This window comes from Pseudomonas sp. FG47 (assembly GCF_057809115.1).
Genome location: NZ_JBMDJI010000012.1, coordinates 1 through 55,696, shown reverse-complemented (window position 1 = coordinate 55,696; position 55,696 = coordinate 1). Strand labels below are relative to the sequence as shown.

Here is a 55,696-nt window from a genome sequence, read left to right as displayed (position 1 = left end):
TCAGGCCTTACAGCGCCATGTCGTTGGCAGGCTTGCTCTCGACCGGTGCGGCCGGGGCAACGCCAGTCTTGACGCTCTGGTCGAGCACTGGCGGCTTCTCCAGTTGCAGCACTTCGGCGGTGTAGTCCCACTCTTTCTGGGTGGCAGCGGCCGACGCGTTCAGCTTGGTACCGTAGCTTGGGACGATCTCCTTGATCTTGGCCTGCCACTCTGGGGTGGCGACCTTCTCCTTGAACACGGTTTCCAGCACGTTGAGCATGATCGGCGCGGCGGTCGAGGCACCTGGCGAGGCGCCCAGCAGGCCGGCGATGGTGCGGTCCTGGGACGCGACCACTTCGGTGCCCAGCTTCAGCACGCCGCCCTTCTCTTCGTCACGCTTGATGATCTGCACGCGCTGACCGGCCTGCCACAGCTTCCAGTCTTCCTTCTTGGCGTTCGGGAAGTAGGTTTGCAGCGCGGCGAAACGGTCGTCGTCAGACTGCATCAGCTGGCCGGCGAGGTACTCGACCAGCGGGTACTGGTCGATACCCACGCGCGCCATCGGCCAGACGTTGTGGGTGGTGGTGCTGCTCAGCAGGTCCAGGTACGAGCCGTTCTTCAGGAACTTGGTCGAGAAGGTGGCGAATGGCCCGAACAGGATCACGCGCTTGCCGTCCAGCACGCGGGTGTCCAGGTGTGGAACCGACATGGGTGGCGCGCCGGTCGAGGCGATGCCGTAGGCCTTGGCCATGTGCTGCATGGCAACGGTCGGGTTCTCGGTTACCAGGAACGAGCCGCCAACCGGGAAGCCGGCGTATTCCTTGGCTTCCGGGATGCCCGACTTCTGCAGCAGCTTCAGCGCGCCACCGCCGGCACCGATGAACAGGAACTTGGCGTCGGTGGCCGATTCGGTACCGTCCTTCAGGTTCTTGTACTCGACGTGCCAGGAGCCGTCTTCGTTGCGGGTGATGTCCTGCACTTCGGTGGAGAGCTTCAGGTCGAAGTTCTCTTTGGTCTGCAGGCTGCCAACGAACTGGCGGGTGATTTCGCCGAAGTTGACGTCGGTGCCGATCGGCGTCCAGGTGACCGCCAGCTTCTGGTTCGGGTCACGGCCTTCCATCATCAGCGGGACCCACTTGGCGATCTGCGCGTGGTCCTCGGAGTACTGCATCGGACGGAACAGCGGGCTGGCCTGCAGGGCGTCGTAGCGCTTCTTCAGGAACTTGATGTTGTCATCGCCCCAGACGAAGCTCATGTGCGGGGTGGTGTTGATGAACGAGTGCGGGTTCTTCAGCACGCCCTGGCGTACTTGCCAGGCCCAGAACTGGCGGGAGATCTGGAACGACTCGTTGATCTCGATGGCCTTGGTGATGTTGACGTTGCCGTCTTTGTCTTCCGGGGTGTAGTTCAGCTCGGCCAGCGCGGAGTGGCCGGTACCGGCGTTGTTCCAGCCGTTGGAGCTTTCTTCGGCGACGCCGTCCAGGCGCTCGACCATTTCCATCGACCAGGTCGGCTCCAGCTCGTTGAGCCAGACCGCCAGGGTGGAACTCATGATACCGCCGCCAACCAGCAGCACGTCGACTTTCTTGGTGTCGGCAGCATGCGCTTGCATGACGCTCGCCGCGACAGCCAGACCCAGCAAGGTCTTGCCAGCTTTCTTGAACATTGATCGATTCCAGTCAGTAGAACGCAGGGTGGGCCTGTGGCTGGCCCAGAGGTTCCATGTTCTTCAGCGCAGGCTTGTTGTGATCATTGTTCAGCAGCCAGAGAGACAAGGACGTACCAGCCTTTGGTCGGATTGACCGACAAGGCTGAAACGATTGACGGATTGTAACCGAATTGCCAGCACAAACAAACGCGGCTCGGGGCGTCAAGACGACAGGTTGCCACGCGACAAGCCACCACGCCGCGAAAAACAAAAACCCCCGGCCATGTCCATGGCCGGGGGTCTTGGATCAGGCCACGCGTGGCCCGATCGGGTATTTCCAGGATTACTGCTGCTGAGGCAGTTTGTCGATCGGGCCGCAGCCGCCGATGATCTTGGAAATGGAAACCGATGGGTGGAACAGGTAGTCGTACGAGCAGTTCTTAGGCTGGTTGTAGACCTGGCCGGTGCAGCCGGACAGCAGGGCAACGCCCGAAACGACGGCAACAGCAACAGTAGCTTTGATCAGCTTTTTCATAAAAATCCTTTAGTCCATGATCCACCATCACACTGATGGCGCGCGGATCATACGGGAAAAGTACCATGCAGTGAAAGCCGTTAGTGCGACATCGAGGCCGGGCTCGCGCGCACTAATAAGTTGCCAGGCTGCAACTAAGCCCGCGCAGCCATTGCTTAAACGTTACAGGATGAGAAGTTGGCGACGAGCGCACGGCAATGCACTAACGGAGCACTATTGTGCGCACTCGGGGCAAATTTCGATGCGCACGCAGGATGATTGCTCAGGCTCAAGGGTGACGGTCGTGCAATGGCCCGGCGTGAGCACGCCAGCCAACGGAGCAACGCTGAAATGGCTCGCGGCGGCAGGCGCCACTGGCTGCTCCCGCGGGGCAGTGTCCAACGCGGGCCGCAACGTCGCCTGCAGATCCCCGAGATGCTCTTGCAAACTCACCGCCCCGACCAGGGTCGGTACCAGGCTCAAGACCAGAAAGAACGTACGATAAAACATAACCTTCCAAAAATCAGTCGAACGAAAAACACTCAGACGGGCAACAGAATTGTAACTCGCCGTATTGCCATCGCTCATCCAGAACGTGGCGGCAACAACGACAAGACGAACAGCACCGCTTGCCTTTTAAACGTATTTGTTCAAACCGATTTTCTGCACGCCTACCCATTGAATGGGTCGCCCGCCAACTAGGCCACTAAGACACGACAACAGTTCGCAAGCACTACGGCCAGTGGATCCCGAAGGACACCAAAGCATGGCGGATATCGTCTGCAGAATGATGGGGTTTGGGGCGGACTGATCCGCCCCAATGCGGCCTATGAGACTGGATATCTGCCCTAAATTTGCCCTAAGACAATACCCTGAAACGACGAAGCCCCCGAAAACTCAACATTTTCGGGGGCTTCGACTACTTCGCGTATGGCGGAGAGATAGGGATTTGAACCCTAGGTACTGTTGCCAGTACAACGGATTTCGAATCCGTCCCGTTCGACCACTCCGGCATCTCTCCAATGGCGCGCATCATACCAGCGTTTTCGTTTCTGGCAAACCTTTTTTGAAAAAAATTCGCGTGGTATCAGGCGCTTGCGTGAACGCACCGCTTACAGCGGCACGCCCAGGCGCTTGGCAACTTCTTCGTAGGCTTCGATCACGTCACCCAGGCCCTGGCGGAAGCGGTCCTTGTCCATCTTCTTGCGGGTTTCCTTGTCCCACAGGCGGCAGCCGTCCGGGCTGAACTCGTCGCCCAGGACGATCTGGCCGTGGAACACGCCGAACTCCAGCTTGAAGTCGACCAGCAGCAGGCCGGCGTCATCGAACAGCTTGCTCAGCACTTCGTTGACCTTCAGCGACAGCTTCTTCATCTCGACCAGTTGCTCGGCGGTGCCCCAGCCGAAAGCGACAACGTGGGATTCGTTGATGAAGGGGTCACCCTTCTCGTCGTTCTTCAGGAACAGCTCGAAGGTCGAGGGCTCCAGCTTGATGCCTTCCTCGACGCCCAGGCGCTTGACCAGGCTGCCGGCGGCGTAGTTGCGCACCACGCACTCGACCGGAATCATGTCGAGCTTCTTCACCAGGCACTCGTTGTCGCCCAGCAGCTTGTCGAACTGGGTCGGCACGCCGGCTTCTTCGAGCTTCTGCATGATGAAGGCGTTGAACTTGTTGTTCACCATGCCCTTGCGGTCCAGCTGCTCGATGCGCTTGCCGTCGAACGCCGAGGTGTCGTTACGGAACAGCAGGATCAAGCGGTCGGCGTCGTCGGTCTGGTAAACCGATTTGGCCTTGCCGCGGTAGAGTTCGTCGCGTTTTTCCATGATGGGCTCCGCTTGCTTGAGTAGGTGGGCTAGGCGATCTGGCGCCAGTCGAGCCCATGGTCCTGGTTGGCCACCTGGAGCCAGTCCGGGTCGCACCCGAGGGTGTCGACAAAGCACTGGCGGGCCAGATGTGGCAGGTTGTTCTTGCTGCTGAGATGGGCCAGCACCAGGTGCTGCAGGTGCTGCCAGCCCAGCTCGGCCACCAGGCTGGCGGCCTGGTGGTTGTTCAAATGTCCCTGGCTGCCGCCGACCCGCAACTTGAGAAAGTTCGGATAATGACCGCGGGCCAACAGATCCCGGCAATGGTTGGCCTCGATCAGCAGTGCGTCCAGCCCTTGATAGCGCGACAACAGGTGGTAGTCGTAGCTGCCCAGGTCGGTGAGCATGCCGAAACGCCGGCGGCCATCGCTGATCACGTACTGCAACGGTTCGTAGGCGTCGTGCTCGACCCGTGTGGCGCTGACCTGCAGGTCAGCGACCGGCAGCACATCGCCGCAACCGAGGAAACCGGCCACCTCCACCGGCTTGCGCAGGCCGCGCAATGTGCCTTGGCTCATGTAGACCGGTACATTGTAGCGGCGCGACAGCAACCCTACCCCATGCACGTGGTCGGCATGTTCGTGGGTCACCAGCACCGCGCTCAGTTGCGAGGCCGATACCCCGAGCAGCGCCAGGCGCCGCTCGGTTTCCCGTAGCGAGAAGCCGCAGTCGACCAGGATGAAGGTGTCACCACTGGCAATCAGCGTGCCGTTTCCCTGGCTACCGCTTCCAAGAACCGCGAAGCGCACTTAGCCCAGACGGTCCTGGATGGCGCTCAGCACGCGGCGGGCGACATCGGCCGGGGCCACGGTGTTGATGTTCTTCTCGACGGTCACCTGGACGTTCTCACCCACCTTGCTCAGGCGAACCTGGTAGCGCTCGGCACGGGCTTCACGCTCTTCCTTGCTCGGCTCGCTGCCGAACAGGCGACTGAAGAAGCCAGGCTCCTTCTGCTTGTCGTCGGGCTTCTCGGACAGGTTGATGTAGTACAGGCCCAGGCTGCGGTTGATGTCCTCGACGCGCCATTCGCCCTGTTCCAGGGCGCGGCCCACGCCAGACCAGGCGCGGTCCAGGTCGGAACCGAGGTACAGCACCGGGTTGCCGCTGCCATCCTCGCTCAGGCTGACCTGGCTCGGCGCATCGAAGTCGCGGGCGGCGAGCAGCGAGACCGAACCGCCCTTCTCAGCGCTGCGGTTCATGCTGGCGAGCATTTCGTCGACCAGCAGCGCGTCGGCGCCGGTGTTGCTGGAGGTCGACGGGAACTCAGGCTCGGCAGTGCTGCCGGCCGGGCGCTCGACGCTGACGATGTACACCTCGGAGGTGTTGCGCTGCACGCCAGGCTCCATGCGCACCCGCACGCGAACTTCGCTGTTCGGGCTGCTGGAAGCACTGGCCAGGCGCTGGCCGAGGGACGCCGACAGCTCGTCGAAACGCTGCCAGGTGGTGTTGAATTCGCCTGTTTGCGGACGCTCTTCGGCGATGCGGAAACCGTTGTCCTCGAAGAACTGGCGGGTCACCGGCCAGACTTCGGCCGGCGAGCGCTGGGCCAGCACCCAGCGGCTGCTGCCGCTGCGCTGCAGGCTGAAATCGCTGATGCTGGCGGTGGCCGACAGCGGTTGCGGGCGCGGCACCTCGAACTCGCCGGTGGCGCGATCGTCGGCGACGTTGCGCGGGATCGGCAGCAGCGGGTCCAGGCGCTTGACGTTGCTGGCGTCCGGCGGCAGCTGCATCGGCGCGGTGGGGTGCGCCTGCAGGTAATCGCTGCCGCGGTCGCGGAAATAGCCATCCTCCCCCCAAAGCCAGCCGCACCCGCTGGTGCTGGAGATGATCAGGGCGAGAGCGGAAAGACCAGCCAGTCGCTTCATGCGGTGTACTTCCTCGTTTAAACCAGTACGCCGGACTGGCGCAAGGCAGTACGGACTTTTTCGTGACAGCCTTCGCTCAGCCAGGTCAGCGGCAGGCGGATACCTTTGTGCATCAGGCCCATTTCCACCAGCGCCCATTTCACCGGGATCGGGTTGGCCTCGCAGAACAGGTCCTTGTGCAGCGGCATGAGTTTTTCGTTGATTGCGCGGGCCTTCTCGGCATTGCCCGCAAGGGCGGCCTCGCACAGGTCGGCCATTTCGCGCGGGGCGACGTTGGCCGTGACGGAGATGTTGCCCTTGCCACCCATCAGGATCAGCTCGACGGCGGTCGGATCGTCGCCGGACAGGACGATGAAGTCCTTGTCGACGCCGTCCAGGATGGCCTTGGCACGGACCAGGTCGCCAGTGGCTTCCTTGATGCCGATGATGTTCTTGACCTTCGACAGGCGGATCACGGTCTCGGCCTGCATGTCGCAGGAGGTGCGGCCGGGCACGTTGTACAGGATCTGCGGGATGTCGACGGCTTCGGCAATGTGCTTGAAGTGCTGGTACAGGCCTTCCTGGGTCGGCTTGTTGTAGTACGGCACGACGAGCAGGCAGGCGTCGGCGCCGGCATTCTTGGCATTCTTGGTCAGGTGCACGGCTTCGGCAGTGGAGTTGGCACCGGTGCCGGCAATCACCGGGATCCGCTTCTTGCTGTGCTTGACCCGCTCGACCACATGCTTGATGACCAGGATGTGCTCCTCGACATCCAGCGTGGCGGATTCGCCGGTGGTACCGACAGCTACGATCGCGTGAGTGCCATTTTCCAGGTGGAAGTCTACAAGTTTGTCGAGGCTGTCCCAGTCCAGACGCCCTTGTGCATCCATGGGTGTGACCAACGCCACCATACTGCCCGCAATCATGTAATTGCTCCTGCCGGAAAAAGAGAGCGGTAATGGTACTGGGGGCATCGGCCTTGCACAAGCGAAGCAGGCGGGTGGAGCATTCCCCTTCGCGCCGCTTTTCGCTACCCTTGATCCTTTGATTGGTACAGTGCGGCCCGCCGGGCCGTCGACAGTGCTCCTCGCCTGCGTCCACCGCCGCCCGAACCGGCCGCGGCCCCGCCGAAAACGAGGCCTGCCCCGGTCCAGTACCGACCGCTCATCGCTTTAGGAATGCTGCATGTCCTCCCCCACCGTTCGCGAACAATTCCTCGTCATCAGCGCCCTGGGCCCCAACCCCATGGAGCTGGCCAATGTCCTGAGCCGCGCGGCCTTCGACAATCGTTGCGCGGTGGTCACCTCGCGCCTGACCCGCCACGGCGAAACCAGCGCCCTGGTGCTGCAGGTCGGAGGCAGCTGGGACGCCCTGGCGCGCCTGGAGGCGACCCTGCCTGGCCTGGGCAAGAAGCACGGCCTGACCCTGGACGTGGTGCGCAGCGCCGACCAGGAAGTACGCCCGCAGGCCCTGCCCTACGTGGCCTATGTCAGTGCCGCCTACCGCCCGGACATCATCAACGAGCTGTGCCAGTTCTTCCTCGACCACCGCGTCGAACTGGAAGCCATGACCTGCGATACCTACCTGGCACCGCAGACCGGCAGCAGCATGCTCAACGCCCAATTCACCGTGATCCTGCCGGCCGGCACGCAGATCAGCTGGCTGCGCGACCAGTTCCTGGACTTCGCCGATGCCCTGAACCTGGATGCGCTGATCGAACCGTGGCGCCCACAGAACCCCGTGTAAGGAAACCCCCATGGCCGTAGCCATCGACCAACCCGTCAGCGATTTCCAGGTTCAGGCCACCAGCGGCCAGACCGTCAACCTCACCGAGCTGAAAGGCCAGCAAGTGGTGCTGTACTTCTACCCCAAGGACAGCACCCCGGGCTGCACCACCGAAGGCCAGGGTTTCCGCGACCAGCACGCGGCGTTCCAGGCCGCCAACACCCTGGTGTTCGGCGTATCGCGTGACGGCCTGAAGTCCCACGAGAACTTCAAGGCCAAGCAGGCGTTTCCCTTCGAGCTGATCAGCGACAAGGACGAGGCGCTGTGCCAGCTGTTCGACGTGATCAAGCTGAAGAAGCTGTACGGCAAGGAATATATGGGCGTCGACCGCAGCACCTTCCTGATCGACCGCGACGGCGTGCTGCGCCAGGAGTGGCGTGGGGTGAAGGTGCCGGGGCATGTGGATGCCGTGTTGGCGGCGGCGCAGGCCCTGAACAAGGCTTGAGATCGTTGGGGGCGCCTTGCGCCCCTATCGCGATTACAGCATCGGCGCGACCGATGCGTCCTGCCGCGGCCAGGCATCCAGCACCGCCTTGAACAGCGTCGCCAGCGGGATCGCGAAGAAGATCCCCCAGAAGCCCCACAGCCCGCCGAACAGCAGCACCGCGCAGATGATCGCTACCGGGTGCAAGCTCACCGCCTCGGAAAACAGCAGCGGCACCAACACGTTGCCGTCCAGCGCCTGGATGATCGCGTACACCGCCATCAGGTAGATGAACTGGTCGCCCCAGCCCCACTGGAACAGCGCGATCAGCGTCACCGGCACCGTCACCACCACCGCGCCGACATACGGCACCACCACCGACAGGCCCACCAGCAGCGCCAGCAGGGCGGCATAGTTGAGGCCCAGGGTGATGAAGGCGATATACGTGGCAATGCCACAGATCAGAATCTCGATGCCCTTGCCGCGGATATAGTTGGCGATCTGCCGGTTCATCTCGTCGCCCACCCGGTTGAGCAGCGTACGCTCACGGGGCAGGTAGCCACTGACCCAGCGCCCGATCAGCTCGCGGTCCTTGAGGAAGAAGAACACCAGGATCGGCACCAGCACCAGGTAGATCATCGCGTTGACCAGCAACGGCAGGCTCGACAGCGAGAAGGTCAGCGCCCATTGGCCGAACTTGCCGATCTCGCCGCGCACCGACTCGATGGCGCGCAGCACCTGCTCGTCCGATACCAGGTGCGGATAGCGCTCGGGCAGCAGCAGCAACAGTGACTGCCACTTGCCGAGCATCCCCGGTAGTTCGTTGAAAAGGGTGATCAGCTGATGCCAGAGCAACGGCACCAGTACCAGCAGGAACACCGCCAGCGCGCCCATGAACAGGGCGAACACCAGCCAGACCGCCAGCCGGGTCGGTACTTTCAGACGCTCCAGGGCGTTGACCAGCCCCTGCATCAGAAACGCCAGGACCATGCCCGCCAACACGGGCGCGAGCATGCCACCCAGGGTCAGCACCACGGCGAAGGCCAGGACCAGCAGGACCGCCAGCACCACCGCCTCCTCATCGGAGAAGTAGCGCTGCATCCAGTCGCGAAGCACTTTGAACATTGACGATCCTTGGGAAAGACTCAGGCCTTGCGCAGCCAATAGGTGTACACGCCGGCCTCGGCCGTTTCATGCAGCAGCGTATGACCGGCCAATTGGGCGAACGTGCGAAAGTCGCGCTGGGAACCGGCGTCGGTGGCGAGCACCTTGAGCACCGCGCCGCTGGCCAGGCGATTGAGCTCCATCTTCGCCTTGAGCAGCGGCAATGGACAGTTGAGACCGCTGGCATCGAGCTCGGCGTCACAAGTCGGGGTGTCACTCATCGGGCAGCGCTCCAGGACCGCATGGGGAAGGCCGCTAGGATACCGCCACTGGTCGGCATCGCGCGACCCGGCTACAGTAAGGCTTTTGACCGACGCGAGCTTCTGCATGAATCTACTGCGCCCCACCCTGTTGACGCTGGCCTGCCTGCTGGCCCTGCCCGGCCACGCCGACGACCTGCCGTCACTGGGCGACGCCAGCTCCGCGATCGTCTCGCCGCAACAGGAACACCAGCTTGGCCGCGCCTGGCTGAGCCTGCTGCGTGGCCAGGTCAACCAGCTCAACGACCCACAGCTCAAGGACTTCGTCGAAACCAGCGTGTACAAGCTGGCCGAAACCAGCCAGCTGCAGGACCGGCGCCTGGAATTCATTCTGATCGACAGCAAGGAGCTCAACGCCTTCGCCGCGCCCGGCGGCATTGTCGGGGTCAACGGCGGCCTGTTCCTCAACGCCCAGACCGAAGGCGAGTACGCCTCGGTACTGGCCCACGAACTGGCGCACTTGTCGCAGCGCCACTTCGCCCGCGGCGTCGAAGCCCAGCAGCGCATGCAACTGCCGATGATGGCGGCCTTGCTGGCCGGTATCGTGCTGGCGGCGGGCGGCGGCGGTGATGCCGGCATTGGCGTGATCGCCGGCACCCAGGCTGCGGCCATCCAGGAGCAGCGGCGCTTTTCCCGACAGAACGAACAGGAGGCCGACCGCTTCGGCATCCTCAACCTGGAAAAGGCCGGCTACGATCCGCGCAACATGCCCAGCATGTTCGAGCGCCTGGCGCGCCAATACCGCTATGACGCCAAACCACCGGAATTCCTGCTGACCCACCCGGTCACCGAGTCGCGTATCGCCGACACCCGCAACCGTGCCGAACAGGCGCCCAAGGGCGGGGTCGAGGACAGCCTGCGCTATCAATTGATCCGCGCCCGCGTCGCCCTCACCTACGAAGGCACCCCGGGCCTGGCCGCCAAGCGCTTCCGCGCCCAGCTCGACGACAACCCGAGCATGGATGCCGCGCGCTATGGCCTGGCCCTGGCACAGATCAAAGGCGGCCAGCTCAACGAGGCGCGGGAGAACCTCAAGCCGTTGCTGGCCAAGGCACCCAACGACATCACCTACAACCTGGCGCAGATCGACCTGGACATCACCAACAACCGCCTGGCCGACGCCCAGCAGCGCGCCACGCGCATGCAGGGCCAGTATCCGAGCAACTACCCGCTCAAGCAGGTACGTGCCGACCTGCTGATCAAGCTGGGCAAGCCGGCTGAGGCGGAAAAGGTGCTGGATGACCTGGTGAAGAACCGCCCGGACGATCCGGACGTCTGGTACGACGTCGCCGAAGTGCGCGGACTGTCGGGCAACACCATCGGCCTGCACCGCGCCCGCGCCGAGTATTTCACCCTGGTGGGCGACTTCGACCAGGCGATCCAGCAGCTCGACTACGCCAAGCGCCGCGCGGGCAGCAACTTCCCGCTGGCCTCGCAGATCGACCAGCGCCAGCGCGAGATCATGGAGCAGCAGCGCATGGTCAAGGAGATGATGGGGCGCTAAGCCTGGTCCTGATCGCGCTGTAGGAGCGGCCTTGCCGAGGCGTCGGACCGGTCGGAAAGGGCTGCGTAGCGACCCCTTCTTTATGTGTGAGCCTGTACATCCCGGGGCCGCTATGCGGCCCTTTCGCGGCACAAGGCCGCTCCTACAGGGGTCGTGCAAGCAGCTTCAGGCGTTGCCCGACAGTTTCAACCGCGCCGCCTGGGTGAAATCGAGCATACGGTTCAGCGGCTTGATCGCCTTGGGGATCAGCGCCGGCTCGACGAAGATCTCGTCGCTGCCATTGCGCAGGCAGTCCAGCACCCGCTCCAGGGTGTTCATGGCCATCCACGGGCAGTGCGCGCAACTGCGGCAGGCCGCGCCGTTGCCAGCGGTCGGCGCCTCGACGAATTCCTTGTCCGGGCACAGCTGCTGCATCTTGTAGAAGATGCCGCGGTCGGTGGCGACGATGAAGGTCTTGTTCGGCAAGGTCTGCGCCGCCTTGATCAGCTGGCTGGTGGAGCCTACCGCGTCGGCCAGCTCGATCACCGCTTCCGGCGACTCCGGATGCACCAGAATCGCGGCGTCCGGGTACAGCGCCTTCATGTCGGCCAGCTGGCGCGACTTGAACTCCTCGTGAACGATGCAGGCGCCGTCCCACAGCAGCATGTCGGCGCCGGTCTGCTTCTGGATATAGCGCCCCAGGTGCTGGTCCGGCCCCCAGATGATGGTCTCGCCGTTGTCCATCAGGCTTTCGACGATCTCCAGCGCGCAACTGGATGTCACCACCCAGTCGGCCCGCGCCTTCACCGCGGCGGAGGTGTTGGCATAGACCACCACGGTGCGCTCGGGGTGCTGGTCGCAGAAGGCCGAGAACGCCTCTACCGGGCAGCCCAGGTCCAGCGAGCAGGTCGCCTCCAGGGTCGGCATCAGCACGCGTTTTTCCGGGGTGAGGATCTTCGCGGTCTCACCCATGAAACGCACGCCCGCCACCACCACGGTCTCGGCCGCGTGGTTCTTGCCGAAACGCGCCATTTCCAGCGAATCGGACACGCAGCCGCCAGTTTCCTCGGCCAAGGCCTGGATCACCGGATCGCAATAGTAGTGGGCGACGAGCACGGCATTCTGCTTTTTCAGCTCGGCAGCGATGGCCGCACGGTAATCGGCCTCCTGCGCGGGCGTCAGCGGGTTGGGCTGCTTGGCGTCTAGGTGGGCCTGTACCAACAGGCGTTCGGAAATCTGGGTCATGATCGCTGGACCTGCGGGGCGCGCGAGCGCGTCAGTCGAGTGTATCACCCGGCCCTGGCAGATCGGCTAGCGGTGCCGGACGGCCAGCGTCTCGGCGCCTCTGCGGGCACGGATTCTTATCGGACGCGAAGGCTACAGGCAATCGGGGGGATGCAAAAGGGGTTTTTGCGGGGAGGGCCATCGCGGGGCAAGCCCGCTCCCACGAAGTCGACGGGAGCGGGCCTGCTGAGGGATCAGCCCTGCGGCTGGAGTGCAGCCAGGTGGCCGCTGACGAGCAGGGCGAACTCTTCCACTGTCATCTTCTTGCCATTGAAGTCGACCATGCCATCGGCGTACTGCAGGCTTGCCACCACATCGCTGCCCTGCACCGTCGCCATGCCGCTCTGCAGCGCCATCATGCCGAGCATTTCACCGGCCTGGCTGGACTGCTGGGCAATGGCCTGGGCATCGGTCTCGCCTTCGAGCAGCGCCTGCAGCGTGGCCAGGTCGGCGACCATCGGCTTGGACACGCTGAGCTTGGCTTTGAGTTGCGTCAGCAACTGCTTGCCCAACTGATCAGGCGGCAGATCGAAAGAGCTGGGGTTGGCGAAATCCATCGCCAGGTTGAAGTGGCTCTCGCCATTGGCGGTCTTGAACGCCAGCTTCTCCACCGCTACCTGCGGTTTGGCGACCAGCAGCTTCTGCAGGTCGGCCTGGACCTTGGCCTGCTCCTCAGGCGTCATCTCCAGCTCAGGCGCCTCGCCTTCGGCGGCGGCCTGCTGCATCTGTGGCAACTGGCTCTGGTACCACGCCATCAGTGCCTGCATGGCCGGAATATCGATGGACTTCATGGTCAGGACCATTTCCGCGCTGCCCACCTTGCGCCCGGCATAGCTGATGTCGTCGACTTTATATTCCAGGCGCCCGGCCAGCTTGTCCTTGGCCTGGCCCTCGGCGTTGTACAGGTTGTTCTGTTGCAGCCCCTTGAGCACCAGCACTTCCTGCTTCGGCCCGAAGGTCACCTGGGTGTCGGCCAGGGCCAGGTCGAAGTTGCCGACATACACCATGTCGTGGCCAGTCTCGGTGAGCTTGCCACCGGCCTTGAAGCCATTGAGCAGGATCTTTACCGGGGCCTGTTGCTCGTCGACGAAGTTCAGTTCCAGGTGCCCGGCATCGGCATGAATGGCCACTGCCTTGCCATCGCGATCACCGCTCAACAGCACCTGCATGCCGGAGAATTCCAGGACATCGTCGCCGTCCTGCTTGAGGGTGACCGGCGCCAGGCGAATGTCACTGTCGACGCTGCCGTCGTAGCCCAGGCTGAACTGCGCGGTGAGCGGCGCCTTGTCGCCGGCGGCGGTGTACCAGCCCGAGGTGAAGTCGTCCTTGTCCAGCACGCTGTTGCTGGTGGCCAGCACCGGCATCAGCTTGAACGCCTTGACCCGCGACCAGGGGAACGGGCCATGCTCGATCTGATCGGTCACGCCGACCTCGAAGTTGACCGCGTCGGCCTCGCCCACTTGCACGTTTTCGACCTTCAGCCGGTAGTGTGCGGTGCTGGTGAAGAAATGTTGATCGAGCGACACCAGCTCGAGGGTCATGCTGCCGCCGTTACCGACCAGGGCTTTTTTCAACTCTTCGTTGCCACGGGCAACGGAGCGCTCGAGCTCGGCGGGCAGTTGCTTGCCGGTGTACCAGGCGCCAGCGGTGGTTGCGACGGCGATGGCGACGGCCAGACCGGAAAGGATGCCAACTGATTTCTTCATGAATAGAACCGATTGCTGTCCATAGGGAGGGCGATTGAGCGAGCCACGCAAAGGTGGGCGCGCGGATTGGCAAGAATACCACCGGCGCCCGGTCGGCGCGGTGATGCGTGGTGGATTTTCTGTATCTGCCGACGACGGCATGGATTGCGAAAGACCGTAAATTTTTACGAACATAAAAATCGATTTACAGCCCGCCAACTCGGCCAAACAGAGTGCATAACAGCCAAATAAATCGATTCATGCCCCACCCATTTGACAACCTGTCATGTTTAACTTGACACCCAAACGGCCATCGTCTTTTATTTCGCCACCCCGCAGCTCCGACATAAAAGGTGAACAACATGGAGCCCACCCGCTCGACCTCGTCGTGCCCGTCACCCGCCGTGCCCGTTGTTTCGACACAGGAGCAGCGCCCGCATGCAGCCTGACCACAGCGCTCCCGGCAATGCCCAGTTCCGCAAGACCCTGCGCCTCTGGCACGTGGTGATCATCGGCCTGGCCTACCTCACCCCGATGACCGTGTTCGACACCTTCGGCATCGTCTCCGGCATTACTGCCGGACATGTACCCAGCGCGTATATCCTGGCACTGGCCGGCATCCTGTTCACCGCCGTGAGCTACGGCACCCTGGTACGACGCTTCCCGCAGTCCGGCTCGGCCTACACCTACACCCAACGGGCGATCAATCCGCACGTGGGCTTCCTGGTCGGCTGGTCATCGCTGCTGGACTACCTGCTGTTGCCGATGGTCAATGCGCTGCTGGCCAAGCTGTACCTGTCGGCAATGTTCCCCGAGGTGCCGGCGTGGGTCTGGGTGGTTGGCTTCGTCACCCTGATCAGCCTGATCAACATGCGCAGCGTCAACCTGGTGGCGCATTTCAACCTGTTGTTCGTCGCCGTGCAGGTGGCGATCATCGCCGTGTTCATCTACCTCTGCTGGCGCGGCCTGGGCCACGGCGAAGGCCTGGGCACGGCCTGGAGCCTGGTGCCGTTCGCCGACGAGCAGACCCAGTTCGCCGCCCTGGCGGCGGGCGCGACCATCCTGTGTTTCTCGTTCCTGGGCTTCGACGCGGTGACCTGCCTGTCGGAAGAAACCCGCGACCCGGGCAAGACCATTCCCCGGGCGATCTTCCTCACCGCGCTGATCGGCGGCGTGGTGTTCATCGGCGTGTCCTACTTCATCCAGGCGTACTTCCCGACCATGGCCCGTTTCCACGACCAGGAAGCGGCGCTGCCGGAAATCGCCCTGTATGTCGGCTGCAAGCTGTTCCAGTCAGTATTCATCGCCTGCACCGTGATCAACACCATCGCCTCGGGCCTGGCCTCGCAGACCAGCGTCTCGCGCCTGCTCTACGTGATGGGCCGCGATCAGGTGATACCGGCCAGCGTCTTCGCCCGCCTGCACCCGCGCTACAAAACCCCGGTGCTGAACATCGCCGTGGTCGGCCTGATCTCGCTGTCGGCGATCTTCTTCGACCTGGTCACCGCCACCTCGGTGATCAACTTCGGCGCGCTGGTGGCCTTCAGTTTCGTCAACCTGTCGGTGATCAACCACTGCTATATCCGCGAACGGCAGAACAAGGGCCTGACGAACAACCTCAAGTATCTGGTCATGCCGACGATAGGCTTTTGCATCATCGTTTCGCTGTGGCTGGACCTGAACCAACACTCCTTGCTGTTCGGCGGGGTCTGGGCCCTGCTCGGCGTGTTCTACCTGGGCTGGCTGACCAAGGCCTTCAGGGTCGCGCCACCTAACTGCATCGCCGACTGAACCACCCGACGCCCGCCTCACCGCGGGCGTCCTTTTGCCAGAGAAGGAAACGCCCATGCTGTCGCGCCGCCTCTCCATCCAGTGGAAGATCACCCTGCTTGCCGGCCTGTGCCTGCTGGCCATCGTCGCCTTGCTGGTGGCGACGTCGCTGACCCAGGCTCGGCGTAGCGCCGAGCAGGTGTTCCAGGCCAACAGCGAGCTGCTCGACCGCAGCGCGCGCCTGCGCCTGCAAGCCCACGGCGAAACCCAGGCGCTGCGCATCCAGCGTTATTTCATGGATGCCTACCAGTATGGCAACGGCTTCGCGCGCCTGGTGCAAGCGCTCAAGGCCCGCGGCGGCGCCGACCTGCGCGAAGAACTGAACCGCCAGGCCCGTGCCGCGCTGGCCGGCAACAGCGACCTGATCGGCCTGTACCTGGTGTTCCAACCCAATGCCCTGGACCAGGCGGATGACCACTTCGTCGGCCAGGCGGCCAACGGCAGCAACGACAGCGGGCGCTTCTCGCTGTACTGGTCGCAACCCAGCGTGGGCGCCCTGGAGCAGGAGGCCATGCCCGAGGCGATGCTGGCCGACACCAGCGTTGGCGCCAACGGTTCGCCCTACAACCGCTGGCTGACCTGCCCGCAGGAAACTGCCAAGGCCTGCGTGCTCGACCCTTATTTCGATGAGGTCAACGGCCACCAGGTGCTGATGACCAGCATCGCCCTGCCGCTGTTGGACAATGACAAGGTGATCGGCGTGGTCGGCCTGGACATCGGCCTGGACAACCTCCAGCAGTTGAGCCTGGCCGGGCGCCAGGAGCTGTTCGACGGCCAGGGCCAGGTCAGCATCGTCAGCCCCGCGGGCCTGCTCGCCGGGCACAGCCAGGATGCCGCGCAACTGAGCAAGACCATCGAGCAAGCCTTCGGCGCCAACGCCAGCGCCCTCACCGGCCCCTTGCGCGCGGGCCAGGCAGTGGAGCGCCTGGACGGCGGCACCATGCGCATTTCCCGGCCGTTTGCGCCGATCCCGGGTGCCGCGCCCTGGCAGGTCCTTCTGGAGCTGCCCGAGCAGGTGCTGCAAGCCCCCGCCGTCAACCTCAACCAGCGCCTGGACAACCAGAACCAGCAAGCCAACCTGGTCAGCCTGCTTATCGGCCTCGGCGCGGCGGTGCTCGGCCTGTTGCTGGTGTGGCTGACCGCCCGCGGCGTGACCCGGCCGATCCTTGCCGTGGCGGCGCGCCTGGAAGACATCGCCAGTGGCGAGGGTGACCTGACCCGGCGCCTGGACTATGCCCGCGACGACGAACTGGGCCAACTGACCGGCTGGTTCAACCGCTTCCTCGACAAGCTGCAACCGGTGATCGCCCAGCTCAAGGGCTCGGTGCAGGAGGCCCGCGGCACCGCCGACCAGTCGGCGTTGATCGCCAGCCAGACCAGCGATGGCATGCAGCTGCAGCACCGCGAGATCGAGCAGGTGGCCACTGCGGCAAACGAAATGAGCGCCACGGCCCACGATGTCGCGCACAATGCCGCCCAGGCCGCGCAAGCCGCCCGCGGCGCCGACCAGGCGACCCGCGATGGCCTGGCGCGGGTTGCGGCGACGCGCACGGCGATCGACCAGCTCGCCGATGGCATGAACGCGGCGATGGACGAGGCCCGGGCGCTGGAGAGCCGAGGCGAGCAGATCGGCTCGGTGCTGGAGGTGATCCGCGCGATTGCCGAGCAGACCAATTTGCTGGCGCTCAACGCGGCGATCGAGGCGGCTCGGGCCGGCGAGGCTGGGCGTGGTTTCGCTGTAGTGGCCGATGAGGTGCGCAACCTGGCCCAGCGCACCCAGGTGTCGGTGGAGGAGATCCGCCAGGTGATCGAGGGTTTGCAGCAGGGCACGCAGGATGTGGTGGGGGCGATGCATGCGGGCCAGCGCCAGGCCCAGGACAGCGCCGCGCAGATGGAGCAGACCTTGCCTGCGTTGCAGCGGATCGGCGAGGCGGTGGCGGTAATCACCGACATGAACCTGCAGATCGCCTCGGCTGCCGAGGAGCAGAGTGCGGTGGCCGAGGAGGTGAACCGCAACGTGGCGGGGATTCGTGACGTGACCGAGTCGCTGTCAGGGCAGGCGGACGAGTCGGCGCGGATCAGCCAGGCGTTGAATCGGTTGGCCAACGAACAGCAGGTATTGATGGCGCAATTTCGGGTGTGATCATGTGGAGGGACACCTCCCTCCTCGCCCACCCATGATCTGAGCCATACCTGATCTTGATCTTCATCCAAGGTCGAAAGATCAACGTCACAACTTCAGGAGGCCGGAGCGCGGTCTCCTGAAGTGGCAATTTATGTCGACTGAACTACCGCGCGCTTAGAAGCAAAATCAAAAGCAGAGCAAGAGCAACCGCGGTGTCCTCGGGAGTTTCATGAATTGTTCACGAAGTTTTCACGCCGCCCCCTTTAGCGTCGCCTCCCAGCCAATCTGGCTGACATCCGGCGTTATGAGGCTCTCGTGTCACGCATATCCCCCACCCGCACCGACTGGGCCGGCCTCGGCTGGCTTGTGCTGTTCTTCTGGTATTTCTCCGGCGTCACCCAAGGCCTGCTGCTCTTTAGCGGCACCACCGGTTTTTCCGGCTTCCGTGACTCGCTCATCCTCAGCAGCCTGTGGCTCGCCCCAGTCCTGCTGCTACCCCGCCTGACCCGACCTCTCGCCGCACTGATCGGCGTGGTGCTGTGGGCCAGTTCGTTGGTAGGCCTAAGCTATTTCGGCATCTACGGCCAGGAGTTCTCACAGAGCGTCATCTTCGTGATGTTCGAGTCCAATACCGCCGAGGCCGGGGAATACTTCAGCCAGTACTTCAGCGTGTGGCTAGGCCTCGCATTGCTACTCTACAGCCTGGTAGCTGTCCTGTTGTGGAAACGCATCCGCCCCGTCAACCTGCCCCTGTACAGTCGCCTTCCGGTGGCGTTCCTGCTGTTGGCGGCCATCCTCGTCTACCCCTTCTACAAACAGATGGTCTCCCAGCAACGCAGCTTTGCCGACGCCCAGGAAAGGGTCGAGCAGCGCATGGCCGTGGCAGTACCTTGGCAATTGCTGGTCGGCTACCGGCAGTATCGCCAGCAACTGGACAACATGCAGGCACTGCTGGACCAGAACGCCGCCCTGCCCCCCCTGCAAAACCTCAAGGACAGCAGCGGCGATGCACCCCGTACCCTGGTGCTGGTACTCGGCGAGTCCACCACCCGCGAACACATGCACCTGTACGGCTATGGCCGCGACACCACACCGAACCTCGATGCCCTGGCTGCCCGCGACAACAGCCTCACGGTGTTTCGCAACGTGGTCTCGCCACGCCCGTACACCATCGAGGTGATGCAGCAGATCCTCACCTTTGGCAACGAGGAACATCCAGACCGCTTCCTCACCGACCCGTCGCTGATCAACCTGATGAAACAGGCCGGCTACAAGACGTTCTGGATCACCAACCAGCAAACCATGACCAAGCGCAACACCATGCTCACCACCTTCTCGCAGCAGACGGATGTGCCGGTGTACCTGAACAACCAGCGCACCCAGAACGCCAGCCAGTTCGACAGCGTGGTGCTCGACCCCTTCGACCAGGCCCTGCGCGACCCGGCGCAGAAGAAACTGATCATCGTCCATCTGCTCGGCACCCACATGGACTACCGCTACCGCTACCCGGCTGACTTCGAATATTTCAAGGACAACCTCGGCGCGCCGGCGGCCCTGTCGCCCGAGCAGGTGCAAACCTACAACTTCTATGACAACGCGGTGCGCTACAACGACTTCGTCGTCTCGGACCTGATCAAGCGCTACTCGGCCACCACGCCCAACGGCTTCCTGCTGTACCTCTCCGACCACGGCGAGGATGTCTACAGCTCCGGCAAGCATGATCGACTGGGGCGCAATGAGGCAGATCCGACCCGACCGATGTACACCATCCCCTTCCTGCTGTGGACCTCGCCCAGTTGGCAGGCGGCCCACCCCCGCGACCTGCGGGCCATGGTCAACCGCCCCTACAGCAGTGCGCACCTGATCCACACCCTGTCCGACCTGGCCGGCCTGAGCTATGACCATTTCGAGCCAGCCAAGAGCCTGGTGAACCCACAGTTCAGCGCCATCCCGCGTTGGATCGGCGATCCCTACGCGAAAAACGGCCTGCATGAGTTCGACAAGCTACCCGGCGTCAACGATGACAAGGAGCAGCGTACCGCCAGCAGCGATATCGCCAGCCCTCAGAGCAAGTGACCAAGGGCGCAAGCCCGTTCTCCCTGCGCAAGCCTTCAAGCCGGTACCTGGTCATCCAGGTACCGGCTTTTCGTATGGCTACGGGTGATGAAATTTTTTCCACCCACCCAGATGAGGCGCCTTGTCCAAAATACAAATAGACGACATCTGTCGTCGAAGTGACAAGCCCAAACTCCTTAAAACTCGACAACTTTAAATAATCACCTTATCAAAAGGCACTTTTATCGATTGTCAGACTTATCAAAACGACGAAACAAAACATTCCCAAAAGGAATGATATAGCAACTAATGGTCGTTTGTTCCCCGCGTCTTTCGAGGTCGATACTGACTTCCATCAATGCAATCGTGACCGCCATGGCCGTGGAGCCGCCATCGGCCAGAGTGCGTCCGTGCAAAGGCTTTTTCGCCGCAGTAACTGCAAGTGGCCAGAACACAACAAGAACAACAACTCACTTGAATGCAGATCAAATAGGTTGCCCATGACCCATTCGAACAACACAGCAAGTTTGACTGCCGCACCTCCCTCATCAGGACAACTCAAGCGCACCCTGACCAGCCGCCACCTGAACATGATCGCCATTGGCGGTTCGATCGGCACCGGATTGTTCGTCTCCTCCGGCGCCACCATCGCCCAGTCCGGCCCAGGCGGCGCCCTGCTGTCGTTCGCGGTGATCGGCCTGATGGTGTACTTCCTGATGACCAGCCTCGGCGAACTGGCGGCGTGCATGCCGGTCAGCGGCTCGTTCTCCACCTACGCCTCGCGCTACGTGGAAGAAAGCTTCGGCTTCGCCCTTGGCTGGAACTACTGGTACGCCTGGGCGGTAACCATTGCCGTGGACCTGGTGGCGGTGCAGATCATCATGACCTACTGGTTCCCCGACACCCCCGGAGTGATCTGGAGCGCGGCGTTCCTGGCCTTGTTGTTCGCCCTCAACGTCGCCTCGGTACGCTTCTTCGGCGAGGCCGAGTTCTGGTTCGCCTTGATCAAGGTGGTGACCATCATCGTCTTCATCATCGTCGGCGTACTGATGCTGCTGGGCATTCTCGAAGGCGGCCAGGATGGCGGCGCCCAGCTCTGGCAACTCGGCGAGGCGCCCATCGCCGGCGGCCTGCCAGCACTGATCGGCGTGGCGATGATCGTCGGCTTTTCGTTCCAGGGCACCGAGTTCGTCGGCATCGCCGCCGGCGAGACGGAAAACCCCGGGCGCAATATTCCCAAGGCCGTGCGCCAGATTTTCTGGCGCATCCTGCTGTTCTACGTGTGCACCATCATCGTCATCGGCCTGCTGATCCCCTACACCGATCCGCGCCTGCTCAAGGACGGCCTGTCCGACATCACCATCAGCCCGTTCACCCTGATTTTCTCCAAGGCCGACATGCTCGCCGCCGCCGCCGTGATGAACGCGGTGATCCTCACCTCGGTGCTGTCGGCCGGCAACTCGGGCATGTATGCCTCCTCGCGCATGCTCTACAGCCTGGCCCTGGAACGCAAGGCACCGGCGATCTTCGCCCGACTCACCCGCAGCGGCACGCCAGTGTGGGCGCTGCTGGCCACCGCGGCAGTGGCCGGCCTGTGCCTGCTGAGCTTCCTGTTCAGCCCCGGCAAGCTCTACCTGTGGCTGCTCAATACCTCCGGCATGCTGGGTTTCATCGCCTGGCTGGGCATCGCCGTCAGCCATTACCGCTTCCGCCGTGGCTATCTGTATCAGGGCCACGACCTGGCCAGGCTGCCCTACGTGTCGAAGTTCTTCCCGATTGGGCCACTGTTCGCCTTCGGCCTGTGCCTGGTGGTGATGCTCGGGCAGAACTACCAGGCGTTCCTCGGCGGGCAGATCGACTGGATCGGCGCCCTCGCCACCTACGTCGGCCTGGTGCTGTTCGTGGTGATGTGGTGGGGCCACAAGCTGCTCACCGGCTCGCGCACCGTGCGCTACAAAGAGATGGACTTCTCCAGCATCGAGACGCGCAAGGCCAGCGCCCCAGCCGCTGCCGCCCATGCCCAGCCCGGCACGGCCAAACAGCTGCCGGCCTGAGAACCACCGTCGCGGGCCGGCAACGGCCCGCCCTGACTGCCCGGGATCATGATGACCAGCCATTTCCTCGACTCCTACTATGAAGCGACCGTGCGCCGCAGCGACTACCCCGCCCAGGCCGGTCGCACCACGACCCGCGTGTGCATTCTCGGCGGCGGCCTGGCCGGTCTGTCTACCGCCCTGGGCCTGGCCGAGCGCGGCGTGACCGACGTCACCCTGCTCGAAGCCGAGCGCATCGGCCATGGCGCCTCGGGGCGCAATGGCGGATTCGTGTTCGGCGGCTATAGCCTGGGCAACGCCGAACTGCTGGCGACCCTGGGCGCCAGCGAGGCCCGTCGCCTTTACCAGTTGACCCTCGATGCCGTCGACCTGATCCGCCAACGCACCCGTCAGTACGCCATCGACTGCGACCTGATCGACCAAGGCGTGATCCTCGCCAACTGGTTCAACGACCCGTCGCGCCTGGACAAACCCCGCCAATTGATGAAAGAAGCCTATGGCGTGGACTGGGCCTATCTTTCTCCGGGCCAATTGAAGGAACAGCTCAAGAGCGAGCGCTATTACGGCGGCCTGCTCGAGCGCAACGCGTTCCACTTCCATCCGCTCAAATACGTCTGTGGCGTGGCCCGCGCCGCCAGCGACGCTGGCGTGACCCTGTGCGAGCACTCACCGGTCACCCGGATCGAAAAAAAGGCCGGCGGTGGCTACATCGTGCGCACCGTGCAAGGCGAGGTCCATGCCGAGGAAGTGGTGTTCTCCGGCGGCGGCTATGCGCGCGGCGTGCATGCGCCGGTCGAACGCGCGGTGCTGCCGATCGCCACCTACGTGGTGACCACCCCGCCGCTGGGTGAACGCTTGCAGGACGCCATTACCTGCCAGTCGGCGATCTACGACACACGCTTCGCCTTCGATTACTACCGCCCACTGCAGGACACGCGAATCCTCTGGGGCGGGCGCATTTCCATCCTCGACCGCGGGCCGCAGGCGATCGCCAAATTGCTCAAGGCCGACCTGGCAAGCGTCTACCCGCAGCTCGAGGATGTGCAACTGGAGTACTCGTGGGGTGGGTTGATGAGCTACGGCCGGCACCAGATGGCCCAGATCGGCCAGGACGAACAGGGCATCTGGCACGCCGTCGGCTTTGGCGGGCATGGCATGGCGCCCACCACCGTGGCCGGCGAAGTGCTGGCCGATGCCATTGCCCGGCGGCTGCCGGTGCCCCAGGGTTTTGCCCGGTTCGGCCTGCAGCGCACCTATGGACTGGCCGGGATGCTCGCCGCGCAAGCCACCTACAGCGCCTACCAGGCCCGCGACGCGTTCGATGCGCGACGGCTGAATCGCTGAATGGCGTTGCCCGGGTTCGCCGGCAAGCCGGCGCCTACCCGGCACACCCGTTCAGGCGCCGGCCTTGCTGGCCAAGCAGACGCCGCGGACGCGAGTCGACAAGCCGGGAACCGCAGCGCGACCGGTCAAGCGCAGGCCGGGCAATGCGAGTAGCCATACCCCCTACCCCGGCATAGCATGCAAGCCTGATGGTCGGCCTACCAAACGGACTTGGAAGATGAACGCCAACACACGCCTCGATGTCATTGCCTTTGAACAACGCCCGCTCACCCAGCCCCAGCGCGACACCCTGGAAACCTGCAGCCTCGAACAACTGCGCGACGTGCAGTTGCGGCGCCTGCGCTGGTCGCTGAAACACGCCTGGCGCAACGTGCCCTGGTACCGCCAGCAGTTCGAAGCCATGGGCCTGCACCCCGAGCAGCTCCAGGAGCTGGAGGACCTCGCCCGCTTTCCTTTCATCGGCAACGCCGAGCTGCACCACCACTATCCGTTCTCGCTGTTCGCCGTCTCCCCGCGGCAAGTGGTGCGCCTGCAAGCCTGCCACGACGGCAGCGCCCGCTCACCACTCATTGGCTATACGCGCAACGACCAGGAGGTCTGGGCGACGTTGGTCGCGCGCTCGCTGCGCGTTGCCGGTGCCCATGCCGGTGATCGCCTGTACGCGCTCGGCAGCCTGGACGGCGCCAGTGCCGGCCTGCAACTGGGCGCCGAGCGCTTGCACTGCGCATTGATCCCCCTGGCCGCGCGCGAAACCTATGAACAGGTACGCCTGCTGTGCGACTTCCAGCCGCAAATGCTGGTGGCAAGCCCGGCGCAGCTACTGGCCCTGGCCCCTGAGCTGGAGCGCCAGGGCGTCAGCTTGCCGGGCCTGTCGTTGCGCACCGTGCTGCTCGGCCCGCAACCGTGCAGCAACAGCCTGCGCCAGGAGCTCGAGCGCCGCCTGGGCGTCCAGACCCTGGCCTTGTACGGCGTGTCGGCGCTGATGGACCCAGGCATCGGCATGGAATGCCTGGAGTCACGTGATGGCGTCACGCTGTGGGAAGACCACTTCTACCCCGAGATCATCGACCCCGACAGCGGCACGCCGCTGCCCGATGGCCAGTTCGGCGAGGTGGTGCTGACCACCTTGAGCCGCGAGGCGCTGCCGATGATCCGCTACCGCACCGGCGAGATCGGCCGCTTGCTGCCAGGCACCAGCCACAGCATGCGCCGCCTCGAACGCCTCGCCGGCCCCGAGGCCAAGCCCCTGCGCCAGAGCGCCTGAACAGGACCCGCGCCATGACTGTCATGCACCCGCTGCAAGTCGCCGATATCCGCCGCGAAAGCGCCGACACCGTGTCGAGCGCCTTTACCGTACCCGCGCACCTGAGCGCGACCTACCGCTTCCAGCAAGGGCAGTACCTGCAGCTGCAAGCCCAGTTGCAAGGTGAGCCGGTACGGCGTTCGTATTCGATTTTCAGCGCACCCGACGACGGCGAGTTGCGGGTAGCGATCCGGCATGTGCCGCAGGGCCGTTTCTCCAGCTATGCCAATACCCAATTGAGCGTGGGCGATACTTTGCTGGTCATGCCGCCGGCAGGTTCGTCCTATCGCCCCGAGCCGCAAGCCCCGGTCCACCATTGCCTGGGCATGGCCTCGGGCAGCGGCATCACCGCGTTGCTGCCAATCATCAAGGCCACCCTGGAAAACGACGACGACAGCCGCTTTACCTTGGTCTATGGCAACCGCGACCGCGCCAGCCTGCTGTTCGGCGAACGCCTGGCCGCGCTGCAGGCCCTGTATGGGCAACGCCTGGAACTGATCCTGCTTTTCAGCCGGGAAAGCAACGACAACGGTCTGCCGTCCGGGCGCCTGGACCTGGCCATGTGCGACACCCTGTTCCGTGAATGGATCGACGTCAGCCGGCTCGACGCGGCGTTCCTGTGTGGGCCGCAGGCCATGGTCGAGACGGTGGGAGGGGCGCTGAAGGATTACGGCCTGGCCGCCGAGCGCCTGCATTTCGAACGCCTGGCCGAGCCCAGGCTGCAGCCCTGCTAGGGCCCGAGGGCCTTGCGCTGCCTGGCAGCGCAAGGCGAACGTGCGCTCAATCGCGGTCGCGATGGTCGGCGACGCCGCGCATCCAGTAGCCCTTGCCACGCACCAGGCGGCGCTGGATCGAACAGGTTTCGGTGAGGTAGTCACGCACCTCGTTGACCGCCTGCGCCTCGCTGGCAATCCAGAACTGGCCGATCCCCGAGGGCAGTTGCAAACGCTTGATACCTTCGAGCAACAAGTTGCTGCCGGCCGGGTGCTCATCGCGGAAATACCACTCGCAATTGACCGTGGCCAGCGAATCCACCGCCTGCAGTTCACTCAGGCTCGCCGCCTCCAGCACCACCAGGGCGCGGTCGCGCGGCGACAGGCTCTCGAGAATGCTCATCACCGCCGGGGTGCCGGTCTCATCGGCGGCCAGCAGCATCCACTCGGCATCGTCCTGGGGCTGGAAGCCGCCGCGCAAGGCCGAACAGCCAATCTGCTCACCGACCCAGGCCCGCTCCACCCAACGCCCCGCAGGACCATGGTCATGGCGCACGAAGTCGACCTCGACCCGAGCCGATTGCGGAAAATGCCGGCGGATGGTGTAGGCGCGGGTGACCTGGCTGCCCGCGCTGGGCAGGAACAGCTTCAGCCACTGCCCCGCCTGGCAGGGTGGCACCTCGGCGAACAGGTCGCCCTTCAAGGTGACACGCCGCACCAGCGGCGTGACATCGCGGATATCGGTGACTTCGAGGTTGTATTTCATTCTTTTGCGAAATTCGAGCATGAAAACTCCAGGTTTATTTGGCTTTCGCCTTGGGTGAACGGGCCATCCAGACAATCGCCAGCACCGCGCAGAACAGCCAGGCGCTGGCCAGGGAGAAATCGTTCAGGGCCAACATGTGTGCCTGCCGGTCGATGGTGCGGCCCAGCGACTCCAGGGCGCCCTGGGCCGACAGCCCGAGCTGGCCGAGGTTGTCCTGGGCCTGTGCGCTCCAGTGGTCGAACGGGGTCATCCGCTCGGCCAGCTCCACCTGGTGCTGACGCGCGCGGTGGTCCCAGAAGGCCGGGCCGAGGGACACCGCGAAGCTGGCGCCGGTCATGCGCAGGGCGTTCTGCAGGCCCAGGGCCGCCGGGATCTTCTCCGGCGGCAAGCGCGACAACGAAATCGCCACCAGCGGGGTGAACAAGAACGCCGTGCCGGCGCCCATCAGCACCGAGTTCCAACCGATGAAGGCGATGTCCAGGTTGGTCTCGAAATGCATGCGCCACAGAGACGCGCCGATCCAGCAGATGAAGGCCATGCTCGCCAGCACGCGCGCATCGGTGTGCTGCATCATGCGGCCGATGAAAGGCGCCAGCGCCACCCCGGCAATGCCCAGCGGCGCGGTGGCGATGCCGGCCCAGGTCGCGGTGTAGCCCATTTCGGTCTGCAGCCACAGCGGCACCAGCACCAGCGAGGCGAAGTACAGGGCAAAGCCCAGGCTCACGCACAGCGTGCCGATGGCGTAGTTGCGTTCCCTGAACAGACGCAGATCGAGAATCGGGTGCTGCGCGGTCAGCTCCCAGGTGATCAGCGAGGCGAAACCCAGCACGGTGATAACCCCCAGCGCACGAATTGGCGTGGACGCGAACCAGTCCAGGTCCTGGCCCTTGTCGAGCAGGATCTGCAGCGAGCCGACCGCGACCATCAGCAACAGCAGGCCGACCACGTCCACCGGCAACTTGCGGGTAGGGTTGTCGCGGCCGTTCAGCACCTGGCCGAGGGCCAGCAGGATGAAGATGCCGACCGGCACATTTATATAGAAGATCCACGGCCAACTGATGTTGTCCGTCAGGTAGCCACCGAGGATCGGGCCACAGACCGGCCCGAGGAAGGTGGTCATCGACCACACCACCAGCGCCGTGGTACGCCGCGCCGGAGGGAAGATCGCCACCAGCAGCGCCTGGGACAGCGGCGCCAGGGGGCCGCAGACCGCACCCTGGAACACCCGGAAGACCAGCAACGAGGTCAGGTTCGGCGCCAGGCCGCAGCACACCGACGCCAACACGAACAGCACCACCGCGCTGAGGAACAGTTTGACCTGGCCGAAGCGCTGGGCCAGCCAGCCGGTGAGCGGCAGGCCGATGGCCAGGGAGATGCTGAACGAGGTCAGCACCCAGGTGCCTTGGTCGGGGGCCACGCCGAGGTTGCCGGAAATGGTCGGCACCGCGACGTTGGCGATGGTGGTGTCGAGCACCATCATGAAGTTGGCCATGCCGATCGCCAGCGCGCCGAGCACCAGCGTGCCGCCACTGAGCGGCTCGATGGGACGCTTGGCGCTGCTCATCGGTCATTCCTCGACACACTCAGCTTCGAGGCCTGCAGGTTCTCGGCGATGATCCGGTTCACCAAGGCATCGCTGCCGCTGCCGACACTGCCATAGACTTCGGTGTTGTCCTGTACGCTGCTGGGCGCCGGTGCGTCCGGCTCACCCAGGGTTGCCTTGGCGGTCATCGACAAACCGATGCGCAGCGGGTGGCGCAGCACCTCGTCACGGTCCAGGGCGATGCGCACCGGCACCCGTTGCACCACCTTGATCCAGTTACCGGTGGCGTTCTGCGCAGGAATAGTGGCGAACGCCGCGCCGCTACCCGCCTCGATCCCCTGGATGCGGCCGTGATAGACCACGCTTTCGCCATACAGGTCGGCAAACAGCTCGACCCGCTGGCCGACCTTGATCTGGCCCAGCTGCGACTCCTTGAAGTTGGCTTCGACCCAGACCTTGTCCAGCGGCACCAGGCCCATCAGCACGGTGCCTGGCTCGATGTGCTGGCCCACTTGCACGGCACGCTTGGTGATCAGGCCATCGACCGGCGCCGGCACCTTGGTCCGCGCCAGCGCCAGGTAAGCTTCGCGCACCCGCTCGGCGGCGGCGGCGACTTGTGGGTGGTTCTCCACCGTGGTGCCCTGGATCCGCGCCTGCAGCGCCACCAGCTTGGCCTCGGCCGCACGCAGGCCGGACTGGGCGATCTGCGCGGCTTCCTCGGCATGGTGCAGGTCCTCGCCGGATACACCGCCCTGGGCGATCACCGAACGACGCCGTTGCAAATCCTGGTTGGCCCGATTGGCTTCGGCCTGGCGCAGTTTGACCTGGGCGGCCAGGTCGTTTTCCTCGGCGTACAGGCTGTTGACCGTGCGCACGGTCAGGGCCAGTTGATGGGTGGCCGCATCCAGGCTCAGGCGCGCGTCGGCCGGGTCGATCTCGACCAGGGCGTCACCGGCCTTGACCGTGTCGGTGTTCTGGATGTTCACCGCGGTGGCAGTACCGCGCACCTGGGCCGAGATCAGCACCACATCGCCGCGCACATAGGCGTTGTCGGTGCTTTCGTAGAGGCGCCCATACAGCCAGTACCACAGGCCGACGACGACAGCAGCGGCCACGGCGACCAGGGCGATGAGCAGGAAAATCAGGCCACGGCGCGACTTGGCCGGCGCCGGGGCTGGGGTTTGGGTGGCGTCACTCATGGGAGACTCCTGCGAGCGTAGTAGAGTTCTGATCGGTTTCTTTCCAGCCACCGCCAAGGGCGCGCAGCAGGCCGGCATGGTTCTGCAGTGCCGCAGTTTTCAACTGCACCAGTTGCATGCGCGTATCGAGCACTCGGGTCTGGGCATCCAGCACATGCAGGAAGTCGGTGAGGCTTTGCCGGTAGCGCAGGCTTTCCAGGTCGTAGACCTGCTCTGCTTCATCCAGCCCTTGCACGGTCTTCATGCGCTGGCCTTCGATGGCGCGTAGCTGCGAGACATGCCCGGCCACCTCGCCCAGGGCGTTGACCAGGGTTTGGTTGTAGCCGGCCACGGCCTCGGCATAACCGGCCTGCTGCGCCTGGTACTGGCTGCGCAGGCGCCCGGCATCGAAGATCGGCAAGGTCACCGCCGGCCCCACGCCATAGGTGCGGCTGTCGTGGTGGAACAGGTTCTGGAAACTGAAACTTTGGAAGCCGGCGAATGCGAGCAAATCGATGTTCGGATAGAACGCCGCGCGGGCCGCGCCGATGCGCTTGCCCTGGGCCTCGACGCGCCAGCGCTGGGCGACCACATCGGGCCGGCTGCCGATAAGCTCGGCCGGCAAGTGGCTGGGCAGGGTCACGCTGCGCCGTGGATCGCTGATGCGGGGCCGCCATTGTTCGCCCCAGCCCGGGCCTTTACCGGCCAAGGCGGCCAGGCGCAACTGATAGCCACGGGCGGCGCCTTGCAGGCGTGCCTGCTCGGCCTCCAGCAGTGGGATGGGCCCACGGGCGCGGACGACGTCGACCTGGGTGCCCAGGCCGGACTTCAGCCGGTCCTCGCTCAGGCGCAGGATGCTGCGCCGTTGTTCCAGGGTCTGCTCGACAATGGCCTGCTGCTCGAGCACACCACCGAGGGCGAACCAGGTTTCCACCAGGCTGCCACTGAGCGCCAGGCGCGCCACCGCCTGGTCGGCCTGGGCCGCGCGCAGGCTACCTACCGCCGCCTCGTTCAAGGCGCGGTTCAGGCCCCACAGGTCGAGGTTGTAGCGCCCCTGCAGCAACGCCTGGCCATCGGTGTGCCAGACCCCGGCCTCGTCGGCGCCGGTCTTGTAATGCTGCGAATCCTGGCTACGCAGGATCTGGGTCATGGCCGACAGGTTCGGTCGGGTGTTGGCCAGGGTAATGCCGGCCTCGGCTTGCGCCCAATCGATCCGCGCACTGGCGATCGCAAGGCTCGGCGCCGTGTCCAGGGCGGTGGCCAGCAAGCGGTCGAGGTCACTGTCATTGAACCGCTGCCACCAGCGGTCGTCCAAAGGCGACGAGGGTTGGGTCGCGACACGGTCGATGTCCCGACCAGCCTCGAGCTGCTCCAGTGACAAGGGTTTGGGCGGTTCGGGGCTGTGCCCGGGGCTGACGCAGCCTGGCAGCGCCAGCAGCAGGCAGATCGCCAGCCCCTGCTGAAGCGAATGAGAGGGTTCCATCACAACATCCTTGGCGGGTTGGGTTGCAATGGGATGTTAGGTAGCGTCATGCATATTGAAAATTGCAATAACTAGAGAATAGACTTGCATTTTTTGCAAAGGACTGCGAAATGAACCTGCCCGACCTGAACCTGCTGCTGACCTTCGATTCGATGCTGCGCGAAGGCAGTGTCACTGGCGCCGCCGAGCGCATGAACCTGAGCATCCCGGCCATGAGCCGGCGCCTGTCGAACCTGCGCGAGGCCATGGGCGACCCGCTGTTCGTGCTGGCCGGCCGGCGCCTGGTGCCCACGCCGCTGGCACTGGAACTGGCACCCCAGGTGCACAACCTGCTCGAAGAAGCACGCCATGTGCTGGGCAGCAAGCAGCAACTCGACTTAGGTACGGTAAAGCGTGTGTTCACCCTGCGCACCGAGGATGGTTTTACCGGCGCCTGGGCCCTGCGCCTGAGCCAGCGCATCGCGCAGCAAGCGCCACACGTGACCTTGAGATTCATGGCGCAGGGCAACGAGGATGTCGCGGCCCTGCGCGACGGCCTGATCGATCTCGACATCGGCATCGCCGGCCCGCTGGGGCCGGAGGTCTATAAACAGCGGCTGTATATCGACACCTTCGTCGGCGTGGTCAATAACCAACACCCACTGGCTCGCCAGGAGCGTGTCAGCGCCGAAGACCTGGTGGCCTACCCGCACCTTTCGGTATCGCGCCGCGGCCGTACCCGCGGGCCGCTTGACCTGGAACTGGAGAAGCTCGGCCTGCAACGCAAAGTGCCATTAGTGGTGCCAGGCTTCCAGGCCGCCATGCAACTGGCGAGTTCTTCGCAGATGGTCGCGGTGATCCCCCGGCGCTTCGTCGAATGGTCACTGCCGCTGCTAGCGCTGCACATTTTCCCCCTGCCAGTGGAAACCCCCAGTGGCGAGTTTTGCCAGGCCTGGCACCCGCGGGTGAATAACGACCAGGTACATCGCTGGCTGCGCCAAGTGGTGCAGGAATGCTCCAGCAGCTGAATTGGTTCGCTGCGCCACAAATAAATGCGCGCCCCTGAAACTGCCGTTTGCACGGCGAAAAAGCTCCCACAGCCCTGCCGTGAGCAATCGTAGATTGCACGTTTTGAAATTTACAAATTGCCACCCTCCCCCCTAAGTTGTGGTTCGTGCAAGCCAGCGTTACCCCACTACAGCGCGCCCTCGACACTCAAGGTGCGCGACCAAACGGACACGGAACAGACGGATGATGGATCACAAGAGTTTTTCTCGAGAACGCACGGGCCTGCAAACGCCCGAGAAGTACCTGGCTATCGAAGCGCACCCCGTATGCGAAGACCACTGCGAGGCAATGACCGAACAGCGTTCGAGCAAGATCGCCAAGGAGGCCCGGCGCAATGAGTAAGCACACGGTCATCGAGGCTGCCGGGATCGCCGCCGATGAAACCCTGAGGGTTGGGAAACTCTACAGCGCCAATGAATTACGCGGCATCCAAGCAAAGTTGGCATCCACGTCTGGAGACCTGCACAGGCTGGCCAACGGCTGGGAAATGGATAGTGGCTTACTCGGTTCGCTCGGTGAGCGTCTAAACCCTGAACAGCGTGAGTTACTGCGTGATGCCGCGCACCTCATTGATTCGATAGGCCATAACCTGATCCATGCGCAGGAAAAGCGTGTTCACTCGGAAACCGAAGCGAAGCGTCGTCACGATGCACGCATGGCACGGTCGAAACAGCTGGTTGCCATGACCTACCCATTGCCCACCAAGACTCAAGAGCAACTGCTCGAAATCCTCCAGGCTGCACTCATCCTGAATCGCGCCCGGCAATTTTACACTTCATACAGTACCCTTGATTTCAACCTTTACCTCAGGAATGGCCTCATAACTCCAGAGCAACTCTATGGTGCATCGCTGGAAAAGTACCTTTCGGGCAACCTGAGGTCCCTGCGCTACACCCTGATAGACAACGTCATCCACCACCTGGCCTACGACGACGGTTGCTCGGTCGAAGACCGTTTACGAATCCTGCAGGAAAAAGTCGCCGATGCAGTAGCGCAGACCTCCTTGACTGCCCAGGAGCGTGAAACGCTGCGCCTATGGAAAGAAGCCTTCTGCGCCGACGCTGCGAAGCACGCCGACGCAATGTAAGAATCGTCTGATTCAGGGCCTACCCAGGCCCTGCCATCATCGAAGAATGACAACCTCTCCCCTCATCCACCCTGTTGCTCGGCGGCTCATGGCCTGGGGCGCCCTCATCCTGGCGATGATCATCTGCTCACCGGCACAGGCCGATATCACCTTCGATGGCTTCACCCGATTCATCTTCGAGGGCTCACAAAAGCAGTTGCCGGTGATCATCGTCAACCAGAGCGATGAGCCGGCGCTGGTGCAAGTCAAGCTCGACTGGGGCAACAAGCCCCCCATCGCAGCCCTGCCCATGGCGGTGACCAAGCCGCTGTTGCTGATCCCCGCCAACGGCAAGGCATCAACCGGCATCCTTTACCAAGGGCTGGGCCTGCCGGATAACCGCGAGTCGTTCCTGATGCTCAAGGTGCTGCAAGTGCCGAAGAAAGCCACCGACAGCAATGCCATGGCACTCGCCCTGCAGCACAACCTCAAGCTGTTCTACCGCCCTGCGTTGCCCGGTTCGATCGAGGATGCCGTCAACCAGTTGCAATGGTCGAACAGCCCTGGCGGAGGCTATGAAGCACGCAACGATTCGCCCTATTACCTGACGCTGACCGAGGTCGGTTTGCGCGATCGCTCGGGTGCCGCCTGCGGCCAGATCATCGATCACCTGATGATCGCCCCGTTCTCAACCTATCCGTTGTCCGCGAGCGGCTGCGAAAAACCCGCGGGCCAGGTTGCCTACGCCTATATCAGCGACGCCGGGCTGCCTCATCCACGTCAAAGCACCTTTAAGTTCTGATCACCGGAAGGCCTCGCCATGTTCAGCAGACAGCTACTTTTCATCGGTTTTCTATTCTTCCTGAGCATCCCCAACAGCTACGCGCTGAAATGCCAGAAAGCGGGTTCGTCACTGATCAATGACACAACCACCATTACCGATACCGCCGCCGTGCCCAACTCGTTGCCCGCTGGCACGCTGTTGTGGCGGCAGCCAACGCAACGCATCAATGTCGAATGCTGGGTCGACATTCCCGACAGGCCCGGTGAAAAAATCTATTTCTACATGAACCCCGGTAAAGTCAACCTGGGCAATGAGATCGAAATCGGCGTCACCTATCAGGGCAAGGACTACCTGTATTCCTCGTTGCCCGGCGGCAAGCTGGACATCGGTTGGTTCGTCAACGGTTGTACCGAGAATTGCGGCTGGCAGAAAGAAAGCAAATCCATGACCTACTCGTTGTTCTTCGTCAAAAAGTCACCCGCCGGCGACAACAAGGAGGGCCCCATGACAGCGCTCGCCAACTACCGGGCATTTCAATTCGACGGGGTGGGAGGTGTACGCGTAGGGGAGAGTTACAACGTCACCGCCAAGGGCTTGGACAAGTTCCGCTATCTACCTTGCGAGTCCTCGATCAGCATCCAGCCCAACGTCATCAATTTCGGCGCGATCCGCCCGTCCGGGGCTGTGGTAGGCGCGACCATCAAGGAGGTACCGTTCACCATCATCGAACAGCGCACCTGCCAAGCCGCTTATGGCTTGGGCGGCTACCTGGAACCACTAACAGCGAGCTTGAACAGCGCCCAGGACACCCTGATCCCCAACGACAACAAATCGGTGGGCATCAGCCTGATCAACGATGATGATCAACGCGCGCTGGCATTCAAGAAAGAGTTCGTGCTGACGCCCAAGACCACCTCGACCACCAACTCGCACAGCTTCCTGGCGCGGCTGAAATGGCTGACCGCGACGCCGACGGTCGGCGAGTTCAACGCTGGCGCGACCCTGGATATCTTCTATAAATGAGCGGTGCGCCCCGGATGGTGACAGCGCTCGGATGAGCAGGGAACCGCCCCTGAACCTTGGCATTCAGGGCAACGAAAAAGCCCGCTTCCGTTGCCGGAAGCGGGCTTTTTCTTACTGCATATGGTGGGTCGTGTAGGATTCGAACCTACGACCAATTGGTTAAAAGCCAACTGCTCTACCAACTGAGCTAACGACCCGTTGGATGGCGCGTATATTACTGATTTCTCAGAGGAAATCAACACCCCATCGCATTTTTTTCAAAAATACCGGGTCGGGTCCGCTACCCCGGCGGCCTTGAAGCCGTCGGCGCGCAGGCGGCAGCTGTCGCACTTGCCGCAGGCACGGCCATCATCATCGGCCTGGTAGCAGGAAACGGTCAGGCTGTAATCCACGCCATGGGCCATGCCGGCCTGGACGATCTGCGCCTTGCTCAGGTTCTGCAGCGGCGCCTGGATGCGGAAGCCCTGCCCTTCGACACCGGCCTTGGTGGCCAGGTTGGCCATGCGCTCGAAGGCCTCGACGAACTCGGGGCGGCAATCCGGGTAGCCGGAGTAGTCCACGGCGTTGACGCCGATGAAGATGTCACGGGCCTCGAGCACTTCTGCCCAACCCAGGGCCAGGGACAGGAATACCGTGTTACGCGCCGGTACATAGGTCACCGGGATCCCTTCGCTTGGCGCTTGCGGCACATCGATGCTGCTATCGGTCAGGGCCGAGCCGCCAATGCCGTCCAGGTTCAAACCAATCACCTTGTGCTCGACCACGCCCAGGTCGCGGGCAACCCGCGCCGCGGCGTTGAGCTCGGCGCGGTGGCGCTGACCGTAGTCGAAGCTCATGGTGTAGCACTGGTAGCCTTCGGCCTTGGCCATGGCCACCACGGTGGCCGAATCGAGGCCACCGGACAGCAGGATTACCGCACGTTTGTCAGTCATGTCTTTCTCCTCAGCGCCCAGGTTCGTCGTTCCACAGCAGCTTGTGCAGCTGCAACTGGAAGCGCACGGGCAGGTTGTCGGCAACGATCCAGTCGGCCAGGTCACTGGCCTTGATCTGGTGATGGCTGGGCGAGAACAACACCTCGCCGGCGCGCTCGGCCAGGTTGTACTGGATCAGTTTGGAAACCGCCCAATCGTAGTCTTCGCGGGAACAGATGACGAACTTGACCTGGTCGTTACGGGTCAGCAGCTCGATATTCTCGTAGCGGTTGCGATGCGACTCCTCGGAGCCTGGGGTCTTGAGGTCGACCACCCGGCTCACCCGAATGTCGGTGCCGCTGATATCCAGGGCGCCGCTGGTTTCCAGCGACACTTCGTACCCGGCGTCGCACAGGCTGCTCAGCAATGGCAGGGCATTGGGTTGGGCCAGCGGTTCGCCACCAGTGACGCAGACGTAGCGCGGCTTGAAGCCGGCCACCTGCTCGAGCAGCGAGTCGAGGGTGCGCAGGGTACCGCCGCTGAACGCGTAGGCACTGTCGCAGTATTGGCAGCGCAGGGGGCAACCGGTCAGGCGCACGAAAACCGTGGGCAGCCCGGCCGTTCGCGTTTCACCCTGCAAGGAGTAAAACACTTCGGTGATGCGTAATGTGTCTTGCATGATCGCCACGGGCGTGACAGCTAAACAGGCTGTCCGCCTCCGTCAGGCACTGTCGCGGACTCGACATGGCGTTATCCGCGGCAGCGTGTTTACGAAAAAAGGTCGGTGATTCTAACGAAAAAACCCGCGACAAGCGCGGGTTTCTTTCGAATGGCAAGCTTCAGAGCTTCTGCAGGTCGCGTTGCGCCAGCTGCGCGGCGGAGGTGCCGGGGTACTGGGTGATGACCTGTTGCAGGATGCCCTTGACCTTGTCGGTGTGGCCTTGGCGGCGCTCGACGTCGGCCAGCTTGTACAACGAGTCCGGCACCTTGCTGTGCTGCGGATACAGCTGGCTGACCTTGGCAAAGGCCTGGCCGGCGCCTGCCAGGTCGCCCTTGGCCAGGTTGACCTCGCCCAGCCAGTACTGGGCGTTGCCGGCATACTGGCTGTTGGGGTACTTGCGCAGGAAGGCGTTGAACGCCTGACTGGCCTTGTCGAAGTCCTTCTGCTTGATCAGGTCGAAAGCGGCGTCGTAATACAGCTTCTCTTTCGCCGGATCACCCGGCTCGCTGCTCGCGGCCGGAGGCTGCGCGGCGCTGGCGCCGGCAGCGGCACCCGTGGCTGCGTTGCTCGCGCCACCGGTGGAAGAATTGTCTGGAGTCGCGGCAGGCGCGGCACCGCTGCCAATGCGGCGGTCGAGATCCTGGTAGCGCTCGAGGTTTTCCTGCTTCATGCGCGACACATCGTTCTGCAGCTCTTCGATGATGCCTTGCTGGCGGGAAATCTGGTCCTGCATCTGCTGCAGCTGCATGAACAGCTGGCCATTTGCAGAAGCAGGGGCCGAAGCCCCTGCTCCGGCATAGGCGCCGCTCGTGCCATAACCCGCAGGTGGATAGCCACCCGCGTTGTCATCTACTACGGGAACCGCAGCCCACGCCGAAAGGGGCAGGCTGAGTGCGAGGACGGTTACAGCACGGCGGCACATACGCATAGGAACTTACTTACGCAGTTCTACGCGACGGTTCTGAGCCCAGGACTGCTCGTCGTTGCCGGTGGCAACTGGACGCTCTTCGCCGTAGGAGACCAGTTCCAGCTGAGCTGGGGAAACGCCCTGCAGAACCAGGTAGCGTTGAACGGCCTTGGCACGACGCTCACCCAGAGCCATGTTGTACTCGCGGGTGCCGCGCTCGTCGGTGTTGCCTTCCAGGACAACACGGTTGCCGTTGGACTTCAGGTCCTTGGCGTGAACGTCCAGGGCGCGCATGGCTTCTGGCTTCAGATCCGAGCTGTCGTATTCGAAGTAGAAGGTGGTGATTGCGCGCAGGGCGGCTTCTTCGCTCAGGGAGCCGTCGACAGCGCCAGTGTTGGCACCGTAGCCAGCGTTCGGGTCAACAGCGCCTTCACCAGCGTTGTCACCGCCTTTCGAGGAGCAACCTACAGCTACAGCCATGGCCAGAGCCAGCGCAGCGAATTTACCAAACTTCAGCATTTCCATCGTGAAACTCCTAATGAAACCCCAGTGTGTTAAGCAAAAATATTACGCCGCAATCAGTTCAGGTAAGGGGACCAGGACGGTTCTCTGACTTCGCCTTGAGCGGTAGGAAGTGGGAGCCTCACACGGCCGTTAAGCGACACGAGCATCAAGACTCCCCGGCCCTGCTGGCGGGTGGCGTAGATTAGCATGGTGCCGTTTGGCGCAACAGTGGGAGACTCATCAAGACTGGTCTCGGAGAGAATCTTTACACTTCCACGTTGCAGGTCCTGGGCAGCCACCTTGAAGTTGGTGAAACCCTGCTGGCGATGGATCATCACCAGGGTCTTCTCGTCCGCCGACAGTTTCGGGTTGGCGTTGTAGTTACCGACGAAGGTCACGCGCTCGGCACCACCGCCACCAATCGACTGTTTATAGATCTGCGGCTTGCCGCCACGGTCGGAGGTGAAGTACAGGGTGTTGCCATCCTTGCCCCAGAATGGCTCGGTGTTGATGCCCGGGCCAGCGGTGACACGGGTGATCTGGCGCGAGGCCACGTTCATCACGTAGATGTCCGGGTTGCCATCCTTGGACAGCACGAACGCCAGGCGGGTACCGTCCGGCGACCAGGCCGGCGCGCCGTTCAGGCCTTCGAAGTTGGTGATCTGCTCGCGGCGACCGGTGTCGATGTGCTGGACGAAGATGCGCGGGCGCTTCTGTTCGAACGACACATAGGCGATGCGCTTGCCATCCGGCGCGAAGCGCGGCGACAGGATCGGCTCACGGGATTGCAGCAGGGTCACCGCGCGGGCACCGTCGTAGTCCGAACGCTGCAGGGTGTAGCGGGTGTTGTTGGTGGAGAAACGCTCGGCGGTCACGTACAGCATGCGGGTAGAGAACGCCCCCTTGATGCCGGTGAGTTTCTCGAACGACTGGTCGGCGATGTAGTGCGCCATGTCGCGCAACTGGTCGACGCCGCCGGCCACGCTGCCGGTCAGCACCTGCTGCTCGGTGGCGACGTTGAACAGGGCGTACTGCACCTGCAGGCGGCCACCGGACGGCACGATGCTGCCAACCATGACGTACTGCGCGCCCAGCGCTTTCCAGTCACGGAAGATCACTTCGCTGGCCTGGGTCGGCAGGCTGATCATGTTCTGCCGCGGGATCGGCGAGTAATAGCCGGAGTTGCGCAGGTCATTGCCGATGATATCGGCCATGTCCTCGGGCAGCACGCTGCCACCCTGCAGGCCGAACGGCACTACCGCGATAGGGGTGGCCCGGTCGCTACCGCTGGTGACCAGGATGTTCTTTTCCTCTGCCACAGCCAGGCCTGCCACGCAGCAGAGCAAGACCAGGAGTCCTCTCAGACGTTTAATCACAACGCTAGATCCTCAGGTGTAAATGTCATCTTGAATGAACGATACGGATTGAATTCGTTCGGCTTCAAGCCCTGCATCTCGGTCAACCGACCAATGTTCTTCACCGCGGCCACGGCCGAGCTGTCGAACGGACCGTCGCCACTGGATTTGGCCACGCTCACGTTGGTGATGGTGCCGTCTGGCAACATGTTGATCTGCAGAACTACCGTCATGCCCTTGCGCGCAGATGGCGGACGTGCCCAGCCCTCGGCCGCGCGCATGCGAATCAGGTCGTCGAAGTCGCCGGCCACCTGGTCACCCTGCTCGTCGGCCAGCGCCTGCTGCCGCTCGGTGGTGTCGGACAACAGCTCGGCCAGTGCCTGCGCCTTCTTGTCTTCCGCCGCCTTGCGGGCCGCTTCCTGTGCCTTTTTCTTCTGGGCGTCTGCCGCGGCCTTTTTCTTGGCCTCTTCAGCTGCCTTCTTCTTCGCGTCCTCGGCCGCCGCTTTCTTCTTGGCGTCCTCGGCTGCTTTTTTCTTCGCGTCTTCGGCGGCTTTCTTCTTCGCCTCTTCCGCGGCTTGCTTCTTGGCTTCCTCGTCGGCCTTCTTCTTGGCCTCTTCCTCAGCCTTCTTCTTGGCGATGTCGGCCTGTTGCTTTTCAGCGGCCTTCTTCGCTTCTTCAGCTTTCTTGGCCTCGGCGGCCTTCTTCTGCTCGGCGGCCTTGGCGGCCTCTTCCGCTTTTTTCGACTCGGCGGCCTCGCGGGCCTCCTCGGCCTTTTGAGCGGCGTCGGCTTTCTTTTGTTCCGCGGCCTTCACGGCCTCCTGCTCGACCTTCTTCTGCTCCAGCTGCTCGACCTCGGTCTGGCGCGAAGCCGTTTTCTTGGCTTCCCCGGCAATCTTCTGATTGGTCTGGGTGGTCGCCTGGCTCTTGGACTTGAGCTGGTAGAGCGTGGCCTGGACGATCGGCTTGGACGGCGGCAGCTCCGGGGTCATGGCGAAGCTGACGAACAGCATGCCGAACACCAGCACGTGCAGCGCAATGGCCCAGACACTGGGCCAGAAATAGCTTTCCGAGGCGGATGGCTCTCGCTGTTGCATCAGGGCGCCTCGGTAATCAGGCCAACGTTTCCGACACCGGCCTTCTGCAACCCGCCCATGGCGCCCATGACCGCGCCGTAGTCGACGGCCTTGTCACCACGGATGAACACCTGGGTCTGCTTGCCCTGGTCGCGGCCGGCAGCGATGATCTTGGTCACCGCACCGGTCATTTCCGGCAAGGTCATGGCCTTGTCCATCTGCTTGTCGGTGTCGACTTCGCTGCCAAGGTTCCAGTAGTAGGTCTTGTCGGCCTTGATCGAGATGGTCAGGACCTGGACGTTGTTGTCCTGCGGCAGGGCTTCGCTGGAAACCTTGGGCAGGTCCACCTTCACGCCCTGGTTGAGCATGGGGGCGGTCACCATGAAAATGACCAGCAGCACCAGCATCACGTCGATGTAGGGCACCACGTTCATCTCGGCGACCGGCTTGCGTTTGTGGCGAACTCGGGCCATGGATTTCTACCTGATCACTCTTCGCTGGTGTGTACTTTGCGGTGCAGGATCGCCTGGAACTCGTCGGCGAAGGTGTAGTAGCGACCAATCAGCACTTCACTGCGCGCGGCAAAACGGTTGTAGGCGATAACGGCCGGGATCGCGGCGAACAGGCCGATCGCGGTGGCGATCAGGGCCTCGGCGATACCCGGAGCCACGGTGGCCAGGGTCGCCTGTTGGGCGCTGGCCAGGCCGCGGAACGAGTTCATGATGCCCCACACGGTACCGAACAGGCCGATGTACGGACTGGTGGAACCGACTGTGGCCAGGAACGGCAGGCTCTGCTCGAGCTTTTCTTCCTCGCGGGAGATGGCGACGCGCATGGCACGACCGACGCCTTCCATGACCGCGTCCGGATCGACACCCGGCTGCTGGCGCAGGCGCGAAAACTCCTTGAAGCCGGCACGGAAGACCTGCTCGACACCCGAATCCGGGTCTGGGTTGCTGCCGGCCTGGCGGTACAGCTTGGACAGGTCGATGCCCGACCAGAAGCGCTCTTCGAAAGCGTCCAGTGCACGACGACCGGCGCGCAGCATGGTGCTGCGCTGGAAGATCATGATCCAAGAGGTCACCGAGGCTGCCACGAGGGTCAGCATTACCAGCTGAACCACGACACTGGCATTGGCGACCAGGCTCCACATGGAGGTATGGTCGACGACGTTTGCTTCCACGCTTATTCTCCTGCGTTCGATTGAGTACCCGTGCCGTCCGCCAAAAAGGCGTCGCGCAGCTCTGGGGGAATGGCCCGGGGTTTGAAAGTGTCGGCGCGCACCGCGGCCACAAGGAACTGCCCCTCGCAGAGCAGCACTTCATCCTTTGCTCGCCATACCTGCTGCACGAAGCGCAGGCTGGCGCGATTCAATTCAAGCACTTGCGCGGTCACCCGCAATTCGTCGTCCAGGCGGGCCGGCGCGTGGTAGCGCGCCTCGCTGGAATGGACCACGAACAGCAGGTTGTCCTGCGCCAGCTGGGCCTGGGAGAAGCCCAGGTGTCGCAACCGCTCGGTACGTGCGCGCTCCATGAATTTGAGGTAGTTGACGTAGTACACCACGCCACCGGCGTCGGTATCCTCGTAATAGACGCGACAACGGTGTGCGAACGGTTCCAGCCGATTTTGCGCGCGCATACTCTAGTGCTTACTCCTGTACTTGCCAATCCGCCTCGGCAACTGTTTTTGCATCGATAATGTCGTATTGCCAGCGAGCGTAGGGCATGTCAGCGGTAGGACCACGAAATTACCGATTCGATCTGTCATTCATCGTCCTGCGCGGCATATTCCCCGCCTTCGCAGAAGCGCCCGGGGATGTTCAGGCCGAAATGCAGGTAGGCATGCCGGGTGACCACGCGACCACGCGGGGTGCGCATGATGTAGCCCTGCTGGATCAGATAGGGTTCGAGCACGTCCTCGATGGTGTGACGTTCTTCGCCGATCGCCGCGGCAATGTTGTCCAGGCCTACCGGGCCGCCGTCGAACTTCTCGATCATGGTCAGCAGCAGGCGCCGGTCGGAATGATCGAAGCCACGTTCGTCGACATCCAGCAGGTTCAGCGCCATGTCCGCGACCGCCTTGGTGATCTCGCCCTTGCCGCGCACTTCGGCAAAGTCGCGTACCCGTCGCAGCAGGCGATTGGCGATCCGCGGCGTGCCCCGCGCCCGGCGGGCGATCTCGAATGCGCCCTTGTCGTCCATTGGTAGCCCGAGAATACCGGCCGAACGGCTGACGATGGTGGCCAGATCCTTGTTGCTGTAGAACTCCAGGCGCTGGACTATGCCGAAGCGGTCGCGCAACGGGTTGGTCAGCATGCCGGCACGGGTGGTGGCGCCGACCAGGGTGAACGGTGGCAGGTCGAGCTTGATCGAGCGCGCGGCCGGGCCTTCGCCGATCATGATGTCCAGCTGGAAGTCTTCCATCGCCGGATAAAGCACCTCTTCGACCACCGGCGACAAGCGGTGGATCTCGTCGATGAACAGCACGTCGTGGGGTTCGAGGTTGGTCAGCATCGCCGCCAGGTCGCCCGGGCGCTCAAGGATCGGGCCCGAGGTGCTCTTGACCGACACGCCCATTTCCTGGGCGATGATGTTGGCCAGGGTGGTCTTGCCCAGGCCTGGCGGGCCGAAAATCAGGGTGTGGTCGAGGGATTCGTTGCGCCCGCGCGCGGCCTGGATGAACAGCGCCATCTGCTCGCGCACCACCGGCTGGCCGATGTACTCCTCCAGGCGCAGCGGGCGGATCGCGCGGTCCTGGACCTCTTCGCGGTCGCGGCCACTGGCGGCGATCAGGCGGTCGGTTTCGATCACTTGGCAATCATCCCTTTAAGGCTGCGACGGATCAGCTCCTCGCTGCTCAGGCCGGCCTTGTCCTTGATCGCGGCAATCGCCTTGCTTGCTTCCTGCGGCTTGTAGCCCAGGGAGACCAGGGCACTGACCGCGTCGGCCTCGGCCGAGGACTCACTGGCCGCCGGCAGTGGGCCGTCGGAAACCAGGGTGAACATCGCCGGGGAGGTTTCCCAAGCCTTGAAGCGGTCCTTGAGCTCGACCAGCAAGCGTTCGGCGGTTTTTTTACCGACACCCGGCACGCGCACCAGGACCGAGGCGTCCTGGGCCTGCACGCAGCGCACCAGTTCGTCCACTTCCAGGCCAGACATCAGCGCCAGCGCCAGCTTCGGCCCCACGCCGTTCAGGCGGATCAGCTCGCGGAACAGTTCGCGCTCGCGCTTTTCGGCGAAGCCATAGAGCAGGTGGGCGTCTTCGCGTACCACCAGGTGGGTGTGCACGGTCACTGGCTCGCCGACCTTGGGCAGGCGATACAAGGTGGTCATCGGCACTTCCAGCTCATAGCCCACGCCGTTGACGTCGATAATCAGGTGTGGCGGTTGTTTCTCCGCCAAGGTGCCACGCAAACGTCCAATCACGTTCCGATCCTTCCTCTCGGGCGCCGGTCGAAAACCGGTCCACCCTATCAGCAAATCCGCCAGGTGAGCGCGTCACCCGGACAAAATGTGTATCAGCGCATGAAGCAGCTACAGACGCAAGCGCCCGCCGCGCCGTCGCGCCGTCGTCAAGCCATGGGGAATCAGGCTGGAGCGGGTATGGGCATGGCACAGGGCGATGGCCAGGGCGTCCGAGGCATCGACCTGGGGCTTTTGGGTCAGCTTGAGCAGGTGCATCACCATCAGCATCACCTGCTCCTTGTTGGCGCCACCGGTGCCAGCCACGGCCTGCTTGACCTGGCTGGCGCTGTACTCGGCGATCTCCAGGCCTGCCTCGGCGGCGGCGACGATGGCCGCGCCACGGGCTTGGCCCAACTTGAGCGCGGAGTCGGCGTTACGCGCCATGAACACCCGCTCGATGCCCATGGTCACCGGGCCGTGCTGGCGGATGATCTCGCTGACGCCGCGAAACACCACCAGCAGGCGGTCATGCAGCTCGCCATCGCCGGTACGGATGCAGCCGGAGGTGACGTACTCGCAGCCGCGTGCGGTCTGGCGGACCACGCCGAAGCCGGTGATGCGCGAGCCGGGGTCGATACCAAGAATCAGGGTCATAGCGCCTACGAATGTGTACGAATTTTTGCCGGCCTTATCGCGGGACAAGCCCGCTCCCACAAGGGCTACACCGCAAATTGGCGCAGCCCTTGTGGGAGCGGGCTTGTCCCGCGACAAGGCCGATTACCGAAACGATCAGCCGAGCATTTCCATGATCTCATCGGAAATCTGCGCATTGGAGTAGACGTTCTGCACGTCGTCCAGGTCCTCGAGCATGTCGATCAGCTTGAGCACCTTCTCCGCGCCCTCCTGGTCCAACTCGGCGCTGGTGGTCGGCTGCATCACGATCTCGGCGTCGGACGCCTTGAAGCCGGCCTCTTCCAGGGCATTGCGCACGGCATAGAAGCTGTTGAACGAGGTAAACACGTCAAAGGAGCCGTCGTCGTTGACCACCACGTCATCGGCATCGGCCTCCATGGCGGCTTCCATCAGCGCATCCTCGTCGACCTTCAGTTCCGTAGCGAAGCTGATCTGGCCCTTGCGCTCGAACAGGTAGGCCACCGAACCGTCGGTACCGAGGTTGCCGCCACACTTGGTGAAGGCATGGCGCACGGCAGCGGCGGTACGGTTGCGGTTGTCGGTCATGGCCTCGACCATGATCGCCACGCCACCCGGGCCGTAGCCCTCGTAGCTGAGCTCCTCGACGTTGTCGCTTTCGTTGGTGCCAGCCCCCCGGGCCACGGCGCGGTCGATGATGTCGCGGCTCATGTTGGCGCCCAGGGCCTTGTCCAGCGCCAGGCGCAGACGCGGGTTGGACGCCGGATCACCACCACCCTGCTTGGCAGCGACGGTCAGTTCGCGAATCCACTTGGTGAAGATCTTGCCTCTCTTGGCATCCTGGCGTTCTTTGCGGTGCTTGATGTTCGCCCACTTGGAATGACCGGCCATAACGACTCCAAATCCTTGAAACAGAAACAGGTTCCGCCCCGAAGGGCGGAACGTGGGAACAGTGCGCCGAAGCGCCTGGGCGCATCCGCCGGGACGCGCCCGGTGCCGATTACTCGACCTTGGTCTGCTCGCGCAGACGGATGTGCAGCTCGCGCAGGGCCTTGGCGTCGACCATGCCTGGGGCCTGGGTCATGACGCACGCGGCGCTCTGGGTTTTCGGGAAGGCGATCACTTCACGGATCGACTGCGCGCCGGTCATCAGCATGACCAGGCGGTCCAGGCCGAAGGCCAGGCCACCGTGCGGCGGTGCGCCGAACTTGAGGGCGTCGAGCAGGAAGCCGAATTTCTCTTCCTGTTCTGCAGCGTCGATGCCCAGCAGGCGGAACACCGCTTGCTGCATCTCCTTGCGGTGGATACGGATCGAACCGCCACCCAGCTCGGTGCCGTTCAGGACCATGTCGTAGGCACGCGACAGGGCGGTGGCCGGGTTGGCCTCCAGCTCTTCGGGGGTGCACTTGGGCGCGGTGAACGGGTGGTGCAGCGCGGTGAAGCTGCCGTCTTCGTTCTCTTCGAACATAGGGAAGTCGACGACCCACATCGGTGCCCACTGGCAGGTCAGCAGCTCGAAGTCGTGGCCCAGACGGATACGCAGCGCGCCCAGAGCTTCGCTGACGACCTTGAACTTGTCGGCGCCGAAGAACACGATGTCGCCATCCACGGCGCCAACGCGGTCGAGGATGTTGTTGAGGTTGGCCTCGGGAATGTTCTTGACGATCGGCGACTGCAGGCCCTCGACACCCTTGGCGCGCTCGTTGACCTTGATGTAGGCCAGGCCCTTGGCACCATAGATGCCGACGAACTTGGTGTACTCGTCGATCTTGCTGCGCGGCATGCTGGCGCCACCAGGCAGGCGCAGGGCGGTCACGCGGCATTTAGGGTCGTTGGCGGGGCCGGCGAAGACCTTGAAGTCGACATCCTTGAGCTGGTCGGCAACGTCGACCAGTTCCAGCGGAATGCGCAGGTCAGGCTTGTCGGAACCGTAGCGGCGCATGGCTTCTTCGAAGGTCATGTGCGGGAACTCGCCGAACTCCAGGTCCAGCACTTCCTTGAACAGCTTGCGGATCATGCTCTCGGTGAGGCCCATGATCTCGCTTTCGTCGAGGAAGCTGGTCTCGATGTCGATCTGGGTGAATTCCGGCTGGCGGTCGGCACGCAGGTCTTCGTCGCGGAAGCACTTGGCGATCTGGTAGTAGCGGTCGAAGCCGGCGACCATCAGCAGTTGCTTGAACAACTGCGGCGACTGCGGCAGGGCGAAGAAGCTGCCAGCGTGGGTGCGGCTCGGCACCAGGTAGTCGCGGGCACCTTCAGGCGTGGCGCGGGTCAGGATCGGGGTTTCGACGTCGAGGAAGCCGTTTTCGTCGAGGAAGCGGCGGATGCTGCTGGTGATGCGCGAACGCAGACGCAGCTTGTCGGCCATTTCCGGGCGGCGCAGGTCGATAAAGCGGTAGCGCAGGCGGGTTTCTTCGCCAACGTCGGAGAATTCGTTCAACGGGAAGGGCGGAGTCTCGGCTTCGTTGAGCACCTTCAGCTCGTAGCCCAGCACCTCGATGCCGCCGGAGGCCATGTTCGGGTTGACCGCGCCTTCAGGGCGCTTGCGCACCTTGCCGGTGACCTGCACGACGTATTCGCTGCGCACGCGGTCGGCATTGGCGAATGTCTCGGCGCGATCCGGGTCGAACACGACCTGGGCCATGCCTTCGCGGTCACGGATGTCGAGGAAGATCACCCCGCCGTGGTCGCGGCGACGATGGACCCAGCCGCAGAGGGTGACTTCCTGGCCGTCCAGGGACTCGTTCAGTTGGCCGCAATAATGGCTGCGCATCATGATGGTGGTTTCGCTTCTCGTGATTCGTGTATTCGGTGGAGGTCTTGGCCGCCCTGGGGCTAATACTGCAAGACCCGGGCGGTGCAATTCAACTCAGTCGGCCTTGTCGCCGCCTGCCAGATTCTTTTTTGCCCCGGTCTTGAAGTCGGTCTCGTACCAGCCATTGCCGCTGAGGCGAAAGCCGGGGACCGACAGCAGTTTCTTCAGCGCCGGCGCCTGGCACGCCGGGCAATCGGTCAAAGCCGCGGCGCTGATCTTCTGCAACACCTCAATCCGGTGTTCGCAGGCGGCACATTGATAGTCGTAAAGGGGCATGGCGTGTCTCGTCAACCACATCGCAAGCTGCCCACGGCAGCAAAGAGCGGGATTATATATGGTTAAGGAGTGCTGTGCAGCCCGCCCGGCAGTCAATGCGCGTCCGGCGCCTCCTGCAGCCAGGCCACGCAGATCACCCGTACCAAGCCGCTGAAATTTCTCACCCCGCCATGGCGCAGGTGCACCTCGCGGTCGATGTACGACAGCAACGCACTCACCGAACAGCGATTGGCCCCGGCAATCCGCTCGAGGATCCGCCAGTACACCGCCTCGAGCCGTAAACACGTGGCGAAGCCATTGAGCCGCACCGAACGGGACACCGGGCCGGCCTGCCCCATGTCGAAATCGCGCTTGAACGGGTCGATACGCGGCTTCGCCACTCCCGCCCCCTGCCTTGCATTGCCATTGATCCCACCTGCCGCACGCTCCATCACATCGCTCCATCGTGACCCGATCACCCCCTCGCCGAAACGAGCGGAATCCATGACCTCAATGAAGCGCCGACATGCAAATGGATATCAGCAGCAAAATATTCCCCATAAACGAACAGGCCCGACACCCAAAAGGGTGCCGGGCCCGGCTCAAAGGCGACGCAGGGTATTCAAGCGGCAATCATTTCCCGTCGAGCAAAACGCGCAGCATCCAGGCGGTTTTCTCGTGCACCTGCATGCGCTGGGTCAGCAGGTCGGCGGTAGGCTCGTCACTGACCTTGTCGACCACCGGGAAAATACTGCGCGCGGTGCGCACCACCGCTTCCTGCCCCTGCACCAACTGCCGGATCATCTCGTCGGCGGGTGGCACGCCCTCTTCCTCCTTGATGGAAGAATGACGGGCGTAGAAGGCATACGAGCCTGGCGCCGGGAAGCCCAGGGCGCGAATGCGCTCGGCGATGGAGTCGACGGCCAGGGCCAATTCGTTGTACTGCTCCTCGAACATCAGGTGCAGGGTACGGAACGACGGACCGGTGACGTTCCAATGGAAGTTGTGGGTTTTCAGATACAGCACGTAGGTGTCCGACAACAGGCGGGACAGCCCGTCGACGATGGACTTGCGATCTTCTTCACTGATACCGATATCGATTGCCATGAAGTTCCCCTTTCCATAAGGCTTGGCGAGCAAGCGGGCACCAGCCACTGTAACAAGAGTTGCGCCGCCGCGCATGCGACACCGGGCTGCAGCGACAGCTCAGTTTGAGAACCCCCCGCCTTTGCTGTTAAATAGGCAGCGTGCCACCCGTGCGGATTGTCAGTGCCGGGTGCATAGGCTGGACCGTCACGTTTTAGCGCCTACACCACACGCGCACCGTGCGACCAGCTCATCCTGTGATCGGCCTTATCAACGTGAGCCAAACCTAATGTTCAAGATCGTCCATCTGGTGACGGGCGTGGCGGCTTTGCTGCTATCACTCATACCCACTCTGAAAACTGACGCTACACCCTTCCTGCAACAACCCGAAGCCGTCTACCTGGCACTGCTCGGGCTGCTCAACCTGGTGCTGGCTCCAGCACTGCCGCAGTACTACAAGGCCATGCGCCAGCAACTGCAACGCGCCAGCAGCATCCTGCTGGTGCTGGCAGTTGTGCTGCAGACCCTCACCCTGCTGGCCCGTCCGGAGCTGGGCAACCTACCGGCGCTGACCTGCGCCGCACTGGCGACCGCCCTGCACCTGCTCGCAGGCTTCGTCCGTGGCACGCGAAAGGCCCGCTCAAGCCTGGGCAGCACCCAGGACGCCGGCCTGCGCGATACCGGCACGGTGAAGTGGTTCAACACCTCCAAGGGATTCGGCTTCATTTCCCGCGATTCCGGTGACGATATCTTCGTGCACTTTCGCGCCATCCGTGGCGAGGGCCATCGCGTCCTGGTCGAAGGCCAGCGCGTGGAGTTCTCGGTGATGCACCGCGACAAAGGCCTGCAGGCCGAGGACGTGGTCGCGGTTTCGCGCCGCTGACCACCCCGCCGCCGCCCTCAATAATGAGGCGGCGGCGCTTCCTCTCCCCCGCCGCCCTGCTGGCCGGCCATCTCTTCGTAACGCTTGATCAGCTCGGCCATCTGCAACTGCAGGCGGTCGATCACTCGGCTCTGCTCGACCACTACGTCATTGAGCGCTTGCAGGCTGTCATCCTGGAAAGCCTGGCGGGTTTCCAGCTCGATCATGCGCATTTCCAGTTCCTGGGACATCCTCAAGCCTCCGTGAAGCTTTCGCCCAGCAGCGCACGCACCTGCTGGCCAATGGTGTCGAGCTGCGCCGGAGTGTAAGCCACGGCCGCCACCTTGCCCCAGACCGGCGCCGGCCAGGCGGCATCGCCATGGCGCCGCACGATCACATGCATGTGCAGTTGGCTGACCACGTTGCCGAGGGTCGCGACGTTCATCTTGTCGGCGGCGAACGCATCCTTCAAAGCCTCGGCCAGGGCGGTGGTTTCTTCCCACAGCTGGCGCTGGTCAGCCTCGTCGAGCTCGAACAGCTCGCTGACATCGGCGCGGCGTGGCACCAGGATGAACCACGGATAGTTGGCATCCTTGCTCAGCAACAACTGGCACAGCGGCAGATTGCCCAGAACCACGGAGTCCTGTTGCAGACGCGAATCGAGGGTGAACACGGCAAACCTCCTTACAAACGAACAGCCCACCTGCACAGGCGGGCACAAGGGCGCAAGGATACTCCGCTTCGCTCCCATCGACACCCGTAGCACGCCAGTGGCGACCCACTTCGGTAACACAGCGCTACTTTTCGCACCAAAAAAGAGCCACTTTGCAAACCACCACCACACATCCGTCACATAAAACAGCCAGGATCAACAGTTGTAGGTAACACCTTGACTTGGAAGGCAGCTTGTCGATCCTGCTGCCACATCTTGTCACTGCGTATACCTGGACTGGCCGCACCCCATATTTCCGGAGGTTTCCGAGGGCCCGCCGCAGGTTTTGTGAAAATTTCATCAAACGTTCGTGATTTTGAGCACGCTTGTTGCATTCGCTTCACGGCACGTCGGCACGCCTCCTGCCAGGCAGGATGGACGCGAAAAATAACAACAGCGGCATCGGATAAACCAGGGAGTTTCACAAGCCGAACTTTGTGTTTATACATTCATGACGGTTTTGAGACAGCGCTGGCGTTGTACGCCTATTAACAAGGCGTGATTTGCGACATGGAAACAGCCAACAGCGACATGGCCGTAAAGTTACCGAAAGGTTGTTTTACCCCATATCGCCAAGAATAGTCCGCGTGATATACATTTTCGCCGACATAACAAGAAAGAGCTGCCCCATATAATTAAAACACTGGGCGCAGCGGTACTCTTCCTAAAAACCAAAGGAGCAAATCACGATGCGCGTGATGAAGTGGAGCATGATCGCCCTGGCCGTAGCGGCAGGGACTTCGCAGATGGCTGTCGCCTCTTCCCAGGACGAAGCCAAGGGTTTCGTCGAAGACAGCAAGTTGAACGTCAAGATGCGTAACCTGTACTTCAGCCGTGACTATCGCAACACCGAGTCGGCGAGCAACAAAGCCCGCGGCCTGCGCCACGACCAGCGTGAATGGGGCCAGGGCTTCATCGGTACCTTCGAGTCGGGCTTCACCCAAGGCACCGTGGGTGTCGGCGTCGACGCCATCGGCCTGCTGGGCCTCAAGCTAGACAGCGGCCGCGGTTACTCGGGCACCGGCCTGTTCCCCACCGGTTCCGACCAGCGCTCCCAGGATGACTACTCCAAGGGTGGCGTCGCGGTCAAATTCCGTATTTCCGACACCGTATTGAAAGTGGGCGACCAGTTCACCGCCCTGCCGGTATTCGCCACCGACGATAGCCGCCTGTTGCCTGAAACCGCACAAGGCGCATTGCTCACCAGCAATGAGATCAAGGGCCTGACCCTGCATGCCGGCCGCTTCACCAGCATGACCGCCCAGTCCGAGACCGACCGCGATAGTATCAGTGACGGCCTCGGTCGCCGCGGCCTGAAGGAAGCGGACGTGTTCGGTGGCTCCTACGCCTTCACCGACAGCCTTTCGACCAGCCTCTACTACTCCAAGGTCGAAGACTACTGGCGCAAGTACTACGCCAACGTCAACTGGGCGCTGCCGATCTCTGACAAGCAGGGCCTGGTGTTCGACTTCAACATCTATGACACCAAGGGCGAAGGCGACAACCTGTACCGCGCCACCGCCGACGGCGACAAGCTCGACAACCGCGCCTACAGCTTCTCCGGCGCCTACAATATCGGCGCCCACACCTTCACCCTGGCCTACCAGAAAGTGACCGGTGACGGCGAATACGCCTACGGCATCGACGGCGGCGGCAGTATCTTCCTGGCCAACTCGGTGGCTCGCTCGGACTTCAACGCCGAAGGCGAAAAATCCTGGCAAGCCCGCTACGACCTGAACTTCGCCGAGTTCGGCGTGCCTGGCCTGACTTTCATGACCCGTTATGTACGCGGTACCGGCGCGCACACCGGTGCCACCAACGACGGCAAGGAATGGGAACGCGACATCGACGTCAAGTACGTGCTCCAGGAAGGCCCGGCCAAGGACCTCAGCTTCCGCGTGCGCCAGGCCACCTATCGCTCCTCCGACGCGGTCTACTCCAACTCGCTGGACGAACTGCGCCTGATCGTCGAGTACCCGCTGAGCATCCTGTAAGCCCCCGCTTGCAGCGCTTCGCGAATAGAAGCCCGGCCAAGCGCCGGGCTTTTTCATGGCTGACAAGCGCACCGCCCTGGGGCATCCTGTACGCTTTCGTTTCGCCCCCGTACAATGCGGGGTCATTCAACATTCAGGCAATCGACACGGCTCACCATGCGCACCAGTCAATATTTGCTCGCCACCCAGAAAGAAACCCCGGCAGATGCAGTGGTCATCAGCCACCAGCTCATGTTGCGCGCCGGCATGATCCGCAAACTGGCTTCCGGCCTGTACACCTGGCTGCCGATGGGCCTGCGAGTGATGCGCAAGGTCGAAGCGGTGGTCCGCGAGGAAATGAACGCCGCCGGTGCCCTCGAAGTGCTGATGCCGAGCATCCAGCCCGCCGAGCTGTGGCAGGAATCCGGGCGCTGGGAGCAATACGGCCCCGAATTGCTGCGCCTGAAAGACCGCCACCAGCGTGATTTCTGCGTCGGCCCGACCCACGAAGAGGTCATCACCGACCTGGCGCGCAACGAGCTGTCCAGCTACAAGCAACTGCCACTGAACATGTACCAGATCCAGACCAAGTTCCGTGACGAGATCCGTCCGCGCTTCGGCCTGATGCGTGGCCGCGAGTTCATCATGAAGGACTCCTATTCCTTCCATGCCGACCAGGCTTCCCTGCAGGAAACCTACGACCGCATGCACCTGGCGTACTCCAACATCTTCACCCGCCTGGGCCTGGACTTCCGCCCTGTGCAGGCCGACACCGGCTCGATCGGTGGCAACTACTCCCACGAGTTCCACGTACTCGCCTCTTCCGGCGAAGACGATGTGATCTTCAGCGATACCTCCGACTACGCCGCCAACATCGAGAAGGCTGAAGCCATTCCGCGCGAAACGGTGCGCCCGGCGCCGACCGAAGAGCTGCGCCTGGTCGACACCCCGAATGCCAAGACCATCGCACAACTGGTCGAGCAGTTCGGCCTGCCGATCGAGAAAACCGTCAAGACCCTGATCGTGCACGGTGCCGAGGAAGGCAAGCTGGTCGCCCTGGTGGTCCGTGGCGATCACGAGCTGAACGAAATCAAGGCTGCCAAGCTTGAACAGGTCGCCGACCCGCTGGTCATGGCGTCGGACGCCGAGCTGCACGCCGCCATCGGCGCTGGCGCTGGCTCGCTCGGCCCGCTGAACCTGCCACTGGAATGCGTGATCGACCGCTCGGTCGCGTTGATGAGCGACTTCGGCATCGGCGCCAACATCGACGACAAGCACTACTTCGGCGTGAACTGGGAGCGCGACCTGCCGGTGCCGCAAGTCGCCGACTTGCGCAACGTCGTCGCCGGCGATCCGAGCCCGGACGGCCAGGGCACCCTGGTGATCAAGCGCGGCATCGAAGTGGGCCACATCTTCCAGCTCGGCACCAAGTACAGCGAAGCGCTCAAATGCCAGGTTCTGGGCGAGAACGGCAAGCCGGTGATGCTGTCCATGGGCTGCTACGGCATCGGTGTGTCCCGCGTGGTCGCCGCCGCCATCGAGCAGAACCACGACGACAAGGGCATCATTTGGAACGACGCCCTGGCACCGTTCCAGATTGCCCTGGTCCCGCTACGCTACGAAACCGAGGTGGTGCGCGAGGCGACCGACAAGCTGTACGCCGAACTGACAGCCGCCGGCTACGAAGTGCTGCTGGACGACCGCGACAAGAAGACCAGCCCCGGCATCAAGTTTGCCGACATGGAGCTGATCGGCATCCCGCACCGTATCGTCGTCAGCGACCGCGGCCTGGCCGAAGGCAACCTGGAGTACAAGCACCGCACCGAGTCCGACGCCCAGGCGCTGCCACTCAATGAAGTGCTGGCCTTCCTGCAGGCTCGTATCCGCCGCTGATAACTGTTGCGCGAGTGATCATGTCCAAGCGAAGTACCTACACCCTGGGGGGCGCCGCACTGTGCGGCGCCCTGTTCCTCGGCGGCTGTGCCAACCAGATGTCCCAGCGCAGCGACCACGAGGAGCGCGTCGAGCGCAAACTGCTCGAGCATAGTCTGCAGATCGATGTCGGCGAGCCCAAGGTCATGGAGCTTCCGCAACGGCGCGTGCGCATTCACGAACAGCAACGGTTCGAGGTCACCGAATTCGAGGTGACCCGCCACTACGACCGCTACACCCCCTACCAGCCCTGGCGGGAGATCTACGAGATCCCGCTGGGCGCGGTGGCAGTGGTGGCCGGCATCGGCGCCAACGTGGTCAATGTGTTCGCCCTGGGCAACCTGCCGGACAGCGTCACCCATGACTGGCTCAGCTACGGCGTGGACGGGATCAACCCGTTCATGAACGTGCCGTCCAACGGCCGCGCCCAGCAGAACCTGGCCGGAATCAACGAAGTCGAGAAAGGCAAGCGCGAGGAGTTCACCAGCCTGCCGTGGAACGAACGCCTGGTCGAGGTCAAGGCCGGCAAGAAAACCCACGAGCTGACCACCGACAAGAACGGTGTGCTGCGCCTGAACCTGTTGGACAGCCCATTCTCCGAGCAGAACCTCAACCACATCGGCACCCTGCACCTGCAAGTGGTCGATGAGGACAAAGGCGTGCGCGGCGATGCCAGCCTGTTGGTCAGCGGCAACCTGCGCAGCAAGCTGCTCGAGGCCCATGAGCTGATCTTCGATGACCTGGAGGACGACGATGTCGGCCAGTGGGTACATCGGGTCAAGCGCCTGTCGGAGCTGGGCCTGGAAGAAGAAGCCAGCGAACTGGAGCAGAGCCTGATCGAACTGACCCGCAACGACCCGGAGCTGCAACAGGAATTCGTGCAGAGCCTGACCAAGGCCACCGGGCGCCTGGTGGCCGACCCGGGCGTGCAGTAAATAGAAGAGGGGCTGCTTGGCAGCCCCTCTTCTATTTATCTTCGAACAACTCCAACTGCTCATGCGCCCCGCGCAGATCGCGCAGCCTTACCCCAACGCCCAGCAACCGCACCGGTTTGCCGCCCCGGGCAAACGCCTGGCTGAGCAACTGCCGATAACTTTCCAGCCCCCTACCCGCCCCCGCCTGCTCCAGGGTGGTCTGGCTGAAATCATGGAACTTGACCTTTACGAAGGGCTTGTCGGGCCGATAGCTGCTGTCCATCCGCGTAATCCGCTCGTTCAGGCTGGCCAGCAGCTCCGGCAGTTTTTCCAGGCAACTGTCCAGGTCAGGCAGGTCATGGTCGTAGGTGTTCTCGACGCTTACTGACTGCCGTCGACTGTCGTTCTGCACCGCCCGCTCATCTATACCCCGCGCCAGCCCCCACAGCCGCTCACCGAAACTGCCAAACTCGCGAACCAGTGCCAGCCGCGACCAGTCGCGCAGCGACAGACAGGTGTCGATCCCCAGCCGCGAGAGCTTGTCCGCCGTCACCTTGCCGACTCCGTGCAAGCGCGCCACCGGCAGATGAGCAACGAACTCTTCCACCTGATCGGGAGTAATGACGAACAGGCCGTTGGGCTTGCGCCAATCACTGGCGATCTTGGCCAGGAACTTGTTCGGCGCCACCCCGGCGGAAACCGTGATATGCAGTTGCTGGGCCACCCGCCGGCGAATGTCCTCGGCAATCCGTGTGGCGCTGCCGGCAAACCACTGGCTGGCACTGACATCCAGATAGGCCTCGTCCAGCGACAATGGCTCGATCAGCTCGGTGTAGTCGCGAAAGATCGCGTGGATTTCCCGCGACGCCTCGCGATAGGCCTCGAAACGCGGCTTGACGATCTCCAGGTCCGGGCACAACTTCAATGCATGCCCCGAGGCCATCGCCGAGCGCACGCCATAGGCACGCGCCTCATAGTTGCAGGTGGCGATCACCCCACGCTGGCCCGGCTGCCCCCCCACCGCCATTGGCCGACCGACCAGGCGCGGGTCATCGCGCATCTCGATGGCGGCGTAGAAGCAGTCACAATCAATGTGGATGATCTTGCGCAGGGACATGGACGACAGCCACTACTGTAAATTCATACAGATACTACCGTAAGGCCGTCAGACGAGACAGCCTGACGGCGACAATCGGGCTGAAAGCCCCGTCGCGACTGACCTGCGCCATGATCAGGGGCGCTAAGGGATTGAACGAAAAAGGATTTTTTTGAATTAGTGCTTGACACCCCCAGGGAAATCCGTAGAATTCGATCCCACAGGCGCGGGATGGAGCAGCCTGGTAGCTCGTCGGGCTCATAACCCGAAGGTCGTCGGT

The 55,696-nt window shown here is 63.1% G+C and carries 53 protein-coding genes, 2 tRNA genes and 1 pseudogene; 20 read left to right on the top strand and 36 right to left on the bottom strand.

Features of this window, described 5'->3' with window-relative positions; genetic code table 11:
- Nucleotides 1-7 precede the first annotated feature (7 nt).
- The 7 genes from mqo to dapA all read right to left on the bottom strand — a co-directional run bounded on the left by mqo (nt 8) and on the right by dapA (nt 6,773).
- Nucleotides 8-1,645 carry a malate dehydrogenase (quinone) gene (gene mqo, locus ACODS5_RS11960; protein ID WP_134689367.1) on the bottom strand — a complete coding sequence of 546 codons (1,638 nt, stop codon included), beginning with the start codon at nt 1,643-1,645 and terminating at the stop codon, nt 8-10.
- A 325-nt stretch (nt 1,646-1,970) separates the two neighbouring features.
- On the bottom strand, nt 1,971-2,162 hold the full coding sequence (locus tag ACODS5_RS11955) for a DUF4223 family protein (protein WP_023630554.1): 192 nt from the start codon (nt 2,160-2,162) through the stop codon (nt 1,971-1,973).
- Between the two features lie 910 nt (nt 2,163-3,072).
- Nucleotides 3,073-3,162, bottom strand: a tRNA-Ser gene (locus tag ACODS5_RS11950).
- A 91-nt stretch (nt 3,163-3,253) separates the two neighbouring features.
- Entirely contained in the window at nt 3,254-3,964 is a 711-nt protein-coding gene (purC, locus tag ACODS5_RS11945; RefSeq protein ID WP_016392503.1) for a phosphoribosylaminoimidazolesuccinocarboxamide synthase, read from the bottom strand.
- A 29-nt stretch (nt 3,965-3,993) separates the two neighbouring features.
- Nucleotides 3,994-4,752: an MBL fold metallo-hydrolase gene (locus ACODS5_RS11940; protein ID WP_134689368.1), complete on the bottom strand. Its 759-nt coding sequence runs from the start codon at nt 4,750-4,752 to the stop codon at nt 3,994-3,996.
- On the bottom strand, nt 4,753-5,868 hold the full coding sequence (gene bamC / locus ACODS5_RS11935; protein ID WP_134689370.1) for an NlpB/DapX family lipoprotein: 1,116 nt from the start codon (nt 5,866-5,868) through the stop codon (nt 4,753-4,755).
- A 17-nt stretch (nt 5,869-5,885) separates the two neighbouring features.
- Nucleotides 5,886-6,773, bottom strand: a complete 888-nt coding sequence (gene dapA / locus ACODS5_RS11930) for a 4-hydroxy-tetrahydrodipicolinate synthase (protein ID WP_134689372.1) — start codon at nt 6,771-6,773, stop codon at nt 5,886-5,888.
- A 259-nt stretch (nt 6,774-7,032) separates the two neighbouring features.
- Between dapA and ACODS5_RS11925 the strand changes: the two genes are divergently transcribed.
- Nucleotides 7,033-7,593 (top strand): glycine cleavage system transcriptional repressor, encoded by a 561-nt coding sequence (locus ACODS5_RS11925; RefSeq protein WP_134689374.1) that lies wholly within the window; start codon nt 7,033-7,035, stop codon nt 7,591-7,593.
- A 10-nt stretch (nt 7,594-7,603) separates the two neighbouring features.
- Nucleotides 7,604-8,077: a peroxiredoxin gene (locus tag ACODS5_RS11920; RefSeq protein WP_489108758.1), complete on the top strand. Its 474-nt coding sequence runs from the start codon at nt 7,604-7,606 to the stop codon at nt 8,075-8,077.
- Nucleotides 8,078-8,110: 33 nt separating this feature from the next.
- On the opposite strand, the gene ACODS5_RS11915 is transcribed toward ACODS5_RS11920, so the two are convergent.
- Nucleotides 8,111-9,181 carry an AI-2E family transporter gene (locus ACODS5_RS11915; protein ID WP_217849351.1) on the bottom strand — a complete coding sequence of 357 codons (1,071 nt, stop codon included), beginning with the start codon at nt 9,179-9,181 and terminating at the stop codon, nt 8,111-8,113.
- A 20-nt stretch (nt 9,182-9,201) separates the two neighbouring features.
- Entirely contained in the window at nt 9,202-9,441 is a 240-nt protein-coding gene (locus ACODS5_RS11910) for a sulfurtransferase TusA family protein (RefSeq protein ID WP_023630920.1), read from the bottom strand.
- A gap of 106 nt (nt 9,442-9,547) precedes the next feature.
- Here ACODS5_RS11910 and ACODS5_RS11905 point away from each other — a divergent pair, with 106 nt between their 5' ends.
- Complete coding sequence (locus ACODS5_RS11905; protein WP_134689379.1) at nt 9,548-10,984, top strand: M48 family metalloprotease; 1,437 nt, start codon at nt 9,548-9,550, stop codon at nt 10,982-10,984.
- A gap of 165 nt (nt 10,985-11,149) precedes the next feature.
- Here ACODS5_RS11905 and nadA read toward each other — a convergent pair whose 3' ends face one another.
- Together nadA and ACODS5_RS11895 are read right to left on the bottom strand one after the other, a co-directional pair.
- Nucleotides 11,150-12,208 (bottom strand): quinolinate synthase NadA, encoded by a 1,059-nt coding sequence (nadA, locus tag ACODS5_RS11900; RefSeq protein WP_134689381.1) that lies wholly within the window; start codon nt 12,206-12,208, stop codon nt 11,150-11,152.
- A 233-nt stretch (nt 12,209-12,441) separates the two neighbouring features.
- Nucleotides 12,442-13,953 carry a YdgA family protein gene (locus tag ACODS5_RS11895; protein WP_134689383.1) on the bottom strand — a complete coding sequence of 504 codons (1,512 nt, stop codon included), beginning with the start codon at nt 13,951-13,953 and terminating at the stop codon, nt 12,442-12,444.
- Nucleotides 13,954-14,370: 417 nt separating this feature from the next.
- Here ACODS5_RS11895 and ACODS5_RS11890 point away from each other — a divergent pair, with 417 nt between their 5' ends.
- From ACODS5_RS11890 to ACODS5_RS11855, 8 genes and pseudogenes are all read left to right on the top strand, one after another.
- Complete coding sequence (locus tag ACODS5_RS11890; RefSeq protein WP_489108757.1) at nt 14,371-15,723, top strand: APC family permease; 1,353 nt, start codon at nt 14,371-14,373, stop codon at nt 15,721-15,723.
- A 55-nt stretch (nt 15,724-15,778) separates the two neighbouring features.
- Nucleotides 15,779-17,047 (top strand): annotated as a pseudogene (locus ACODS5_RS11885) (methyl-accepting chemotaxis protein); the annotation flags it as partial.
- Nucleotides 17,048-17,149: 102 nt separating this feature from the next.
- The gene (locus ACODS5_RS11880) at nt 17,150-17,905 is read left to right on the top strand and encodes a methyl-accepting chemotaxis protein (protein ID WP_489108785.1); all 756 of its coding nucleotides are present in this window, start codon (nt 17,150-17,152) and stop codon (nt 17,903-17,905) included.
- 297 nt (nt 17,906-18,202) lie between these two features.
- Complete coding sequence (locus ACODS5_RS11875; RefSeq protein WP_489108756.1) at nt 18,203-19,963, top strand: phosphoethanolamine transferase CptA; 1,761 nt, start codon at nt 18,203-18,205, stop codon at nt 19,961-19,963.
- Between the two features lie 506 nt (nt 19,964-20,469).
- A complete protein-coding gene (locus tag ACODS5_RS11870) occupies nt 20,470-21,996 on the top strand; it encodes an amino acid permease (protein WP_372239468.1) in 1,527 nt (508 codons plus the stop codon).
- Nucleotides 21,997-22,047: 51 nt separating this feature from the next.
- Nucleotides 22,048-23,340: an NAD(P)/FAD-dependent oxidoreductase gene (locus tag ACODS5_RS11865; protein WP_489108755.1), complete on the top strand. Its 1,293-nt coding sequence runs from the start codon at nt 22,048-22,050 to the stop codon at nt 23,338-23,340.
- A 217-nt stretch (nt 23,341-23,557) separates the two neighbouring features.
- The gene (locus ACODS5_RS11860) at nt 23,558-24,604 is read left to right on the top strand and encodes a phenylacetate--CoA ligase (RefSeq protein ID WP_134689394.1); all 1,047 of its coding nucleotides are present in this window, start codon (nt 23,558-23,560) and stop codon (nt 24,602-24,604) included.
- A gap of 14 nt (nt 24,605-24,618) precedes the next feature.
- Nucleotides 24,619-25,377 carry an FAD-binding oxidoreductase gene (locus tag ACODS5_RS11855; RefSeq protein ID WP_489108754.1) on the top strand — a complete coding sequence of 253 codons (759 nt, stop codon included), beginning with the start codon at nt 24,619-24,621 and terminating at the stop codon, nt 25,375-25,377.
- A gap of 46 nt (nt 25,378-25,423) precedes the next feature.
- Here the strand turns inward: ACODS5_RS11855 and ACODS5_RS11850 are convergent, their stop codons facing one another.
- The 4 genes from ACODS5_RS11850 to ACODS5_RS11835 are packed head-to-tail and all read right to left on the bottom strand — an operon-like array spanning nt 25,424 to nt 30,326.
- Nucleotides 25,424-26,143 carry a siderophore-interacting protein gene (locus ACODS5_RS11850; protein ID WP_489108753.1) on the bottom strand — a complete coding sequence of 240 codons (720 nt, stop codon included), beginning with the start codon at nt 26,141-26,143 and terminating at the stop codon, nt 25,424-25,426.
- 13 nt (nt 26,144-26,156) lie between these two features.
- Nucleotides 26,157-27,686, bottom strand: a complete 1,530-nt coding sequence (locus tag ACODS5_RS11845) for a DHA2 family efflux MFS transporter permease subunit (RefSeq protein ID WP_489108752.1) — start codon at nt 27,684-27,686, stop codon at nt 26,157-26,159.
- A complete protein-coding gene (locus tag ACODS5_RS11840) occupies nt 27,683-28,864 on the bottom strand; it encodes an HlyD/EmrA/EmrK family protein (protein ID WP_134689402.1) in 1,182 nt (393 codons plus the stop codon). Before ACODS5_RS11840 ends, ACODS5_RS11845 begins: the two co-directional genes overlap by 4 nt.
- On the bottom strand, nt 28,857-30,326 hold the full coding sequence (locus ACODS5_RS11835; RefSeq protein ID WP_489108751.1) for an efflux transporter outer membrane subunit: 1,470 nt from the start codon (nt 30,324-30,326) through the stop codon (nt 28,857-28,859). The genes ACODS5_RS11840 and ACODS5_RS11835 overlap by 8 nt, the downstream gene beginning before the upstream one ends.
- Nucleotides 30,327-30,436: 110 nt before the next feature.
- Here ACODS5_RS11835 and ACODS5_RS11830 point away from each other — a divergent pair, with 110 nt between their 5' ends.
- The 5 genes from ACODS5_RS11830 (at nt 30,437) to ACODS5_RS11810 (ending at nt 34,246) form a co-directional block, all read left to right on the top strand.
- Nucleotides 30,437-31,333, top strand: coding sequence for a LysR family transcriptional regulator (locus tag ACODS5_RS11830; RefSeq protein WP_489108750.1), 897 nt, complete (start codon nt 30,437-30,439; stop codon nt 31,331-31,333).
- 223 nt (nt 31,334-31,556) lie between these two features.
- On the top strand, nt 31,557-31,715 hold the full coding sequence (locus tag ACODS5_RS11825) for a hypothetical protein (protein WP_489108749.1): 159 nt from the start codon (nt 31,557-31,559) through the stop codon (nt 31,713-31,715).
- On the top strand, nt 31,708-32,460 hold the full coding sequence (locus ACODS5_RS11820; protein ID WP_489108748.1) for a hypothetical protein: 753 nt from the start codon (nt 31,708-31,710) through the stop codon (nt 32,458-32,460). The genes ACODS5_RS11825 and ACODS5_RS11820 overlap by 8 nt, the downstream gene beginning before the upstream one ends.
- Before the next feature lie 88 nt (nt 32,461-32,548).
- Complete coding sequence (locus ACODS5_RS11815; RefSeq protein WP_489108747.1) at nt 32,549-33,241, top strand: fimbrial biogenesis chaperone; 693 nt, start codon at nt 32,549-32,551, stop codon at nt 33,239-33,241.
- An 18-nt stretch (nt 33,242-33,259) separates the two neighbouring features.
- The gene (locus ACODS5_RS11810) at nt 33,260-34,246 is read left to right on the top strand and encodes a fimbrial protein (RefSeq protein WP_489108746.1); all 987 of its coding nucleotides are present in this window, start codon (nt 33,260-33,262) and stop codon (nt 34,244-34,246) included.
- A gap of 121 nt (nt 34,247-34,367) precedes the next feature.
- Here ACODS5_RS11810 and ACODS5_RS11805 read toward each other — a convergent pair.
- The 18 genes from ACODS5_RS11805 to ACODS5_RS11720 form a co-directional block, all read right to left on the bottom strand.
- Nucleotides 34,368-34,443 (bottom strand) — tRNA-Lys (locus ACODS5_RS11805).
- A gap of 60 nt (nt 34,444-34,503) precedes the next feature.
- Nucleotides 34,504-35,178, bottom strand: coding sequence for a 7-cyano-7-deazaguanine synthase QueC (queC, locus tag ACODS5_RS11800; RefSeq protein WP_489108745.1), 675 nt, complete (start codon nt 35,176-35,178; stop codon nt 34,504-34,506).
- A gap of 10 nt (nt 35,179-35,188) precedes the next feature.
- A complete protein-coding gene (queE, locus tag ACODS5_RS11795; protein ID WP_489108744.1) occupies nt 35,189-35,836 on the bottom strand; it encodes a 7-carboxy-7-deazaguanine synthase QueE in 648 nt (215 codons plus the stop codon).
- Nucleotides 35,837-35,996: 160 nt separating this feature from the next.
- Entirely contained in the window at nt 35,997-36,806 is an 810-nt protein-coding gene (ybgF, locus tag ACODS5_RS11790; protein ID WP_134689416.1) for a tol-pal system protein YbgF, read from the bottom strand.
- A 6-nt stretch (nt 36,807-36,812) separates the two neighbouring features.
- Entirely contained in the window at nt 36,813-37,310 is a 498-nt protein-coding gene (gene pal / locus ACODS5_RS11785; protein WP_008090230.1) for a peptidoglycan-associated lipoprotein Pal, read from the bottom strand.
- 53 nt (nt 37,311-37,363) lie between these two features.
- Nucleotides 37,364-38,665 (bottom strand): Tol-Pal system beta propeller repeat protein TolB, encoded by a 1,302-nt coding sequence (gene tolB / locus ACODS5_RS11780; RefSeq protein ID WP_134689417.1) that lies wholly within the window; start codon nt 38,663-38,665, stop codon nt 37,364-37,366.
- A complete protein-coding gene (tolA, locus tag ACODS5_RS11775) occupies nt 38,662-39,738 on the bottom strand; it encodes a cell envelope integrity protein TolA (RefSeq protein WP_134689419.1) in 1,077 nt (358 codons plus the stop codon). The genes tolB and tolA overlap by 4 nt, the downstream gene beginning before the upstream one ends.
- Nucleotides 39,738-40,190, bottom strand: coding sequence for a protein TolR (gene tolR, locus ACODS5_RS11770; RefSeq protein ID WP_011535155.1), 453 nt, complete (start codon nt 40,188-40,190; stop codon nt 39,738-39,740). Before tolR ends, tolA begins: the two co-directional genes overlap by 1 nt.
- A gap of 14 nt (nt 40,191-40,204) precedes the next feature.
- Nucleotides 40,205-40,900: a protein TolQ gene (gene tolQ / locus ACODS5_RS11765; protein ID WP_023628695.1), complete on the bottom strand. Its 696-nt coding sequence runs from the start codon at nt 40,898-40,900 to the stop codon at nt 40,205-40,207.
- 2 nt (nt 40,901-40,902) lie between these two features.
- On the bottom strand, nt 40,903-41,355 hold the full coding sequence (gene ybgC / locus ACODS5_RS11760) for a tol-pal system-associated acyl-CoA thioesterase (RefSeq protein ID WP_134689421.1): 453 nt from the start codon (nt 41,353-41,355) through the stop codon (nt 40,903-40,905).
- Between the two features lie 125 nt (nt 41,356-41,480).
- Nucleotides 41,481-42,527 (bottom strand): Holliday junction branch migration DNA helicase RuvB, encoded by a 1,047-nt coding sequence (gene ruvB, locus ACODS5_RS11755; RefSeq protein WP_134689423.1) that lies wholly within the window; start codon nt 42,525-42,527, stop codon nt 41,481-41,483.
- Complete coding sequence (gene ruvA / locus ACODS5_RS11750; RefSeq protein WP_134689425.1) at nt 42,524-43,141, bottom strand: Holliday junction branch migration protein RuvA; 618 nt, start codon at nt 43,139-43,141, stop codon at nt 42,524-42,526. The genes ruvB and ruvA overlap by 4 nt, the downstream gene beginning before the upstream one ends.
- Nucleotides 43,142-43,249: 108 nt before the next feature.
- Complete coding sequence (gene ruvC / locus ACODS5_RS11745; protein WP_134689427.1) at nt 43,250-43,774, bottom strand: crossover junction endodeoxyribonuclease RuvC; 525 nt, start codon at nt 43,772-43,774, stop codon at nt 43,250-43,252.
- A 135-nt stretch (nt 43,775-43,909) separates the two neighbouring features.
- Complete coding sequence (locus ACODS5_RS11740; protein WP_489108743.1) at nt 43,910-44,662, bottom strand: YebC/PmpR family DNA-binding transcriptional regulator; 753 nt, start codon at nt 44,660-44,662, stop codon at nt 43,910-43,912.
- Nucleotides 44,663-44,771: 109 nt separating this feature from the next.
- Nucleotides 44,772-46,547, bottom strand: coding sequence for an aspartate--tRNA ligase (gene aspS / locus ACODS5_RS11735; protein ID WP_134689431.1), 1,776 nt, complete (start codon nt 46,545-46,547; stop codon nt 44,772-44,774).
- Between the two features lie 93 nt (nt 46,548-46,640).
- Complete coding sequence (locus ACODS5_RS11730; RefSeq protein WP_489108742.1) at nt 46,641-46,862, bottom strand: FmdB family zinc ribbon protein; 222 nt, start codon at nt 46,860-46,862, stop codon at nt 46,641-46,643.
- Nucleotides 46,863-46,954: 92 nt separating this feature from the next.
- Nucleotides 46,955-47,293 (bottom strand): ribbon-helix-helix domain-containing protein, encoded by a 339-nt coding sequence (locus ACODS5_RS11725; protein WP_489108741.1) that lies wholly within the window; start codon nt 47,291-47,293, stop codon nt 46,955-46,957.
- Nucleotides 47,294-47,474: 181 nt separating this feature from the next.
- Entirely contained in the window at nt 47,475-47,948 is a 474-nt protein-coding gene (locus tag ACODS5_RS11720; protein WP_003254783.1) for a Dps family protein, read from the bottom strand.
- A gap of 268 nt (nt 47,949-48,216) precedes the next feature.
- Between ACODS5_RS11720 and ACODS5_RS11715 the strand changes: the two genes are divergently transcribed.
- Nucleotides 48,217-48,810: a cold-shock protein gene (locus tag ACODS5_RS11715; protein ID WP_489108740.1), complete on the top strand. Its 594-nt coding sequence runs from the start codon at nt 48,217-48,219 to the stop codon at nt 48,808-48,810.
- A 17-nt stretch (nt 48,811-48,827) separates the two neighbouring features.
- Here ACODS5_RS11715 and ACODS5_RS11710 read toward each other — a convergent pair whose 3' ends face one another.
- Nucleotides 48,828-49,040, bottom strand: coding sequence for a SlyX family protein (locus tag ACODS5_RS11710; RefSeq protein WP_225923052.1), 213 nt, complete (start codon nt 49,038-49,040; stop codon nt 48,828-48,830).
- Between the two features lie 2 nt (nt 49,041-49,042).
- Nucleotides 49,043-49,462 carry an HIT family protein gene (locus tag ACODS5_RS11705; RefSeq protein ID WP_134689439.1) on the bottom strand — a complete coding sequence of 140 codons (420 nt, stop codon included), beginning with the start codon at nt 49,460-49,462 and terminating at the stop codon, nt 49,043-49,045.
- A 728-nt stretch (nt 49,463-50,190) separates the two neighbouring features.
- Between ACODS5_RS11705 and ACODS5_RS11700 the strand changes: the two genes are divergently transcribed.
- The 3 genes from ACODS5_RS11700 to ACODS5_RS11690 all read left to right on the top strand — a co-directional run bounded on the left by ACODS5_RS11700 (nt 50,191) and on the right by ACODS5_RS11690 (nt 54,341).
- On the top strand, nt 50,191-51,495 hold the full coding sequence (locus tag ACODS5_RS11700; RefSeq protein WP_489108739.1) for an OprD family porin: 1,305 nt from the start codon (nt 50,191-50,193) through the stop codon (nt 51,493-51,495).
- A gap of 156 nt (nt 51,496-51,651) precedes the next feature.
- On the top strand, nt 51,652-53,367 hold the full coding sequence (locus ACODS5_RS11695; RefSeq protein ID WP_134689443.1) for a proline--tRNA ligase: 1,716 nt from the start codon (nt 51,652-51,654) through the stop codon (nt 53,365-53,367).
- Nucleotides 53,368-53,387: 20 nt separating this feature from the next.
- On the top strand, nt 53,388-54,341 hold the full coding sequence (locus tag ACODS5_RS11690; RefSeq protein WP_134689445.1) for a hypothetical protein: 954 nt from the start codon (nt 53,388-53,390) through the stop codon (nt 54,339-54,341).
- A 31-nt stretch (nt 54,342-54,372) separates the two neighbouring features.
- Here ACODS5_RS11690 and dinB read toward each other — a convergent pair whose 3' ends face one another.
- Nucleotides 54,373-55,431, bottom strand: coding sequence for a DNA polymerase IV (gene dinB, locus ACODS5_RS11685; protein ID WP_489108784.1), 1,059 nt, complete (start codon nt 55,429-55,431; stop codon nt 54,373-54,375).
- Nucleotides 55,432-55,696 lie beyond the last annotated feature (265 nt).

Excerpts from the sequence above, each read along its gene's own strand:
- tolA (WP_134689419.1), bottom strand. The coding sequence starts at position 39,738 with ATGCAACAGCGAGAGCCATCCGCCTCGGAAAGCTATTTCTGGCCCAGT.
- ACODS5_RS11910 (WP_023630920.1), bottom strand. The coding sequence starts at position 9,441 with ATGAGTGACACCCCGACTTGTGACGCCGAGCTCGATGCCAGCGGTCTC.
- dapA (WP_134689372.1), bottom strand. The coding sequence starts at position 6,773 with ATGATTGCGGGCAGTATGGTGGCGTTGGTCACACCCATGGATGCACAA.
- ACODS5_RS11840 (WP_134689402.1), bottom strand. The coding sequence starts at position 28,864 with ATGAGTGACGCCACCCAAACCCCAGCCCCGGCGCCGGCCAAGTCGCGC.
- ACODS5_RS11865 (WP_489108755.1), top strand. The coding sequence starts at position 22,048 with ATGACCAGCCATTTCCTCGACTCCTACTATGAAGCGACCGTGCGCCGC.
- ACODS5_RS11825 (WP_489108749.1), top strand. The coding sequence starts at position 31,557 with ATGATGGATCACAAGAGTTTTTCTCGAGAACGCACGGGCCTGCAAACG.
- ACODS5_RS11890 (WP_489108757.1), top strand. The coding sequence starts at position 14,371 with ATGCAGCCTGACCACAGCGCTCCCGGCAATGCCCAGTTCCGCAAGACC.
- ACODS5_RS11815 (WP_489108747.1), top strand. The coding sequence starts at position 32,549 with ATGGCCTGGGGCGCCCTCATCCTGGCGATGATCATCTGCTCACCGGCA.
- ACODS5_RS11855 (WP_489108754.1), top strand. The coding sequence starts at position 24,619 with ATGACTGTCATGCACCCGCTGCAAGTCGCCGATATCCGCCGCGAAAGC.
- ybgF (WP_134689416.1), bottom strand. The coding sequence starts at position 36,806 with ATGCGTATGTGCCGCCGTGCTGTAACCGTCCTCGCACTCAGCCTGCCC.
- ACODS5_RS11690 (WP_134689445.1), top strand. The coding sequence starts at position 53,388 with ATGTCCAAGCGAAGTACCTACACCCTGGGGGGCGCCGCACTGTGCGGC.
- ruvC (WP_134689427.1), bottom strand. The coding sequence starts at position 43,774 with ATGACCCTGATTCTTGGTATCGACCCCGGCTCGCGCATCACCGGCTTC.
- ACODS5_RS11740 (WP_489108743.1), bottom strand. The coding sequence starts at position 44,662 with ATGGCCGGTCATTCCAAGTGGGCGAACATCAAGCACCGCAAAGAACGC.
- purC (WP_016392503.1), bottom strand. The coding sequence starts at position 3,964 with ATGGAAAAACGCGACGAACTCTACCGCGGCAAGGCCAAATCGGTTTAC.
- ACODS5_RS11920 (WP_489108758.1), top strand. The coding sequence starts at position 7,604 with ATGGCCGTAGCCATCGACCAACCCGTCAGCGATTTCCAGGTTCAGGCC.
- ybgC (WP_134689421.1), bottom strand. The coding sequence starts at position 41,355 with ATGCGCGCGCAAAATCGGCTGGAACCGTTCGCACACCGTTGTCGCGTC.
- ACODS5_RS11895 (WP_134689383.1), bottom strand. The coding sequence starts at position 13,953 with ATGAAGAAATCAGTTGGCATCCTTTCCGGTCTGGCCGTCGCCATCGCC.
- pal (WP_008090230.1), bottom strand. The coding sequence starts at position 37,310 with ATGGAAATGCTGAAGTTTGGTAAATTCGCTGCGCTGGCTCTGGCCATG.
- ACODS5_RS11730 (WP_489108742.1), bottom strand. The coding sequence starts at position 46,862 with ATGCCCCTTTACGACTATCAATGTGCCGCCTGCGAACACCGGATTGAG.
- ACODS5_RS11700 (WP_489108739.1), top strand. The coding sequence starts at position 50,191 with ATGCGCGTGATGAAGTGGAGCATGATCGCCCTGGCCGTAGCGGCAGGG.
- ACODS5_RS11880 (WP_489108785.1), top strand. The coding sequence starts at position 17,150 with ATGCAGCTGCAGCACCGCGAGATCGAGCAGGTGGCCACTGCGGCAAAC.
- ACODS5_RS11915 (WP_217849351.1), bottom strand. The coding sequence starts at position 9,181 with ATGTTCAAAGTGCTTCGCGACTGGATGCAGCGCTACTTCTCCGATGAG.
- nadA (WP_134689381.1), bottom strand. The coding sequence starts at position 12,208 with ATGACCCAGATTTCCGAACGCCTGTTGGTACAGGCCCACCTAGACGCC.
- ACODS5_RS11845 (WP_489108752.1), bottom strand. The coding sequence starts at position 27,686 with ATGAGCAGCGCCAAGCGTCCCATCGAGCCGCTCAGTGGCGGCACGCTG.
- ACODS5_RS11820 (WP_489108748.1), top strand. The coding sequence starts at position 31,708 with ATGAGTAAGCACACGGTCATCGAGGCTGCCGGGATCGCCGCCGATGAA.
- ACODS5_RS11710 (WP_225923052.1), bottom strand. The coding sequence starts at position 49,040 with ATGTCCCAGGAACTGGAAATGCGCATGATCGAGCTGGAAACCCGCCAG.
- ACODS5_RS11905 (WP_134689379.1), top strand. The coding sequence starts at position 9,548 with ATGAATCTACTGCGCCCCACCCTGTTGACGCTGGCCTGCCTGCTGGCC.
- bamC (WP_134689370.1), bottom strand. The coding sequence starts at position 5,868 with ATGAAGCGACTGGCTGGTCTTTCCGCTCTCGCCCTGATCATCTCCAGC.
- ACODS5_RS11925 (WP_134689374.1), top strand. The coding sequence starts at position 7,033 with ATGTCCTCCCCCACCGTTCGCGAACAATTCCTCGTCATCAGCGCCCTG.
- mqo (WP_134689367.1), bottom strand. The coding sequence starts at position 1,645 with ATGTTCAAGAAAGCTGGCAAGACCTTGCTGGGTCTGGCTGTCGCGGCG.
- ACODS5_RS11715 (WP_489108740.1), top strand. The coding sequence starts at position 48,217 with ATGTTCAAGATCGTCCATCTGGTGACGGGCGTGGCGGCTTTGCTGCTA.
- queE (WP_489108744.1), bottom strand. The coding sequence starts at position 35,836 with ATGCAAGACACATTACGCATCACCGAAGTGTTTTACTCCTTGCAGGGT.
- ACODS5_RS11830 (WP_489108750.1), top strand. The coding sequence starts at position 30,437 with ATGAACCTGCCCGACCTGAACCTGCTGCTGACCTTCGATTCGATGCTG.
- ACODS5_RS11850 (WP_489108753.1), bottom strand. The coding sequence starts at position 26,143 with ATGCTCGAATTTCGCAAAAGAATGAAATACAACCTCGAAGTCACCGAT.
- ACODS5_RS11955 (WP_023630554.1), bottom strand. The coding sequence starts at position 2,162 with ATGAAAAAGCTGATCAAAGCTACTGTTGCTGTTGCCGTCGTTTCGGGC.
- ACODS5_RS11835 (WP_489108751.1), bottom strand. The coding sequence starts at position 30,326 with ATGGAACCCTCTCATTCGCTTCAGCAGGGGCTGGCGATCTGCCTGCTG.
- queC (WP_489108745.1), bottom strand. The coding sequence starts at position 35,178 with ATGACTGACAAACGTGCGGTAATCCTGCTGTCCGGTGGCCTCGATTCG.
- ACODS5_RS11695 (WP_134689443.1), top strand. The coding sequence starts at position 51,652 with ATGCGCACCAGTCAATATTTGCTCGCCACCCAGAAAGAAACCCCGGCA.
- ACODS5_RS11725 (WP_489108741.1), bottom strand. The coding sequence starts at position 47,293 with ATGGAGCGTGCGGCAGGTGGGATCAATGGCAATGCAAGGCAGGGGGCG.
- ACODS5_RS11810 (WP_489108746.1), top strand. The coding sequence starts at position 33,260 with ATGTTCAGCAGACAGCTACTTTTCATCGGTTTTCTATTCTTCCTGAGC.
- ACODS5_RS11720 (WP_003254783.1), bottom strand. The coding sequence starts at position 47,948 with ATGGCAATCGATATCGGTATCAGTGAAGAAGATCGCAAGTCCATCGTC.
- aspS (WP_134689431.1), bottom strand. The coding sequence starts at position 46,547 with ATGATGCGCAGCCATTATTGCGGCCAACTGAACGAGTCCCTGGACGGC.
- tolR (WP_011535155.1), bottom strand. The coding sequence starts at position 40,190 with ATGGCCCGAGTTCGCCACAAACGCAAGCCGGTCGCCGAGATGAACGTG.
- ACODS5_RS11860 (WP_134689394.1), top strand. The coding sequence starts at position 23,558 with ATGAACGCCAACACACGCCTCGATGTCATTGCCTTTGAACAACGCCCG.